A 57,671-nucleotide genomic window follows, 5' to 3' on the forward strand; every position below is an offset into this window, starting at 1 on the left:
ATTGTAATGCATATCCGGTAACCACTACAGAGGCCTGATCTTGGATTTTTATTTGTTTATCGGATAGTTTATATCCCCCTGCTATAAACAGTTGTGCTTTTACCAAGTCGATGTTAGTGATCATTTCGGTCACTGTATGCTCTACCTGTATCCTTGGGTTTACTTCAATGAAATATATACTTCCATCATCATCCACCAAAAATTCGACCGTTCCAATATTGTTATAGTCTACGGCCTTGCAAATATCAATGGCATATTTGTATAGATTATCCTTTGTTTCCTGCGGCAGTCCAATGGAAGGAGCAAACTCTATAACCTTCTGATAACGGCGTTGTACGGAACAATCACGTTCATATAAGTGTACTATGTTGCCATGGGTATCGGCAACGATCTGAATTTCTATATGTTTGGGGTTTTCCACAAATTTTTCGAGGAAAACTGTATCATCACCAAATGCGTTCAGGGATTCCCTCTTTGCCTCAGGAAACCCTTTTTTAAGTTCATCCTCCGTACGGATAACCCTCATACCACGCCCGCCACCACCGGAGGCAGCTTTAAGCATTAATGGATAACCGATTTCCTTTGCTTCCGAAAGCGCAATATCAATAGTAGTCAAATCCTTATCACTACTTCTTATAATTGGAATATTGTTGGCTACTGCAACGTCCTTTGCAGTTATCTTATCCCCTAAAGCCTTTAAAACCGATACCTTTGGGCCTACGAAAATAATACCGTTGTCGTCGCATTTTTGGGCAAATCTGGCATTTTCGGACAAGAAACCATATCCTGGATGTATGGCATCCACATTATTGTCCTTAGCAACCTTGATAAGAGCGTCCATATCCAAATAGGGCTTTAAGGGTTCATTGTCCTCCCCTATCTGATAACTTTCATCTGCCTTATAACGGTGCAGGGAATAGCGGTCCTCGTAAGTATATACTCCTACCGTCTTAATTCCTATTTCTACACATGCCCTAAATATGCGAATGGCAATCTCTCCTCTATTTGCTACTAATACCTTTTTTATTTTCAACCTATTACGTTTTTAGAATTACTCAATTTAACATAATTTTACAATTCTACAAACTTAGCATATTAGGGCTAGGTCGCCAATACGTAAAAAGTTTATCTTTCAAGAAATTTGTTACAAATCAAAATTAAGGGTAAAAAAGTAGTTTATTCGAAACTTGACAATGACCTATTTATGTTCTAACTTTAAAAAAGATAAAAAATAAATACAAATGGGAAAAGGTGACAAGAAATCCAAAAGAGGCAAAATTGTTAACGGTACTTGGGGCGTTAGGCGCAAAAGAAAAATAAAAAAAAGACCCACAATAGAAGAAAAGATAAATCCTGGAAAGAAAAAATAAGGGCTGGCCTATAATTCTAAATTCTAGCTAATCGACTCTAAAATCCAAAATAACGTTCCCCTCTTCGGATATAGTAAGCACATAGGTGTAGAACCCATTTTCCAATGGTGTTTCACCTACAAAATCTATAGGCTGTAAAACGTAATTCTCCTCACCAACCTTTATATTTATATAAGCATATTCATAAGCAGTTTCATATTCCAAATATCCGGAATATTCGTCTGGAACAATATTTTCATGAACCATTTCCTCACTACCTACTTGCACTAGATCAAAAGTGACACTGCTTTCATTTGTTATTCTGATATTGACTCCATCCAGATTATCATCCCGATCGGAACAACCAATAAAAATAGCAGCAACCAAAACCAAAAAAGCAAATCGTTTCATTTTAATCTCTATTAAGTAGGACTTATTTGAAATAACGCTTTTTTTTCAAAAATATTCTATCGTATAAAAACAGGTTGGTTTTCCTTTAAAGTATGTTCCTTACTAAACATATATCCATCCATGTTAAACCCTCTAACATCCTCTAAGGTTTTGGCCTCGGTATCCAGAATATACCGTACCATGGTTCCCCTTGCTTTTTTAGCGAAAAAGCTTATTATCTTTAAATTATCATTCTTCCAATCCTTGAATATTGGAGTAATTACAGGTACTTTAAGCTGCTTTTCGTCTACTGCACTAAAATATTCATTGCTGGCAAGGTTAAGGAAAAGCTCATTGTCCTCCAATTCTGAATTTAGATTATCCGTAATCTGTTTTTTCCAATATTCGTATAAATTCTTTTTACGGCCTATTTTCAATTGCGTTCCCATTTCCAAACGATAGGGCTGCATAAGGTCCAAGGGTTTTAAAACACCGTACAAACCTGATAATATTCGTAGCTTTTGCTGAAGACCTTCCAACTTTTCCGCTGCAATAGTGTAAGCATCAAGACCTTGATATACATCACCGCTAAAAGCATATATGGCCGGTCTGGCATTTTCCTCAGTAAAGGGGACTGAAAACTGCTGGTTCCGTTCCCAATTTAGTTCTGCAAGATTGGCCGAAATACCCATTAATTTTGATAAAGCCTTTGGATTTTTTTTTACCAATACCTTATTCAACTGTTCCGCCTCTTTTAAAAAATAGGGTTGCGAAAATTCCTTAGTAGGCAATTTACTTTCAAAATCCAAAGATTTTGCAGGTGATATAACTATTTTCATTATAAGTTCTTATTAAGCATTAGGCCAAAAATAATGGCTGAACATTAAATTACCTAACCCTTTAAAATCTTGTTATCAATATTGGTATAAACGAAAACTATTCAGCTTGACTGCGCTTAGAGTATTGCTTCCATTTTTCAATACAGCTGGCCATATCCTCAGGGATTTCGGAATCGAACCGCATAAATTTTCCTGAAACAGGATGCACAAACCCCAAGGTCTTTGCATGAAGGGCCTGCCTTGGTAAAATTTTAAAGGCGTTATCTACAAATTGCTTGTATTTTGTAAAAGTAGTCCCCTTTAAGACTTTTTCACCCCCATATCGCTCATCATTGAACAGTGTATGTCCAATATGCTTTAAATGCACTCTAATTTGATGAGTTCTCCCGGTTTCCAGTGTACAGGCTAGCATGGTTACATATCCAAGGCGTTCCAAAACCTTATAATGGGTAACCGCCTCCTTGCCCTGCTCCCCTTCAGGGAAAACCTGCATCTGCAATCTGTTTTTAGGATTGCGACCTATATGTCCTTCAATAGTTCCCGTATCCTCCTCCACATTTCCCCATACTAGAGCTATATACTCTCGTTCGCTTGATTTATCAAAAAACTGTTTAGCCAAATGTGTCATAGCAGCTTCGGTCTTGGCCACCACCAATAGACCGGAAGTATCCTTATCTATTCTATGTACAAGGCCTGGACGTTCATCACTGTTTTTTGGCAAATTGTCAACATGGTAGATCAATGCATTGATCAAGGTTCCGGAATAGTTGCCATGTCCAGGATGCACCACCATCCCTGCCGGCTTATTCACCACCAAAAGCACATCATCCTCATAGACAATATCCAAGGGTATGTTTTCCGGTGTCAATAAATTTTCGTGTGGTGGATGGGCAAACATGACCCGTATATGATCCCCGGCCTTTACTTTGTAATTTTGCTTAACAGTAGCCCCATTTACCCAAACATTGCCATCTTTTGCGGCCTGTTGAATTTTATTTCGCGTAGCGTTTTCAATGAAATTCATTAAAAACTTATCGATCCTTAATGGGTCTTGGCCTTTAGAAGCAGTAAAACTATGATGCTCAAAAAGTTCCTCCTCATTTAATTCAAACTCATCCTGTGCTTCCATAATTATTCGGACTCTGCCTTAACTTCTGCTCTTGCGGTAATATTACCATTGCCACAAATCAATTCAATCTTCGATGTTTTGGGCAACTTGTCACCTGGGACAATGTATTTTCCTTTGTACTTTATATTATATACCATATCCTTTCCCAATTCGTCCACATAAGTAACACGTTCCACCTCCAAACCAACAGCTTTGAGCATAGAACTTGCATTCCTTTGGGTTACCTGAATAATATTGGGAATAGTGACTTTTTTATAACCAGAGGGATTAACGGTAATATAAATTTTCCTGCTCTCCTTCACTTTACTACCTGCACGAGGTGTCTGGTCTATAATGGAAAACCTCGGATAGGTCGGATTATAATTAGCCGAATCCAGTACCTCATAACGCAATTTTGATTGATCGATTATTGACCTCATCTCCGTAACCGACAATTTGGATAAATCGGGTACCTCAACAAACTTACCGTGATTGGTGGTGGTCTTAAGCCATTGCATTGCACCAATAACCAACAATACCGAAACTACCAGCGCCAATACCAACTGAATCAAAAAAGATTTACTCGTTAAAAACCTAAAAAAATTTCGCATAGTATATTTTCTTGTGTCGCAAAGATAGAAAACCGAACGCTTTTTCTTTACTTTGAATGCATGATATTTGTTTATTGGTTTTGGCGGGCAGATTGCTTTTAAAATACACCCTTAAAATTAGGGCTATTCTTTAAAAATTCTTGCGCACCAAATACTTAAATAACGTTCAAAATGACCAAGTATTAAAAATTAGATTTAACGAATGAAAAAAAATATTGCAATTATAATGGGCGGCTACTCTAGTGAGTATAAGATTTCCTTAATAAGCGGAGGTGTAGTTTATGACTATCTGGACAAGGAAAAATTCAACGCCTACAGAATCCATATTTTTAAAGACAAATGGGTCTATGTAGACAACAACCAGAAGGAATTTAATGTTAACAGGCATGATTTCACTGTACCCCTGGCCACCGAAATTTTAAAATTTGATTGCGTATTCAACGCCATTCATGGCACTCCCGGTGAGGATGGCCTAATGCAGGCCTATTTACAGCTTATTGGAATTCCACAAACTTCCTGCGACTATTACCAGGCCGCATTAACCTTTAACAAACGCGACCTATTAAGTGTTTTAAAACCCTACGGGATAAAATCTGCTCCCTCATATTACATGAATTTGGGCGACCCCGTTAACGAAGATGCTATAATAGAAAAAGTAGGTTTACCCTGTTTTGTAAAAGCCAATAAAGCTGGTAGCAGTTTTGGTATATCCAAAGTCTATAAGAAAGAAGAGTTACTAAAGGCCATTGAGAATGCATTTCAGGAAGACAATGAAATACTTATAGAATCTTTTTTAAATGGAACCGAAGTTTCTGTTGGAGTGATCGGATACAAGGGTGAGACCAAAGTGCTGCCCATCACAGAAATAGTATCTGAGAACGACTTCTTTGATTACGAAGCCAAATACGAAGGAAAATCCCAAGAAATAACACCGGCAAGAATAACCAAAGACCAAGAAGAAAAAGTGACTGAAATTGCAAAAAGGGCTTATGAAGTTCTAAAAATGAAAGGGTTTTCAAGAAGTGAATTCATTTTTGTGAATGATGAACCTTTTATGTTGGAAATGAATACCACCCCTGGACTTACTACAGAAAGTATTTTACCCCAGCAGGCCAAAATAGCAGGCCTTTCCCTTTCAGAACTCTTTGAAAGTGCCATTTGGGAAGCATTGGGATAAATTAAGTAATTTTAAAAACCATACCCACCAAAAAATAACGGGTATATATACCAACGACCTTTTTTCCATCGCATTTACGGCAATAGAGCAAGGTCAACCTTAATAGTGTAAGAATGAAAAAACGCGCCATCTTTCCGGGTTCCTTTGATCCATTGACCCTTGGACATTACGATATAATAAAAAGAGGAATCACTCTTTTTGATGAAATCATCATTGCCATTGGCGTTAACACAGATAAACAATATATGTTTTCCCTGGAGGAGCGTAAAAAATTTATATCCGTGGCCTTTAAGGATGAACCGCAAATAACAGTTCTCACCTATCAGGGATTAACCGTGGACTTTTGCAAAAAAGTAAATGCCGGATTTATCCTAAGAGGCCTTAGAAACCCAGGGGATTTCGAATTTGAAAAGGCAATAGCACATACCAATCGAAAGCTTTCCGAAATAGAAACCGTTTTCTTGCTGACCTCTTCCGGCAAATCTTACATTAGTTCCTCCATTGTTAGGGATGTCATAAGAAATGGTGGCGACTACACTGGTTTGGTACCAGATTCGGTTAGAACAAAATAGAAAAATTCTATAGTTTAGGATTCACAAAAATTTATGTGTTTATGTTAGATTATCAAGAAATTCTGTGGACCAAGGACTACAGTATCTCTGGCTATCGCAGTCTTAAATTCAATTGAATTTCATAGAAAAAATCTTTATTTTAACGATACACCACTAATTTTGTCCAATTCACAACAATCTATTCGCAAGTTTATATAATCACACTACTATTGTAGGAAAATGCGACAGATGATTATGAAGACCCCCATTGTATCCAACCAATTCCTGATAAAGCAGCTGCCAAAGCCTACTGCTTTTATCAATAAGGAATTCAAGGTTGTTCTCGCGTCTGATAAGTGGGCTGAAGATTTTAATTTTCAGGGTAAAGATTATATTGGAAAATCCATATATGAATTGTTTAAAAATGTAAGCAATAAATGGACAGAAACTTTACTTGCTTGTTTCGATGGCAAATTTCCCGAGTCGGGCACAGATGTTTATTTGGACAACAGTTCCAAAGAAAAATGGTTCCAGTGGAACAACATACCGTGGTACGATGAACAGGAAAACATAATTGGCGCCATTATTCAAACCGAGGATGTTACCGATCGTGTTAAAAACGAATTAAGAATAGAGAAACTCGAATTCCTTCAAAAAGCAACAGGTGAGCATGGTAAAATAGGCAACTGGGAATACCATAAGCAACAAGATAAATTCATTTGCTGTGGCATGATAAGGCGTATTTTCGAAGTCGACGATGATTATGAAATAGATATAGATAATTCCGTTAATTTTTACAAGGCAGGCTATAGCAGAAATACTATTTCCATGGCCATTTTTTCGGCGCGGGAGAAAAAAACTTCCTGGAACGAAAAATTGCAGATCGTTACCGCCAAAGGAAATGAAAAATGGGTAAATGTTTCCGGAAAGCCCTTATACAAGAGTGGCGAATACGTTGGACTTATAGGAATTGTTCAAGACATAACGGATTTTGTTCAGAAAGAACAAAAAACCAAAGACAATGAGCACCTCCTAAAAACGCTAATCAATAACCTGCCATTACAGATTTATATTAAGGATACACAATCAAAAAAATTATTGGCCAACAAATCTGAATTGGAGTTTTTAGGAATAGAAAGTGAGAACGACATTATAGGTAAGGATGATTTTGACCTATATGACAAGCCCACGGCGCAAAAATTTCGGGATGAAGATGTAGAAGTGATGATCTCCCAAAACCCTATGTTGAACAAGGAACTAACACGTACCAACCCGGACGGCTCAGTTATTACCTTTCTCTCTTCCAAGATCCCATTAAAGGGAGATAATGGCGAAGTTACCGGTCTTGTTGGTATTAGCATGGATATTTCGGAGCAAAAACAAAAGGAAAAGGAGCTAAAAAGCCTTATTTCCGTTACCTCTTCCCAAAATAAAAAACTAATAAATTTTGCCCATATAGTCTCCCATAACTTAAGGTCCCATTCTGCCAATTTTGCAATGTTATTGGACTTCTTGGCCAGCGAGGAAGATGAAAAGGAAAAATTAAGAATTATGGATATGCTAACCGATTCTTCAAAGAATCTAATGGACACCCTTCATAATCTAAATGATATTGTGGCCATTAATACAGAGTCCAACATTATCAAGAAAGAGGTAAACGTCAATAAAAAAGTAAATGGTGTACTAAAGAAACTTAAAACACAGCTAGACAGGAACAAGGCCACAGTCATAAGCGAAATATCCGATGACGTAAAAATAAATGTCGTTCCGGCCTACTTGCAGAACATCTTGACAAATATAATTACCAATGCACTAAAATATAAGAAACCGGATGTTGACCCGATTATAAAATTAAGCTTGAATTATGTTCAAAATTATACTGTATTAAGTATTGAGGATAATGGTTTAGGGTTGGATTTAAAAAAATACGGAACCAAGTTATTTGGAATGTACAAAACCTTTCATGGGAATGCCGATGCCAAAGGATTGGGACTGTACATTACAAAAAATCAGATAGAAGCCATGCATGGCAAAATAAATGCCAGCAGTCAGGTTGGTATTGGAAGTACTTTTAATTTATACTTTAATGAAAAAAATTAATTCAATTTTCATTGTGGATGATGACCCGATAACGGTTTATGGAATTAAAAAAATATTGAATTCCGTAGCCACTTGCGATGCCATTTTTGAATTTAAAAATGGACAAATGGCCATTGATGGTATAAAGAAAATGATTATCGAAAAATCAGATCTTCCCGAATTAATTTTTTTGGATATTAACATGCCCATAATGGATGGATGGGAATTTTTGGACGCGTTTATAAAATTACCTCTAAAAAAAAGCATCAACATAAATATAGTAACGTCCTCCATTGACCAAAATGACAAAGATAAGGCTGAAAATTTCAAGTCATTGACACACCATAGCATCATATTCAATAGCAAACCCATTCGAAGATCCGAAATAGAAGAAATTACTACTGCCATTTCAATTTAATACCCAAGTTTTAGCTAACTTTGAGTTTTTGAGAATTAATTTGGGGCGTATTTCAACACAATTAACTCCAAACACACCCTAATTTTCCAATAAACGGCAAAGCAGCTTTTTTTTGAGTATTAAATAAAATTTTAATGTAGCATGAAACTTCTGGTAAGACTATTACTAGTGCTCTGTCTTATTTCTTGCGAGACCAAAAAAGAAAGAAAAACCGAAAACATCGAGACTGTTTTTGAGAGAAGCAATGGGGAAGAAACAGCAACTTATTTACAAGTAATTGACTTCTACCTTCAACTTGCCAAAGAATTTCCCGAAATTAATATTCAGATCATAGGTAATACCGATAGTGGTAATCCCTTACATATGGTCACCTACAATCCAGATGCCGATTTTAATTTTCAAAAAATTGGAAGGGATAAGAGCATCCTATTTATAAATAACGGCATACATCCAGGAGAAAGCGATGGCATAGACGCAACAATGCTCTTGTTTAGGGACTTGGCAATGAAAAACATAGATTCCCCTAAAAATACGGTAGTAGTAACAATTCCTGTCTATAATGTTGGCGGAGCCTTAAACAGAAATTCTACATCCAGGGTTAACCAAAATGGACCTAAAGCCTATGGATTTAGGGGCAACGCAAAAAACTATGACCTTAACCGCGATTTTATAAAATCGGATACTAAAAACGCCCACACTTTTGCCAAAATTTTTCATTTAATAAAACCGGATATTTTTATTGACAACCACGTTAGTAATGGTGCGGATTACCAATACACACTTACCCACCTATTTACACAGCATAATAAACTTGGAGGGGAGTTGGGCAATTACCTTCATAAAGAGATGATGCCTGCCTTGGAAAATTCATTGGCCGAAGCGGACTGGGACATTTCTCCTTATGTAAATGTATTTAATCAAGTACCCGAAAAGGGATTTTCCCAATTTATGGACTATCCCAGGTATTCTACCGGATATACCACACTATGGAATACCTTGGGCTTAATGATTGAAACCCATATGCTAAAACCCTATAAACAAAGAGTAGAAGGCGTATACGCTATGATGACCAAAATTTTGGACTTATCTGAGAAAGACTACAAAAAGATTAAAAATTTGAGGGAGAATGCTTTTGAGGTATATCTAGAGAGACAAAACTACCCGCTTCAATGGGCCATTGACACCACACGAAGTACCGTTTTGGAATTCAAAGGTTACGAAGCCGATGAATTTAATAGTGAAATAACAGGCTTTCCCAGACTAAAATATGATAGAAACCGGCCGTTTGTAAAGGAAGTCAACTATCAAAATTACTATGTTCCTGTCCATGAGGTAGAAATCCCCAAAGCTTATGTCATTAGAAAGGGCTTTGACAAAATAATAGATTTACTGACCGTGAACCAAATAAGCTTCAAGACCTTATTAGAAGATACTTCCTTTGCTGTAGAGTCTTATAAAATAGACAGTTTTAGCACTTCCACTAATTCCTATGAGGGCCATTACCCGCATTATAATACCAAAGTGCTGCGCACCAACAAAAAAGTAGATTTCACTGCAGGTGATATTCTGGTTCCCACTAATCAAAAAGGGATGCGCTATTTATTGGAGACCTTGGAGCCGGAAGCTACGGACTCCTTCTTTAATTGGAATTTTTTCGACGCTATCTTGCAGCAAAAAGAAAGCTTCTCACCATATGTCTTCGAAGATCTTGCCCTGGAAATCCTACAGGAGGACAAAGAAATTAAAAACCAATTCGATCTAAAAAAGGAAATCGACAGTACTTTTGCCAGCGATTGGTATGCCCAACTGGATTGGATCTACAAACGGTCCAAATATTACGAACCGGAACATATGCAATACCCTATTTATAGAATCCTAAAAGATTAAACCATTAATCCTCGAATAGAATTTTGATATTCGCATAAGAATTATCCAAGGCTTTTTTGATTTTTTCCGGGCCTTTCCATTTTACTTTTTCTATTCCCTCACTGGCCTCGCCCACCAAAACCCCTTTATAGCTTGTTTTCATGGCAAACCAATGCACTTCCTTTAATTTATATCCTCCATTCCTTTTAAAGAGGTGATAGGTGGTCCTTAGAAAATTTTCTATTTTCAATCCCTTTACCCCGGTTTCCTCTTCAACTTCACGCAAAGCACATTCCTCAATAGTTTCTCCTTTATCCAATTTTCCTTTTGGAAGATCCCACTTATCGTTTCGGTAAATAAATAGCACTTTCCCCTCCTTATTGGTGACCACCCCACCAGCCGCAACCACCAATGGTATTTTTTTTGAGAATTTCTTTAAAATTTCTTCATGATTAGGGTGATAAATAAAAGCTTCATTAAGTTTTTTGCTGGCCAAAGAGTCAATTGCTTCGTTTATAGCAGACCCGTTCAACAAAAAATATTTATTATTTGCCGTATCCGATAATTTATTTGTTAAAATCAGAGGTGCCTCATTAACAAAAACTTTATACATTTGCGTCATGGTTTTAGATAAAGACACTGCCAAAAAAACTGCAGAGCTTCTGCTACAAATTAATGCAATTAAGTTGAAACCTGAAAATCCATTTACATGGGCTTCAGGATGGAAATCTCCAATTTATTGTGATAATAGGATAATCCTCTCATACCCAAGCATTAGAAATTATGTTCGGGAACAAATGGGAAAACAAGTAGAAAGCCTGTACGGCAAGCCAGATGTGATAGCCGGAGTAGCTACTGGGGCTATTGGCATAGGCATGTTGGTTGCGGAATATTTAGGGCTACCCTTTATTTATGTTAGGCCAGAGGCCAAATCCCACGGGCGCCAAAATCAAATAGAAGGCAACTTACAGGCCAATCAGAGCGTAGTGGTCATTGAAGATTTGATCAGCACCGGAAAAAGCAGCTTAAATGCCGTAGAAGCACTGAAGAACAACGGAGCACATGTAAAAGGGATGCTTGCAATTTTCACCTACGGTTTTGATGTAGCCAATGAAAATTTTAAAAAATACGGTTTGGACCTGCACACCTTAAGCGATTACGATTATTTAATACAGCAGGCCTCGGATACGAACTATATCAAGGAGAATCAATTAAAAACTTTATTAGAGTGGAAAAGCAGCCCCTCTACCTGGCAATCATAAATTATGTACTTAGAAACACCCAAGAAAAAAGTAAATAAAAGTAGTAAGGAAGTTTTTGATTTTCTTAACGACGTGAAGAATTTTGAGACTCTAATGCCACAAAACATCAGTAAGTTTGAGGTAATCAACGAGAATCGATTTTTGTTTGCCCTCACTGGTATGCCAGAAATAGTGCTTCAGAAGAAACATCAAACGCCTTATTCCCAATTAACTTTTGGGGCTGCAAGTGACAAATTGCCCTTCACCCTAACAGCGGATATTACGGAAATAAATGATACTGAAAGTGAAGTGGCTCTAAGTTTTGAAGGCGAGTTCAATGCAATGATGGCCATGATGATTAAATCACCTATCAACAATTTCATTGGAACCCTATCCGATAATCTTGCCAAATTATAGGAGTAATCCCCTATTTTGGTCTTAATACAAAAGTTTCACCTCTTTTAGGTTGAATTCCTTTAGAATGTTGTCTTCCATTAAGATCTTTAGCTTTCCACCACTTGAAACCCCCTTTATAAAGCCCATAAACATCTCATTATCTTGATTTGTAAAGGTTGAAGGCTTGTCTTTTCTAAAAAGTTTTGTCTCATACACTTCAAAAAGACGCTTTTGCTCCTCTTCACCGCTATTCCCAAACAGACCTTTTAAGTTTTCGACAATATTCAGAAGAAGTTCCTCCAGGTTGAATGTTCTTCCCAATAATAACTTTAAGGAGGATACATTGGGCAGGTTATTGAACGTTAATTGATTTACATTTAAACCGATTCCGACAATAGAAGCTTGAATGTGCTGTCCGGATAAAATATTTTCAATAAGAATACCACAAATTTTGGAATGTCCTGACATAATGTCGTTAGGCCATTTAATCTTCAGATCAGGTACTTGTAGTTGTGATAATGTTTCGTAAATTGCCAACGAAACACAAATATTTAAGACAAATTGGTCAACGACCTGAATGTCTTGAGGTTTGACTAAAACACTAAAAGTCAGGTTTTTACCAGGCTCAGAAAGCCAATTCGTTCCCATTTGCCCACGACCTTTCAATTGGGAATGGGCCATTACCACCGTAAAATCCCCTAGAATATTATTGAACATCAAATCCTTTAAATAGGCATTTGTGGAGTCCGTGGCACTAAGTTTGATTAATTGCATTTACAATCTTATGATTATTATATAATGTATTGTTAAAAACAATAGTTAAAAAAACAAAAAAATAATAACTTTGTAAAAATTTAAAATTTTTGAATGCAGAAAAGGAAAAGTAGCGCAGATGAGTTAATTGCTTTAATTTTAAGTGGAATAGAAGAGGTTAAAGGACATGATATAAATTTACTTGATCTAAGAGATATTGAGAATACTGTTTGTGACTACTTTATTATTTGTAATGGTACTTCCAACACACATGTAAACGCCATTGTAGGCTCCATCCAAAAAACCGTTAGTAAAGCAATTCAAGACAAACCTTGGCATGTAGAAGGTTCGGATAATGCCGAGTGGATTTTAATGGACTACGTAAACGTAGTTGTACATGTATTTCAAAAACAAGTGAGAGAATATTATGATATAGAAGGACTTTGGGGAGATGCCAAGGTAACTTCAGTTGAAAGTAGCTTCAAACAGTAAAAAAAAATAATGGCAAAAGAAAATAATACAAGTCCCAAAAAACCCAAATTCAATACTTGGTGGATATATGGCGTAATAGCGATATTATTAATTGGTTTTCAATTTTTCGGAAGTGGTAACTTTGCAAATACCAAAAAAGCAAGTACCTCTGAGCTTCAGGAGTATCTTAGAAATGGGGATATTAGAAAAATATTGGTCATCACCAATACTAGACAGGCAAAAATCTTCTTAACGGAAGAAGCCTTAAATAAGGAGGTTCACAAGGATGTTTCCGATCAACCTTTTTCATTGACTGCCACTGCAACACCACAGTATATAGTAAACTATGGAGATCAGCAGAATTTTGAAAACGAAATCAATGATATCAAAAAGGAAAACAATTTAGATACGGAGCTTACATACGATCAGGAATCCAATGTACTCACCGAACTATTATTAACACTACTTCCATTTGTGCTGATCATAGGTATTTGGATATACCTGATGCGACGTATGTCCGGTGGTGCCGGTGGTGGTGCAGGAGGACAGATATTCAACATTGGAAAATCCAAAGCCAAACTGTTCGATGAAAAAACAGATACAAGAACCTCATTTAAAGATGTTGCGGGATTGGAAGGTGCCAAGGAAGAGGTAGAGGAAATAGTAGAGTTCTTGAGAAATCCGGATAAATACACCTCCTTAGGTGGTAAAATTCCTAAAGGTGCACTATTGGTAGGACCTCCAGGAACCGGTAAAACCTTATTGGCCAAAGCAGTTGCGGGAGAAGCGAAAGTTCCTTTCTTTTCACTTTCTGGTTCAGATTTTGTTGAAATGTTCGTGGGAGTAGGAGCTTCTAGGGTAAGGGACTTATTTAAACAAGCCAAGGATAAATCGCCTGCCATTATTTTTATTGATGAGATCGATGCCATTGGTAGAGCCAGAGGCAAAAATAATTTCACAGGCTCCAATGACGAAAGGGAAAATACCTTGAACCAATTATTGACGGAGATGGATGGTTTTGGTACCAACACCAATGTTATAGTACTGGCGGCTACAAACCGTGCAGATGTATTGGACAAGGCATTAATGAGAGCAGGCCGATTTGATAGACAGATATATGTTGACCTTCCGGATATTAGGGAACGTAAAGAAATTTTTGAAGTTCACTTAAGACCCATAAAAACGGCCGAAACATTGGACTTGGATTTTCTGGCAAAACAAACACCTGGTTTTTCAGGTGCCGATATTGCCAATGTTTGTAATGAAGCGGCATTGATCGCAGCCCGTAAAGAAAAGAAAGCGGTGACCAAACAAGACTTTTTGGATGCCGTGGATAGGATTGTTGGCGGATTGGAGAAAAAGAATAAAATAATCACCCCCGGTGAAAAGAAAACCATTGCCTATCACGAAGCGGGACACGCAACCGTTAGCTGGATGTTGGAACATGCCGCACCGCTTGTAAAAGTAACTATAGTGCCTAGAGGGCAATCTCTGGGTGCAGCATGGTATTTGCCTGAAGAACGTTTAATTGTTCGCCCTGATCAAATGAAAGATGAAATGTGCGCTACCTTGGGAGGTAGAGCAGCTGAAAAGGTAATCTTTGATCAGATATCAACAGGTGCACTAAGCGATTTGGAAAAAGTAACCAAGCAAGCTAGGGCCATGGTAACCATTTACGGTTTAAATGATGAAATAGGGAATTTAACCTATTACGATTCATCCGGACAAAATGAATACGGGTTCTCCAAACCCTATAGCGAGCAGACCGCATTGACCATAGATAAAGAGATTTCCAAGCTTATTGAGGAGCAGTATGTAAGAGCGGTTGAGCTATTATCCAAAAACAAAGATAAACTTACCGAATTGGCAGAGCGATTATTGGAAAAAGAAGTTATATTTAAGGACGATTTGGAAAAGATTTTCGGTAAACGCCTTTTTGAAAGAGACAAGAGGATGGAAGCTGAGGAAGCGGCCGAAAAAGAAGAAAAGGCCATTGCTGCCGAAAAAGAAGAAAAAGCCGTTGCTGCAGAAAAAGCCAAAAAGGATACTCCAAAATCGGAAACAGAAATAAAAAAATAAAACAATAAATAATTCGTTGTTCTTAAAGACTAAGGGACCAAAGGAGCGTTTTAGATATTAATGGGATTATTTGATAAACTTTTTGGGGGAGGAAAAAAAAGGGTTTCCAAAGAAACTGTGGAAACAAGAGGGCAGCATATGCCCGACCTAAATATTCCCGTAGACGAAAAGTTTACCATTAATTTTAAACACAACGGTGGAAAGTTCTTGTATTGTGATTCGATCCGTGAGGTATTTACCAATTTGGACAATATAATTATTGAGAATGAATGGCAGGACCAAACCTTTTTTTCAATGGATAAAAGGTTGGAAGATAAATTCTCAAAACAGGAAATTAATTTCACCGATCACCCCAATAAGAGCGAGATATTCTTTACAACCTGTGAACATTTGATTGCCCAAAATGGCTCTATCTTAGTTTGCTCCAATCAATTAAAAGAAAGAAAACTTAACGAATTACCTGCAAATGTCATTGTTTTTGCCACCACAAGCCAAATGGTAGAATCTATTGGAGAGGGTCTTAAAACAATAAAAAAGAAGTATAAAAATGTTATTCCGGCCAACATTACTACCATAAAACATTTTCAACCTACCGCTGAAAATTCTGACGATTTCTTAACTTACGGAAGTAGTTCTAAAAATCTTTACCTTTTACTTCTGGAAGACCTATAACATGAGAGAAATTTTAAGGCGCTTACTTACAGGTGCGGTGTATGTAATTTTACTACTTTCCGCCGTATTTCTAAGCTCCGATGCGTTTGACTTTTTGTTTATGACCTTTGGTCTCGCCTGTTTATACGAGTACAAACGTATGATCAAACTTCCTGGCTACCACATTTTTATTGCTTATTTGGCACTTTGGTGGACATATATATATCTGATCGATGATAAGATTCTCATCAATATTTTGATGTTCATTACAATATCCATTAATTTTATACTGTTGTACTACCTCTTTTCAGGAAAGGAAAAATTGTTCAACTCTTTGCAAAAATTTATAATCGGTTTGTTTTATATAGGGGGAGGTTGTATTTTCCTAACTATGATTCCCTATAAGGATAATGAATTTGCAAAGTTCCTGATCATGGGAGTATTTATCCTAATTTGGGTAAACGATACTTTTGCTTACTTGGTTGGCAAAAGTATAGGTCGTAATAAATTGTTCCCTTCCATTTCCCCAAAAAAAACAATAGAGGGAGCAATAGGAGGTTTTGTTTTTGCATTGGCAGCATCGTATTTTTTATCGAAATATGAAACCAATATTTCGCTGGTTCAATGGTTAATTCTGGCATCGGTCATTGTATTGACGGGAAGTTTGGGAGACCTTATAGAATCTAAATTTAAAAGGGCCGCAGGCGTCAAGGATAGTGGAGCCATTTTGCCGGGACATGGTGGAATGCTGGATAGATTGGACAGTCTAGTGTTTGCTGCACCTTTTGCATATTTAACTTTAATTATTTTTTCGCATGTTTCATAGAGAAGGACAAAAAATCATTACAACAACCTTTATTTTGGTTTGTTCCATTATAATATTGGCCAATTTTTTCGTGGACATCACGTGGCTAAAATTTGTTCTTCAAATTACCTCATTGGTCATACTTGTTCTAATTCTACAGTTCTTTAGAAATCCCAAACGAAATGCCACCAAAAGTTTTGATGAAATACTAGCGCCTGTAGACGGTAAGGTGGTTGTTATAGAGGAAGTGGAGGAAACCGAATATTTTAAGGACAAACGTATCCAAGTATCCATTTTTATGTCTCCCATAAATGTGCATGTTACAAGATATCCGGCAAGTGGACTTATTAAATTCTCCAAATACCATGCTGGAAAATATCTAGTAGCCTGGCATCCGAAGTCCAGCGAGGAGAATGAAAGAACTACCGTTGTCATAAATACCCCAAAGTTTGGGGACATACTATACCGCCAAATCGCTGGCGCCATGGCCCGCCGTATTATTAATTATGCTGAAGTTGGCGAAAGTGTTCAACAGGGCGAAGACGCTGGATTTATTAAATTTGGCTCTAGAGTAGATTTGTTCTTACCTTTGAATAGTGCAATTACCGTAAAACTGCACCAAAAAGTAACAGGGGCTAAGACATGTATTGCAACTACAAGGGTTCAAAAAGAAAATGAAGACTGATAAACTAAATAAAGAATTTATAGCAGCGGTCGATTTCATTAATGATTACAACGACCCTCTCCCTGCTGATCTTCTATTAAAATTATATGCCTATTTTAAAATTGCAAATCGCAATTTTAGCCATCCGGGAAGCAGGACTCCCTTAATAAATGCTTTCAAGGCCAATGCCCTTATCCAGGCCAAGAACGTAACCATAGAAGAAGCCATGGAACGTTATATAGAATTGGTGGACAAAGAAGTTCGAAAGAACAAGAAATAGGGAATTAACTTTAACAGGCTTCTTTTGTTAAGCCTTTAAATTCAAATAATACTGCTTACAAACCCTTAAGAAACCATATTCAATTGGTCTTCCTTATTTTCAAAATAAGTAAAGTATATTCCGCCAATAATTGTAACAAGGAAATAAGCCCCTACCCATAAATTTCCCGATGGGAGGTAAGAATTTAGTCCAAACCAATCTCCGAAATACACTATCCATAAAATTCCTGCCATTCCCCTGAACAACTCTATCACAACCGCATACTTTTTCCTATCCATAAGAGTGGTATACCCATAGATTCCCACAAAAATAAAGCCGCTAAAAACCAGTAGACCACCAAAACCTATTTCGGGATAATTAAAGAACATAAACATCATTAACCCCAAACTTGCCAGCATTTGAAAAATAGCATACTGCTTCAACCTATTGGTTGCATACGTTTCATATCTTTTAAAGTCGTAAACATCCTCGATAATAGCAATAGGATACTGTTCCTTAACATCATTCGGTCTCCAGCCTGTGGGCATAAACCAAATGCGTAATTTATCCCTTAAACTTCTTGTTCGCCATGCATCCTGCAATAGCCTCCATAAATGTTGAAAATTTATAATTACGGGATTCCAGGTTGCGGCAGGCTTCAATACTCCGTATTGGGGAGGAACCTCGTCCAATTCCTCCTGAAATGTACCAAACATACGATCCCAAACGCAAAGTATTTGTCCTAGGTTTTTATCTATGTATTCCGGATTTATGGCATGGTGTACCCGGTGCTGCGACGGTGTAACCAATATATATTCCACCCAACCCATCCTACCAATATGCCTGGTATGGTACCAAAACTGGGCAAACAAATGTATAGGAGCCAAAATAGCTATTACTAAATGGGGAACTCCCAAAACCGCAGCTGGAATTAGGAACAAGGAAAAATAGCCTATCAGATTACTAATGGGCTGTCTTAGAGCACAGGCCAAATTAAATTCCTCACTGCTGTGGTGGATTACATGCTGATTCCAAAAAATATTTATTTTATGGCTTAACCTGTGATTCCAGTAACCGGCAAAATCGAGAACTATAAAAGCTAGGAGCCAAACCAGCCATGTAGCCTTAATCTCGGTAATTGCCAAATGTTCCAACAGGTAGGGATAAGAAACTACGACCAAGGCAAGCCCCAATGTATCCTTTATTATATTGGTAAGTCCGGAACTAATACTGGAAACTGTATCCATAACCTTATGCATCTGTTTCTTTACAAATTGGCCATAGGCTATCTCTATCGTCAAAAGGATTACAAAAAATGGGATGGCATATAAAAGTGCCGTCGCGTAGGTTTCCATTAATCAAGGTTAATATTATAAGCTCTAACAAATATAGCGAAAATGGTTATTTTTTTTATTCAACATAGTACTACTCAACTACACAAACCACTCATAATGTTACTTTTAGTCTCATAAGGCTCCCCTAAGTATGGACAAAACAGAATTCCCCTGTGTTTGGACAAAATGAACCTTGACAAAAGCTTTTGTTTACCGAACCCAATTATCTAGACGACCCTGTTATCATAAAATTCCCATCTTTTACCGAAACAGCCGAAATGGTGGGTATATCCAGAGTTATGGGAGGGTATCATATACAGGCAGATAATGTTGCAGGATTGGAGCTGGGCAGGCAAGTAGCCAGGCATCATTATAAAAAACATCTTCAGCTTATAGGTGAAGGTGGAACTACGGTCAACCAATAAACCAAGCTCATAAGACCTCTTTATTCTTACTAATGACATTCATAATCCAACTGGAAAATCAAAAAGTTATACCAACAAACTATAATAGATGTTCCGATTAACCCAAAATCGCTGAATACTTGGCATAAGCATAGGCATAATCTACCTATGGTTCGGATTGCTAAAATTTTTTCCTGGACTAAGTCCGGCGGACATACTGGCCAAACAAACCATTTCATTATTGACCTTTGATTTAATTCCAGAAAATACGGGGATATTATTACTTGCCATAATTGAGATCGCCATTGGGTTGTGCTTAATTTTTAAAATTCAGCTCAAAAGAATTATCGTAATGGCCATAATAAATCTCGTCCTCACTTTTATTCCGGTAGTGTTTTTCCCTAAAATTTCCTTTTCCAAAGCACCATTTTCACTCACCTTGGTAGGACAGTACATAATTAAGAATATCGTAATTATCAGCGCCCTACTTTTGATATATCAAAGCCCGTACAATCAGGTGTCAAATAATTAAATATAGACTTCCCTACAGCTTCGCTAAAAGCAAAACAGTGGAAATTGCCCCTTTTTTGAGGGATACCTTTGATTAAAAAACGGATTACCAGTCTATGGGACGATAATCTTTTAGAAACTTACCGCACCAATGTTTACCTGTATTAATGCCGTCGATTAAGGGGTCCAACACCCTAGCGGCACCATCAACAATATCCAATGGAGGTTGAAAGTCATGGATTTCTTCCTTTCTTTTGGATAATTCTATAGGGTCCTCATCTGTTACCCAACCCGTATCCACCGCATTCATAAACACCCCGTCCTTGGCAAAATCCAACGCGGAAGTATGTGTCATCATGTTCAGTGCTGCCTTGGCCATATTGGTATGGGGGTGGCGATCCTCCTTATAAAACCTATGGAATTTACCTTCCATGGCAGATACGTTTATAATATGTTTCTTACCTGTATTTTCCTGGCGCATAAGCTTAGACAAGCGGTTACAGAGTACAAAGGGTGCAATGGCATTTACCAGTTGCACTTCTATCATTTCCGGGGTTTCTATCTCCCCCAATTTCAATCTCCAGCTATTGGTCTTGCGCAGGTCTACCTGTTGTAGATCCGCATCCAATTCTCCTTCGGGAAAAACTTCCTTGGCAGAAAGGGAACTATCAAAACTATAGGGGATCTGGGATAGTTTGGCAGAAGCCCTGATTCCAATCCCTGGCTCAGGTGCATGCCAATTAACCGGCAAAGCATTATTCTGGACACTTGCTGTTCCTTTGGTTAAGCTATTAAGTTCCTGTAAACAAAAATCGTGATCGGACAACACTTCTTGAGCCCTTGGGGGTAACTCCTGAAACGGAACTTCCTCATTCTTCATCAGGTGCTGGTAAAACCCAGCAGGCCTTCTTACCGTTTGGGCAGCGTTATTGATCAAAATATCCAAACGATCATATTGTTGTTCAATAAAATTGCAAAAGATTTCAACACTTGGTATATGTCTTAGATCCAAGCCATGTATTTTTAATCTGTGCCCCCATTCGTGAAAATCCTCCTCCCTGGAGAACCGCAATGCGGAATCCACCGGAAACCTTGTAGTGGCAACCACTGTTGCACCAGCCCTTAACAAGATTAAAGTGATATGATAGCCTATTTTTAATCTAGACCCGGTAACTATGGCAACCTGCCCGCTAAGGTCGGCCGTCTGAAAACGTTTTACATAGTTATAATCGCCACATTCCGGGCACATGGCATCATAGAAATGATGTAGTTTTGTATATACCGCCTTACATACATAGCAATTTCTAGGGGATTCCAATTCCAGCTCATCCAAGGTATCCTTAACGGGAGCAGCCAATAATTTTGGGGCTACAAAAACGGCGGCTTCCCTAGCACTTCTAATACCTGTTTCCTTACGCGCATGCTTATCGCGCTCTATCATTTTTCGCTTGGCCGCCTTGGCAGCATCTTTCTTGCGTTGTTTAAATTCATTCTTGGCCGGCCTCGATAATTGGCCCGCTGCCTTTAGCAAAGCCACTCTTTTTTCCTCCGGAAGTTCAAAAACGGTATGTCCGTTTTCAACCAGCTTCTCAAGTAGAAATATACACTGATCGATCTCTTCCAAACTTAGCTTGTCCAAGACATTCTCCTGCCCATCTACCAGATTATTACTACCCATTTCCCTGAAATTTTCTGAAAATTAAAACCGTGCAAATGTAAGGTTTATATTAGATTGCACAAACAGAACCATTTAGCGAAAAAACAAGTCTAAAACAAGACTGTTCAGACTCGATCGAACTTAGCCAACCTCAAGCTGATAAAAGTAGTTTTGTTAGGCTGCCCTAAAGAAAACATACCCAAAACATGGGCATGGAACTGAAATATTTTGAAAGAAAAACAATTTTAATCAAAAGGCCCAACCATAATGTGCGCCCTATGGGTGCCGGGATCCATTAACCATGGCATTCCAGGAGCATGTGGTTTGTCTGGTAATCCCGTAGATTCCGTGGTTGCAAAAGGCGTATAAATCACATATCTAAATTTTCCATTTTGCAATTCCCCAGTAGTAGTATTATAGTCTTCGGATTTTCCATAATATATATACATCATGCTGGGTTCCTTGGGCATTTTCAATTTACCCGAAGCCACTTCCTTTGCACGAATTTTCTCCCTCTCATCTCCCGCCAGATCTTTTGCCGAGAGTTCCCTGCCACGGGCCATAAAAGGTTCCAACTTTTTGGAATAACAGGCCACATTAATTCCGTCCTTATTGGGATTGTCCCCAATGCACACCAAATTATTGGTTCCCTTACGCAATACCACCAATTCCCCGGAGTTATCATAACCATAAACCATAGCTCCATCCTTCTTTTCCTCTGGAGCTGGTAAAACAGCAGTCTTAATTTGAATATCGCTTGGGAGAACTTCTATTTTATGCCCTTGGCACATTGCAGGAAAAACTGATAACAGCACCATCCCTAAAATTAGTTGTTTCATGTGTCAATATTTAGTGTTGTGATTAATTATTTATTATAAATACGATCGATCAATGATGGACTAACAAATTTGAATATTATTACATTTCCTTAAAGATAAAAAATACGGATCTAACCCATTCTACAAATATGGAATAATTAACTTCATGAAGTAGCCTTATTCTTGCAAGGATAATATAAATTTATGGGCTAATACCAAAATCCCACGCAACTATGACGGTTTACGAATTTTTAAACAAACTTAGAAGAACTCCGGAAGAAATAGCATTTGGAGACACTATAAACATAATAGATACCTATTATAATTTTTCACCTTCAAAATTCACCAATGGGGATGTGATAAATGAGGCCGGCCAAAATTCCGGTTCTTGTAAGGTTTTCTCATTTGCACAACATCATAAACTAAACAAAGAAGAAACCTTGGCATGCTTTGGCTCCTACTATAGAAAAGATGTCTTGGAAAATCCAACAGGTACGGATCACCAAAACATTCGCAACTTTTTAGTTACGGGTTGGGAAGGTATTTCTTTTGACAACGAGGCTCTGAGTATCAAGTAAGATTTAACTAGGCACTGTTACCGCACCTAGGTCCTAGAATAAACAAAGCTAAACCCAATTGAAAGACTATTTGACCATGGAAGCCGAGGCCTTATCCAAAAACAACACGGTTTCCTTGTGGGTCCTAAGTATGGAAGCCGGACAAGCAGTACTTATATCCCCATAAAGAGTGTTGTAAACGGCCTGAGCCTTTCTTTCGTCGGGCACCACACAACTTATGGCCTCACAGTTCAATATAGCGGTAATGGTCAACGTAAGGGCCTCTTTAGGCACATCGTCAAAGGTTGGAAACCATCCCTCTCCAAGTTGTTGATTTCTACAGGCCTCATCCAACTCCACCAATTTTATCAATTTGGGATCATTAAAATCGGCCACTGCGGGATCATTAAAGGCTATGTGACCATTTTCACCAATTCCAATACAGGCAATGTCTATTGGATGGACTTTCAGCGCTTCTTCATAACTCTTTAACTCTCCCTCTAAATCTTCTGCATCACCATTTAAAAAATATACCTTTTTTGGTGCCACACTATTCAAAATGCGTTCTTTAAGATACTTTCTAAAACTAGCTGGATGGGTTTCCGATAGCCCCTTGTATTCATCCAAATGAAAAACGGTTATTTTTTTCCAGTCGATTTCCCTGGTCTGTAGCGCCTCTAAAAACGAAAACTGTGATGCACCAGTAGCCAATATGAGGTTGGCAGCACCTTTTTTGCTTATGGCCGTCCGTAATTTCCCGGCAACATAATCGGCCGCAGCTTCTCCCATGGATTTCGTCTCCGCATAGGTTTTTACTGCCAAATTTTCGATTTGAAATGATTTTTCCATTGTTTCTTTTTTAAATAAAATCTGAAATTGCAAACCATGTGGTAAGCAATGAAAATAGAATTACGGCCACTAAACCAAAATTAAGCTTAGCTCCAGCCTTATTATCCCCCATCAATTGATGTCTGTTGATCAAAATAAACATAGGTACCGCTACGGCTGGCAGGATACAAGCCTGAAAAGCCTGGGAAAACACCATAAGTGCAGGAGGCCTTTCCTCCAAAAAAACGGTCCCGAAAGTAAATACCAAGGCACCAAGGATAAGAATTCTGGAAGTGGTAGAATGTATATTTCTTGGAGTTCCCCTATAATCGGCAAGTAACCAGGGAGCTATTAGCACAATAGGAAATATGGTGGAAAGTCCAGCTCCCGTAATCCCTATAATAAGTACAAAAGCAGCCAATTTGCCACCCAAAGGCTCAAATAAGGATATCATCTCTACCGTATTGTCCAGTTTCATCCCCGAAATATGCAAAGTTCCTGCGGCAACGGCCATAATAACACCGCTCAATAAAAGCATCATAAAGGCAGACACAAAGGCATCTGTCTTTTCTTTTTTAAGATCGTTTATGCCCCATCCCTTTTCAGCCACCACCGTACTTCTCATAACAAAAACAGCTGCCGAACAGGTTGTCCCTGTAATGGCAGCAATAAGCCCTAAGGCACCTGGTGTGTCCGGGATACTTGGAACCATACCGGACATGATATCCGCCATATCGGGACGGACCATAATAAAAACAACTATAAATGACAACCCCATCAAGATAACCAAAACCGTCAATATTTTTTCGAAGGCCTTATAACGGCCAAACCACAAAAAGAGCGCAAGTATTACAACAAAGAACAGGATGATCCACGCCCTTTGGACCACTACTCCATTATACGCCAAGCGTACCCCTTCCTGCACCAAATCGGCCACTATTCCCATTACGCCCATAAGAGCCAATAATTCTCCAATAATAAGCACTAGTATAATATAGAGGGAAAGTATCCAACCCCATTTAAATTCCTGTTTAAAATTAAACAGGGCAGTCCTCCCCGTTACCAGGGTCACCTTACCATAGGCTACCATTAAAATATAGGTAAAGACACAGGATAGTACCAATGCCCAAAAAAGGCTCATACCGTATTCCGCACCAGTCTTGGCCATTGTGGTAACGCTACCTGTCCCAATATTGTAGCCTATAAGAAAAAGCCCCGGACCTACCGCGCTTAGTCCCAAAAGTATTTTTTTGATTATTGATTTATTGCCCATACCCAGTTCAACTCCTTTTAATTTATAGCCCTATGCTTTATTTTTCCCTTATTTAAGATCTGAAGAAGCAGAAGCTACTCTTTAGAATAAACCAATTGTCCCGACACAAATGTTTTATGAATAACCACCTTATTATCTTCCAACTTAAAAAGAATAAGGTCCGCCTTTTTTCCTTGTCCTATTTCTCCCAAGTCATTTAATGAGAACATTTTTGCAGGATTGGTACTTGCCATTTGTATGGCATCTTTAAGAGTACATTGGGTATAATCCATAATTACCCCCACACAGGCACTAATAGGTGATGCTGCCCCGGCCAGAACATTTTCCTTGGGTAATTTTACCACGTTGGGGGTCAGCAATAAGGTACGTTCCCCACGGGTATATTCTCCCGGGGGCAAGCCTGCCAAATCCAAGGCATCTGACACCAAAATAGTTTTATCCGGCCCTTTTACCTTATAAAAACTGCGGACTTCCTCCTTGGTCAAATGAAATCCGTCTGCTATCAGGCTAGGCGTAATCCTATCATCTGCCAACTGTGGCCATAGGGGGTTATGATGCCTATTAATTTCGTTGGCACAGCCGTTACCCAAATGAGTAGCCATTTTTGCCCCTGCATCTATGGCACGTTCTATATCCTCTGCACTACCATTATGATGCCCAAGTGCCACTGTTATGCCATTGGCCACACAGTTGCGGATAAAGGGGATGGCACCGTCCAATTCAGGAGCCAAGGTTATTAACTTTATGCCGTTGTTGGCCGCCCGTTGCAACTCCTTAAATTCTTCCCAGTCCGGATTTTTTATATACTTCTCCAAATGTGCTCCCCTAAAACCTGGTAATGGTGATATGTAAGGACCTTCCAGATGAAACCCTGGAATTGACTTTCCTATTTCCGGATCTTTTTGTGCCTGGGCCAGAATGGCAAAATTCTTTTTCAATCTATTGAAATCGCTAGTAATGACGGTTGGAAAATATGTGGTTACACCGGCCTTCCACAAGGCTTTCGTAGCTTTCCGTATTCCTTCAACCGTAAGATCGGGACCTGAAAAATCGACCCCCATATATCCGTTGATCTGGACATCTATCAAACCCGGGGCTATATACATTTTTGAAAGGTTCGCTTCCTTATCTAAGCGGTCAATTCCCGAAATTTTTCCGTTTGTGATAGAAAGGGAGACCCATCCCTCATCGGAATACAAAACTCCCTCTATCCCGTAAGTATCATTTGACTGTGCTGTTGCCATATTACAAAAAAAGAATAGTGCTATAATTGACGTACATTTTAATATCATAGTAATTTGTTTAATTTAGAATTATCAGACCCTTGACAATGTCAACAGAACCTAACTTCCAGATTTAATTTCCCGAATCTTAATATTCCTAAACCACGCATCATCCTCGTGGTTTTGCAAGACAATATGCCCCTTTCTTTTTTCCAAAAACCCTGGATACTCCACGTACTTACTTTTTTGGAACAGGGAATCCAAATGCTGGGTGCCAAATTCATACTCAACTACCTTTTTTCCGTTTAACCAGTGCTCTACCTGCTTACCATTGACTACTATACGGCTAGAATTGAACACACCTGCAGGCCTGACATCGGCATTGTCAGCAGCAATCATATCGTAAAGACTTCCAGTGTATTGGGAAAGTTTTAATTTGCCCGCATAAAGTGTATCGGAATCATCCAGTAATTGATATTCAAACCCCAGGGCCGAATGGTCAGATCCGAACTTTTGTGATAATTCTTCGGACACATTATACTTTAACCCTGTATTGCCCGCCTTTAATATTTTCCATTCAAAATACAGTTCATAATCATCAAAAGTGTCCACGGTCATTAAATCGCCCCCTTCCATCGGTTGTCCATCAGGCAGGGTCTCTACCTCCCCAAAATTCAGTTTTCGTATGGTACCATCCTCGATTTTCCACAGTTCGGTTGGAACATTTTGCCTACCTAAACCACGCCAACCTTTAAACGACATGCCATCAAAAAGTAGTTCCCAACCTTGCTCTTTTTCCATATCCGTTAGGCTATTTTGTAGTTGTACCGTAGCCTTGTCATTCTCAAGCACCTTTTTCTCTTTGTTCTTGCATCCAATAAATACAAACACGATTGTTAGCGCACAAGCCCAATTCCAAAAATTGGACTTAAAATAGTTTTTCATAATTATAATTTTACTGATTCCCAATTATCACTGATTACTGATTTCTGTATTGCTTCCAAAACCGCTATACCATGAATGATACTCTCGTGGCTTCGGGGCTCCTTACCGGTACTGAACATGTTTACCATATCCACATAATTCTTATCCGGACCCACCGTTTCCACTCTGGACTTCAATTCAACCACTCCTTCATCTGTCTCAACAAAGGTCTGCCAGCCGTACTTTTTGGTCGTAATGACCAAGGTAGCCATCCTTCCATTGTCAAATATTAAACTGGCACTACTGTTCAAATTGTCCTTTTCATTCTTGTTGAACCTAGCGGAAACAATTTTTTCGTCAAAAAGATAGATAAGGGGTTCTACCATATGCACTCCATAAAAGATAAAGCCACCATAAATGGAATTAATATCCGCTTTGCCATAACAAGTGATTTGATTTATGTCCTTCATTTCCGCCAATTGCTTCCTCATATCTTCGGTGGCATTGCTATGGGCAATGGAACTGTAGGAAGTAACGGGAGTACCGACCTCTCTAGCCATTTCCAAAAATATTTTTGCGGCCTGGCTGCTATAGCAAAAGGGTTTGTCCACAAAGGTGGGTATACCCGCTTTTACAAATGGTAATGCTGCATCCAGATGAAGATCTCCATATCGGTGATCCACAATCAACGCATCGATCTTGCCCATCATTTCCGATGGCTCTTTTACAATAACGGGAATGCCGCCTTCTTCCTTGGCCAGTTGGGCAAATTCTTCCTTTTCGCCCCAAACATATTTAACCTCCCAACCTGGAAAATTCTTATCCAGATTGAACATTTTACCAAAACCTCTGGTATGTGAATTCTCGGCACCAATGATACCGATAATCTTGTTTTTCGCTACCGGCGTTTTTCCAAATTTTATCTGGGAAAACACTGTTGACGGTAAGGACAGTGCCAATGTTGAAAAGGCTGCCCCTTTGCCCAGCTTTTCCAAAAACGATCTTCTATTTGCCATATTTCTATATTATAATTTCATTTCCCATCCTTTTTCATAAGAACGGCTCCATAATTTTTGAGCTTCATTATCCCCTAAAATATGTCCATTTTGAGGGTCAATATTCAATGATCTACCGCTACGTTGTGCAATATTTCCCAGTTGTACCAATAAGGTACTTTTATGTCCCGAATCTATATCTGCATTTAGGGCTGTACCGTTTGAAATGGCATCGAACATATTCTGTATATGTAAGGCGTCCAGAAGTTCGGCCGGATTGGATTTATTTCTAGGGTCTATTTCCTGAGTATTTTTCACCTCTTTCACCAGTTTACCCTCCAAATCGAAAATGGAATAGCTGTTACCACCAGGTATAAGCAAACTACCGTTTTCTCCATAGAACATAACTCCAACGGAACTACCTTCTATAGGATTCCCGTTACAGCTTCTACCTTCCCAGGACATGGACATTCCGTCTGCAAAATCCAAATTGATTACCTGTGTATCTGGTGCTTCCCAATCGTCCTGATATCGATATCTGCCGCCATTGGAGCTTACCTTGGTAGGGTAGTCTACCTCCATACCCCAGCGCAATAAATCAATCATATGGGTGCCATTATTTAAGGCTTCCCCTGTTCCCCAATGCCAAAGCCAATGCCAGTTGTAGTGTACAATATTATCCTTATAATTCATTCTGGGAGCTGGACCCTGCCAAAGGTCCCAATCCAACCAATTCGGAACCCCAACTTCTTTCCCAACCCCAATAGACTCGCGATTATTGGTATACCATCCCTTTCCAAAATACACTCTTCCTATGGCACCGGACTTCAAGGCTTTTATTCCTTCAACCACATTGGGCCATGAGCGGCGTTGGTTTCCCATCTGTATGACCTGTCCATATTTTTTTGCGGCCTGAACCAAAATTTCTCCCTCATTTGGGTTGTGACTACATGGTTTTTCAACATATACATGTTTTCCGGCTTCCATGGCCAAGAGCGATGCCGGAGCATGCCAGTGATCGGGCGCGGCAATAACCATAGCATCCACATCCTTACTTTCCAAGGATTTTCGGAAATCGACAAAAGACTTAGGCTTCCTACCTTGCCGGTCAAGCACATTGGCCGTACATTTTAGGATAGCCCTACTATCCACATCACAGACATGGATTATCTCACAGTTCTTTTGGTTCGCAAAATTTTTAGCCAAGGAATCACCTCTACTGTTAACCCCCATCATTGAAACATTGATACGATCGTTGGCCCCTATAATTCGGGCATAACTTTTAGCGCTAAATTGTGGGAGCATCCCAGTAGCCGCAATTAGGGCCGAACTTGCAGCAGTTTTCTTTATAAAACTTCTCCTCGAGTTTGAATTTGATTCCATTTTATTCAAGTTTGAACGTTAATTATATTTTTTATCTCCTATATTTTAAAAAAGCCTAATACAGATTCGAAAAATCCTGCCCCAGTTTAGTGATATCCTCGTCGGAGACTACTCCCGAACATATTAGGGTACGAAAAGCAAAACGAACCGAATCTCCCTTCTTTAAGCTCAGGTTCATTGATTCCTTACCGTCCGAAAACACATTCTGCCCTAACGGATTTACTGCAAAAAGGCCATAGCCCCGAGCATGCCAATAGGCCGGATAACCTGGGTTCTTTTTATGATCAAGAATCACCACCGCAACTTTCCCTTCCTTGTATTTGCCGAAAAGTTTCATCCATTTGCCTCGGGTACCCCAAACATCCTCACCTGTAATTCCTTCACTACTTAGATAATCCCCAGAAACCACATCATTATTAATCACTTTTATCGTTTCTGGATTTCCATGTGCATCCGTTAGCGTTAGTGGATCATCGGATGGCAATTCCAGTTCTCGACTCACCCTAATGGCAAACATACCTTCCTTGGTATCCTTGAATAAAATATCCTCTTGAGCCGTTAAAGTACTTATCCAATCAATGACCCTGACCTTGCCCATATCCATAAAATGAAGCTCTATGTCTTCTGTAATTTGGGTACGCCCCCTTGCTTCCCACTTAGTCTTGACGCGAATGGTCCCTTGTGCATCATCGGCCTTGGCCTCAATTACCTCTTGATGTCTAATTACGCCACTAAATGCCTTCCTATCTTCAGGGGTAGCCTCTGAATGCCCCCAATAGTCAATACCATTTACATCCCCATAATTCATCCACATTCCTATATGGTGCGGATGATCGGCACGTTCTCCGGCCACTGTCTTCAATGGGTATTTACGCGTAATTTCCGTGCCTTCCGATGTCACTATAGGCCATAAGCATGGTTTCATGATATTATCCGGATAGATGTAGGAAGTAAATAATTCATCCCCGAAATAGACATCCACTTTTTGTTCCGACACTTTATTTTCTACCCTAATAGCCTGCTTTTCTGATTCTTGCTCAGGTTTCATCTTATTCTTATTGGACTTTCCGTTACCACAGGAACTCAGAACTAGGAGCAAAAGAGCGGCCATTGGTAAACTTATTTTAATTCTCTTTTTCATTTCTTTTACTTATTGAAAATTAATATAGTAGTCTACGTTTTCCTTAATAATTATATCCAACGGCACATACTGTACCACTGGGGGCGATTTTTTATAAACAAAAAAATCGAACAATGTCTTTACGGCAGTTACCCCTTGAATAACAGGTCTTTGAGAAATAATATAATCGATATTTCCATTCTTCAATTCCTCCACATTTCCGGGAACAATATCAAACCCCACCACCTTTATGTCCAGTTCATGCAACGCGTGATACCTAGAAATTAGATGCGCCCTGGAATTACTGACAAACACCCCTTTAGTACCTGGATTTTTAATATAGTATTTGGTTAGCTCCCTGCTTATCTCTGTCTCGAGGGTTGAGGGTATGGTAATGGAATTTATTTTCCTATTTCCCAATACCGAGTGGCTTTTAAAGAATTCCCTAAATCCCTTTTCTACAATTCCAGTGTGGGCACTATTCTCGAGGCCCTTTACCAGATTTACAACAAGGATATCATCTGACGGACCCAAAATTGAGTTCAATAATTTGCCGGCTATATACCCACTGCCCTTCAAATCGGACCCAATATAACTGAGGTTTTTCCTATTCGGAATATTGGCATCAATAAAGACATAGGGAATATTCCTGTCCTCCAGCTTTTTCATGAAGCTTAAACTTTCCTTCTCAAAAAGGGGAGCTAAAATTACACCACTTGGATTCTTCCCCAGAATAACATCGGCACTTTTGACAAAACTGGATTCGTCAAATAAACTGAATTCGTAGGGATCCAACTCCATCCCAAAATCCCTATGCAGCTCCATTGCCTGGTCCACACCTACTCTTGGCAACGTCCAATAACTTTGGGGAGTGGTCGCCTCGGGGAAAAGGGTACAAACAGTGAACTGTTTTCCTAAAGCCAATGTTCTGGCCAACAGATTGGGATTAAAATTCAACTTCTCAATGGCCTCTTCCACCTTTTTTCTTTTGGCGATAGAGACTTTACCCCTATTGTGCAACACCCTATCAATGGTTCCAATGGAAACATTGGCATAGTCCGCCAAATCCTGAATAGTGGTTTTTTTATTTTTTACCATTGAAAACCAGCCTTAACAAATACATGATTATTATTAATTTATAAAAGTGTGTAGGTACACAAATATAAAAATTAAAAAGACATTTCAGCCATTTTTAGTAAAATTTAAGGGATATTATCTAGAAATTCAATGAAAATGTGTAAGCACACACTTATTTAAAAATAAAAAAACGATGATTTAAGCATTCCTTACAATGACCTCCTAATCGCAATAAACAAGAAAATAAATATGGAGTAAATAATAAAAAAAGGAATTATATAATCTACCCATCCCAAAACAAGCATAACACTTATGATCAAAAGCTGAAACCCAAGCCCAAAAGTAGAAACTGCAGTCATAAGCCAATTGGGAAGTCGCCTGCCATTGGCGGCCTCGGCATCGAGTTTATAAATAATGAGATCAAAACTGCCATAAAGTATTTTATACCACCAAAAAAGGATGTTCACATTTCGTTGATGCTCCCCTACCATTGCCACAGGAGTCCCGGATTCAAAGATTCGACTGGTAACATCTCCTTGAAACTTATTTCTTAGAATTACATAGTAATAGTTATACAGGGTACCTTGCAACTGAAACCCTAAAAATGCCAGTAGAGTTAAACCAAAATCTGTACTGGTTATTCGCCAAAGCACCAAGAATATTAAGATATTCAATACAATATCAGACACCGAATCAAAATATCGACCGGTATAGGAAGGCGTTTCCTTTATCCTTGCCAACTCACCATCAGCAGCATCCAAGATAGATTTTAAAATAAAAAACAGGGCTGCGCACCAATAATAAGCGTGATACATACACCCAACAGCTATAACACCGGAGACAAGGAATCCAAAAGTAACATGAATAGGGGTAACGGCCGTTGACTTTAGTGCGTTCGCAATAAGCCTAGCTATTGGCCTCCCATAATCCGAAAGGTCTAAAAATTTATGGTCTTCCGGCAATTTAGACATTCTTAGGTTTTTTTACAGAGCATTTTTATTTACTTAGCTACCTAAATATACGATTAAATAAGAAGGAAATTATTTACCTCGTTCAAAAACCTAGGGATAATGGTACAAGTTATGACAGAAAACAGGGAGGTTTTTAAAAGAATTTAGCAAACGTAACCAAAACCCATTTACCCTTCCAGAATCTCTAATTGTAATATAATATCCTTTTCGGTTATGGGATATGGAATTCCATCCACAAGGGACTTATAAACATCTTCAAATAAATTAATATAGGACGATTTAGCAGATTCAATTTTTTCGATCTGTTTTTCGCCATTTTCTACAATCGTAGTGAGTACACCGAAATTATCGGATTCCTCGATTCCAAATAAAGGATCACCGGGACTCATTCCGGCCAACAATTGCTGCTCCTGAATATCCGTTCGAGGCTTAACAAAGGTACCCTTGGTACCATTAAGAACAAATGAGGCCTGGGGTTGCACCACCAACATACTCATAGTTATAAACACCTGCACACCCTTGGGATACAACAAATGTATGTGCGCATAGTCATCCACTTGGGTTTTTGGCCTAAATTGCCCAGTGTGCTTACTCCATTCCAGTGGATATCCAAAAAGTGCTATGGTCGCATCCAATAAATGCGGACCAAGATCGTACAAGAGGCCGCTACCAGGCACTGGGGTTTCCTTGGCAATCTTAGGACCTATATGATGTCGGTACCGATCGTACCGCATATGGACCTCAACCAATGATCCTAGCTTACCTGACTCCAACACCCTTTTAACGGAAAGAAAATCACTGTCATACCTTCTATTCTGATAAGGTAGAATAATACGATCAACTTTTTTTGCCTCTGCAAAAAGTTCCTTGGCCTCAGAACTGGTGACGCAAAATGGTTTTTCTACCAAAACGTGCTTTTTTGCTTTAAGCGCCTTAAGGGCAAATTCGAAATGCGTTGGATTAGGCGTATTTACCACAACCAGATCTATATCCTTATCCGCTATAAGCTGGTCAACAGTATCGTAACTTTTGATATTTGGATAACTCTTGTGAGCTGATTTTTTACTTCTTTCAACAACTGCCGTTAACTGGAATCCAGGGTGCTCATTTAAAAAAGGGGCCTGAAATAATGTACCAGACATTCCAAAAGAAAGAATCCCGGTATTTATTGTTTTTATCACCATAATCAAGATGCTTTCATTAAATCATGTGTATTTTCCTTAAACTGAGAGCATCTTGATTAAAGGGATGACAAACAGCTACCCCAAACTGGCCAAGCTTTTCTCCAAAGTATCTATCTTGGCAAGCGCATCCGCTTCCTTTTGCCTTTCCAAGTCAATAACTTGTGCAGGAGCATTACTAACAAAACGTTCGTTGGAAAGTTTCTTTCTTACGGAAACCAAAAAGCCCTTTGTATACTCCAATTCTTCCTCCAATTTTTTAATTTCCGCCTCAATGTCAATTGCGCCGATCATTGGCACAAAATACTCGTTGGACTTCACCCTAAACGTCAAGGCGCCCTCCACCGCATTATCCACATATTCGATTGCCGATAAATTGGTCAACTTGGCAATAACCACATCCCAATCCCGAGAAATATCCCCATCATTCAATACAGACAATTGAAGCGCCTCTTTCATGGGAATGTTCTTTTCCTTGCGAATAGTTCGGACTCCGGCAATTACTTCCGAGGCAAAATTGAAACCTTCAATCAGCTCCACATCAACGGCCTTTACTTTTGGCCATTTCGCAATTACCAAAGCCTGCTCAGGGGTTCGTTCTGCAATATGCTGCCAAACCTCCTCCGTTAGGAAAGGCATAAATGGGTGCAATAACTTTAAGTTTTCCTCAAAAATATTAATTACAGCTTCAAATGTAATTCTATCTATAGGCTGCTGGTAGGCTGGTTTTATAATTTCCAATAACCAGGAACTATAATCGTCCCAAACCAATTTATAAATAGCCATTAATGCATCCGAGATACGGTACTTACTAAAATGATCTTCTATTTCAGCAAGGGTTTTGTTGAATTTTGCGGTATACCACTCAATTCCCAACTTGGAAGCCTCTGGCTGTGGCAGATCGGCAACCTCCCATCCATTAACCAAACGGAATCCGTTCCAGATTTTATTGGCAAAGTTTTTTCCTTGTTGACACAAGGCTTCATCGAACATTAAATCATTACCTGCTGCGGAACTCAATAAAAGTCCAACACGAACTCCGTCTGCACCATAATCTTCAATTAACTGAAGGGCATCAGGCGAATTTCCGAGCGACTTGGACATTTTGCGTCTTTGCTTATCGCGCACCAATCCGGTAAGATATACGTTTTCAAAGGGCTTTTCCTGGCGATATTCATAGCCTGAAATGATCATTCTTGCCACCCAAAAAAACAGGATATCCGGACCGGTAACCAAATCATTGGTAGGATAGTAGTATTCTATCTCCTCGTTATTGGGTTCCAAAATCCCATTAAATACACTTATTGGCCAGATCCAAGAAGAAAACCAGGTATCCAGAGCATCAACATCCTGCTTAAGGCCGTCCAAGGTCAACCCCGAATTTCCGGATTTTTTCTTAGCCAATTCCAAGGCCGCTTCTTTGGTTTCTGCAACCACAAAATCATCCTGTCCGTCCCCAAAATAATAGGCCGGAATTTGTTGTCCCCACCATAATTGTCTGGAAATATTCCAATCGCGGATGTTTTCCATCCAATGGCGATAGGTGTTTTCGAATTTTTTAGGGAACAACTTTATATCTTCATCCTCCAAAACCGCCTTTATTGCGGGCTTTGCCAATTGTTCCATGCTTAAAAACCACTGGTCGGACAATCTTGGCTCTATTACTGCTTTGGTTCTTTCCGATGTACCAATTTTATTAAGATGTTGTTCGGTCTTTACCAAAAACCCCTTTTCTTCCAATTCCTTGGAAATGGCCTTCCTGACCACGAAACGATCTTGGCCTTCATAATGGAGTCCAAAACTATTTAAACTGGCATCTTCATTAAAGATATCCACGGTCTCCAAATTGTGTTTCTCTCCCAAGGCCTTATCGTTGACATCATGTGCCGGTGTCACCTTAAGACAACCTGTACCAAATTCCACATCAACATATTCGTCTTCAATAATGGGGATTACCCTATTGCAAATAGGAACGATTGCATTTTTACCCCTCAAATGGGCATAACGTTCATCATTGGGGTTAATACAGATAGCAGTATCCCCTAAAATAGTCTCCGGCCTAGTAGTAGCAATGGTCACTGTTTGGTCAGTCCCCTCAATTTTATAAGCTAAATAGTATAACAGCCCCTGTCTTTCCTCATAAATTACCTCCTCATCGGACAAGGTTGTTTTCGCCTCTGGGTCCCAATTAACCATGCGGTATCCCCTATATATCAACCCTTTGTTATACAGATCCACAAAGACTTTTATAACGGAAGCGGACATATTGTCATCCATGGTAAACTTGGTTCGGTCCCAATCGCAGGAACAGCCCAATTTCTTTAATTGTTCCAAAATCACCCCACCATATTCATGCGTCCAATCCCAGGCATGCTTCATAAACTCCTCTCGGGAGATAGCTTTTTTATCTATTCCCTGTTCTTTTAATTTGGCAACCACTTTAGCCTCCGTAGCAATGGAAGCGTGATCTGTTCCTGGCACCCAACAGGCATTTTTCCCCATTAAACGGGCCCTACGAATCAATACATCCTGTATGGTGTTGTTCAACATGTGCCCCATATGCAGTACACCGGTGACATTTGGTGGTGGTATAACAATGGTATAGGGCTCCCTATTATCTGGGGTGGAATGAAAATAATTATGCTTTGTCCAATAGTCGTACCATTGGCCCTCTATCTTTTGAGGCTCATATTTTGAAGGAATTTCCATTATTTGGAACAGTTTTTGCTAACCCTTATCGGGCGATTACTAATTGAGTGCAAATTTAATGTTAAACATGAAGTAATTCCAAGGTTTTTGTCCAAATAGAAATACGAAACAAAAATAAGTAACGTTATTACATAACAAAAGAATTTTGGAGGTTCATTAAAAACATTTACTTTTGAAATTCACCAAAAACTAAAAATAATGAAAAAAATAGTACTAGTTCTATTTATTGGTCTCTTAGGTTTTGGCCTAACCGCTCAAGAAAATGTAGCGAAAATTAAATTCAAAGCAGAAACCGTTGATTATGGTGAAATCGCCAAAGGAAGCGATGGTGTAAGGATATTTGAATTTACGAATACAGGGGATGCTCCACTTGTTATAAGTAAAGTTAGCTCCAGCTGTGGATGTACCATTCCAAAAAAACCGGATGCACCAATCTTACCAGGCAAAACAGGTGAGATCCAAGTAAAATATGATACCAACAGAGTAGGTCCAATTGCAAAGGCAATTACTGTAATTTCCAATGCTGACACCCCTACGAAAGTGTTAAAAATAAAAGGAAAAGTATTGCCTCCAGAAGGCAAATAAACTCTTCCCTATAAACAAAAAGCTTGTTAGTACTTTATAAAGTATTTAACAAGCTTTTTTTATTCCCGGGACCCGTCTTTCTCTAGCCACAGGCACATTGAAAGACGATAGTCGAACGAATCCTGCATTTCCAGCACGGTTTCCGGTTTAACACCCCTACCCCAAAGAGACCAGGACCCGCCCTGAGGCTAAATTCCATTTATTTAAAAACATCTTTTAGGACATAGGTAAGCAGCTTGTCCTTTTGGTAACGCTCTATTAAGACCTTTACCTTTTTCCCTTCCTTCTCATTGAGCATGTGTAGGATTTGCTGAAGTTTGTAATTGTGCACCTTTTTTCCATTGACCGCGAGAATAACATCCCCTTCCTGCAAACCCGCTTTATGACCTGGGCTACCGGCACGTATTCCTGATACCACTATCTCTGGCACAACACTAAGTCTGGTCCTATTTTGGAAGAGTAGTTGCACATTCCCAAAAGATTTCCCATCGTCCTTTATCACTACTCCCCTGGCATCGGCTAAGCTTTCGGAAATATAACGAACGCCATTATGCTGAAGATCAATCCCGCTCAAATTAAAATCGAATGGGCGATTAAAAAGAGCATTTTTACGCAAACTTAGCGTCCCCGCACCATAATTGAAAACTAGGTTAAATCTCTTTAAGACTTCACCACCCAAACTACCATTTCTATCCCCAAAGGAAGTTATGGATTTAAAATATTGTATATCCGGAAATGCCGCTTTGGCGTCCTTAAGTTGAAAATTACCCAAACTAATTCCCTCAATTTTTGTTCTCTTTCCAAAAATGCTACCACTGAGCCCCTGGCCTAAAAAATCTTCATAATTGTTTTTGGGGACACCCAGCCCTTTTTCCATATCCTGAAAAAGCCAAATAGCATCAGAACTTCCGGAGTCTATCAAAAGTTTAACAGGAATGCTATGCTTATTTTTCATAAATACATTCCCTTGAACATAGGCTTTATTTTTAACAATATTCAGAGGAAGAGTTTGGGTCCTGGCCTTCTTTTGGATCCTATATAAATTTGGGGAATGAAGTTTAAGATATTTTGAGGTGTAATTAACCTCAACAACAAAATCCCTAAAGAGGTCATACCCAATTATTCCATGAACCGGTATACCCAGCCTGGGCGAAAGATTAAGCTCCCTATCCATGACCACATACAACAATTGATCATGATTCACTGCTTTACCAATTTTAAAAACGTTGGCACTAGAACTCAAAGCATCAATGGCTTCACCATCTCCCAGGCCTTTTATTGCAATTTCGGATACATTGTTTATTTGAATGGAATCATTATCCAATAAATTAAAGAGTATGGGCTTATTGACCCCTGAATCCAAAATAAATGCAAGCTTTGTCCCATTCACCTCTACAGGAACAATAATGAGGTTATTGACCAGTTTAAACTTTACCTTTTGGTATTTTTCCCATTGAGGCAATTCGTAATTTTGGGAAAACAATAAAACTGGACAACACCAGATAAGGAAAACCATATGTCTTAAAAAAGCCATCATTTTTCCAATTTTAAGCAACCTATTCCCTTAAATTTACAAACAATAGATTATGCGACAGAATGATTTAACATATTAATATGGAATCAAATAAGGCCGTTTTATTGTTTTGTAAATATTGATTTCCCATTTTTGCTTAAAATTCAACTCATATGCCATCAATTTCCCGGAGAGGCGCAACAATGCCAGAATCTCCCATTAGAAAATTAGTACCTTTTGCTGAAGCTGCCATAAAAAGAGGAATTAAAATAATTCACCTAAATATTGGTCAGCCCGATATAAAGACCCCTAAAATTGCCCTGGATGCCGTTAAGAACAACACCTTGGAGGTATTGGCCTATAGCCGAACCGAAGGTGCTGAAACCTATAGGGAAAAAATTGCCGGATACTACGCCAAAAACGACATACATGTTAAGGCCGATGATATTATAGTTACCACCGGAGGCTCTGAAGCGCTTTTCTTCTCTTTGGGAACCATTGCGGATACTGGTGACGAAATTATTATTCCGGAACCCTTTTATGCAAATTATAACGGGTTCGCAAATGAAACCGGAATTAAGGTAGTCCCAATCGTGTCGCATATCGAGGATAATTTTGCATTACCTGCCATTGAGGAATTTGAAAAACTAATAACACCTAGAACAAAAGCAATCTTAATATGCAATCCCGGTAATCCTACCGGATATTTATATAGTAAGGAAGAAATCAAAAAACTTGCCTCTATAGTAAAAAAGCATAACCTGTTCCTGGTCGCCGATGAGGTGTACCGTGAATTTACCTATGACAATAGGGATCATTATTCCATACTGCAGGAAAGTGGATTGGCAGAACATGCCATTATAGTGGATTCGGTTTCCAAAAGATACAGTATGTGCGGAGCCAGAATTGGGTACTTGGTATCCAAAAACAAGGAAGTGATACAGACTGCCTTAAAATTTGGTCAGGCGCGCCTATCACCGCCAACCTATGCGCAAATTGCATGCGAAGCGGCATTGGACACCCCACAGAGCTATTTTGATGACGTAAAAAAGGAATATGAGGAACGCAGGAACATCCTTATCTCTGAACTGAGCGAAATTGAAGGGGCGGTAGTAGCCAGGCCTCAGGGTGCATTTTATTGTATTGTGGAACTTCCAATTGAAAATGCCGACACATTTGCCAAATGGTTATTGGAGGATTTTAATTTGGATGGGGAGACTGTAATGGTGGCTCCCGCTGCAGGTTTCTATGCCACTGAAGGTTTGGGCACAAACCAAATAAGAATTGCCTATGTTCTTAAAAAAGAAGAGCTAAAAAGAGCGGTGCACATTCTAAAGGAAGCCCTAAAGGTATATGCCAATTAATGGAAATACAACAAGACATATCCCTTAAAAAATACAATACCTTCGGAATAGATGCAAAGGCAAAATTCTTTTGCGAAATAAATTCGATAGAAGGGCTCATAAAAATACTTGAAATAAAAGATTACCCTAATTTTTTTGTCCTAGGGGGCGGAAGTAATATGTTGATCACAAGGGATTTGGAAAACCTGGTGCTATACATCAACTTAAAAGGCATTGAACTATTATGGGAAAACTCTGATGAGGTTTGTATAAAGGTCAATGCCGGTGAAAATTGGCATCAAATGGTGTTGTGGACCTTGGATCAAAATTATGGAGGATTGGAAAACTTATCCCTTATTCCAGGAAATACCGGCACCGCACCAATACAAAACATTGGTGCCTACGGAGTTGAACTCAAGGATACCTTTGTAAGTTGCGACGCCATAGAAATAGCCACCCAGAAACTGAAGACCTTCACCAAAGAAGAGTGCCGGTTTGGATACAGGGATTCTTATTTTAAAAATGAAGGGCTTGGAAAATATATAATCACTTCGGTCAATTTTAAATTATCCAAAAGAAACCATAAACTACATGTAGGTTATGGCGCCATTGTTTCAGAATTACAGAATAACGGCATCACCGACCCCAGCATTAGGGACGTCTCCAATGCAGTTATTGCCATAAGAAAAAGCAAGTTACCGGACCCCAAAGAATTGGGCAACAGCGGAAGTTTCTTCAAAAATCCTGTAGTAAGCAAGCAAGAATTCGATAAATTTACCATGAAATATCCAGACGCCCCCTTTTATAAGGTGACTGAAAATGAATTCAAGATTCCTGCAGGTTGGCTTATAGAGCAATGTGGATTTAAAGGAAAGCGATTTGGAGATGCCGGAGTTCATAAGCATCAGGCATTGGTATTGGTTAATCACGGTAATGCGTCGGGCAAGGAGATAATAGATCTTGCAGAAAAGATTATAGAAAGTGTACTGGAAAGGTTTGGGATCAGGATTACCCCTGAAGTCAATATAATAAAATAGCCCCTGACACATAATGACAGGGGCTATACCAAACCAAACTAACCAAAAATTAAATGCACAGTTACCAGCTGTCCATTTATCCAATTAAACGCTAAGTATAACAATCAATTTTATAATTTAGCGTTTGTGTATATACGAGGAGAATTCGATATTGGATGATTACCAAGAAACTTTTTTTGAGAACACACCTATTATATGAGCATATTACTGGAAAATCATATTGTTGAGCTCCTACAGGAGCGAAATGACAAAGCCATTTCACTCCTTTACGAACATTACGGGGATACCTTATATGGTGTGGCCTATAAAGTGGTACGCGATGAGGATTTGGCCCAGGACGTAGTACAGGAAAGTTTTGTTAAAATATGGAAGAAATCGGATTCATACGACCCTACAAAAGCAAAATTATTCACTTGGCTTTTTAGGATTACCCGCAATACGGCCATAGATAAACTAAGAAGTGCCAACAACAAATCCGACAAAGAAATCCAAATGGATGTTTCCGACGTATATAAACTAGGAACTGAAGGAATAATTCCCGAGCTGATGGACGTTCAGGATAATTTGGACAAAATAGATTCAAAATATCAGATTGTATTGGACGCCTTATTTTTTCAAGGAATGACCCAACAGGAGGCAAGTGATGAATTGGACATACCATTAGGGACTATTAAATCTAGATTAAAAATAGGACTAAGGGAATTAAAGAAAATATACGGTTCAAGCATGGTACTCGCATACCTACTAAGTTTATTTATGAATTAAAGCACAAAGTTGATAAGACAAAGAAAGGCCTAACAATCTAGCTGACTTAAAAGTGTATCCAATCCAATGGTGCTACAAAAACAAAAGCCATGAAAGAGAAAATTAAAATATTTTTAGAAACAGACCTCCTAGAGAAATATCTCTTGGGAACAACCACGCACGAAGAAGCGTTGCAGGCCGAAAGATACATTGCCATGTATCCTGAAGTTAGGAATACATACATTGAACTACAGGAAAACCTTGAAATATTTGCCAAGTTACATGCCCTTAAAACTCCGGATGGTTTAAAAGAAAGAATTCAAAATAAGGTTAAAGCAGAGAGTTCCTTCAGATCAAAATTCTTTAGGTACGCCATTGCCGCCAGTTTTGCTGCCCTTATCTTTGCAGGAGCATCTTATTTCTTCTATAACCAGAATCAAAATTTACAAGAGGAAAATGTTATTGTAAACAATAAGATTCAAAACTTGGAAGAGAATATGCGTTTACAGTTGGAGGATGTTAGAAATCAATTTATAGTCCTTAACAACCCTAAAACGAAGCGACTAACAGTAAAAGGAAACAATAAGGCCAAAGAACTTAAAGCTGTGGCCTATGTTAATCCTGTAAAAAAACTGTCTTATATTAATGTAAGCAAATTACCCAACCTACCGGAAAACCAGTGCTACCAAATGTGGGCAGAGGTCAATGGTCAAATGCTTAACTTGGGGGTAATTCAGGAAGCAAGCAACAGTGAAAAATTAATGGCACTACCTTATGGTGAGAATGCTGTTGGATATATCACCATAGAACCAACAGGAGGTAATTCCAGTCCCACAATAGAAAATATAGTGGCCAATATCTCCTATTAGGAACCAAGATTTAAAGTAATCCTAATCCTTCCAAGGAAGGTTATTAATTTCATATCTTTGCATAAAACAATGTAGGGATATGAAATTTTTACTTTTAACTATAGGGCTACTTGCACTTGCTTTTGCAGGTATCGCAATAAAAATATGGTCTAAAAAGGATGGAAAATTTGCAGGAACATGCGCTAGTCAAAGTCCATTTTTGAATAAAGAAGGTGAAGCATGCGGCTATTGCGGCAAACTTCCCACCGAACAGGACTGTAAAAAAGATACCGTAACGCAATAGCCTTCTGGATTGCACTTTATATAAAACCACATCTTGGATAAAACCGAAGAACCACTTCCACAACTTATTGAAAAGGCCAAACTAGGCAATCAGATCGCCTTCAGCGCATTATTAAATAGCTTTTGGAACGACGTTTACGGATTTCAATTGATCCGGACCAAAAATGAGAACGATGCCGAGGATATAACCATCCAGACATTTTCCAAAGCTTTTGATAAGATACACACCTTTGACGATTCCTACCAATTTAAGACATGGCTGATCGCCATCTCCAAAAATCTGCACATAGATCTAATCCGAAAAAGCAAAAGAAACGTTTTACAGGTCAACCAGGAAAGCAGTAACGAAGCCATAAAGAAGGTTTTGGATGATGGCCCTTCCCCAGAGGACAGTTTAATTACAGAACAAAATTTGGCCGCGTTGTTGGGTTACATTAAAAGGTTAAAGCCACATTATCAAGAAGTTATAAATCTTAGGTATTTTCAGGAACTCCCCTATGCAGAAATAGCTGAAAAATTAGGGGAACCCGTTAATAATGTTAAAGTAAAATTATTACGGGCCAAAAGACTGCTTGCCGAAATAATTAAAAATAATAACTAGTATAGCTAGCTCTACACTTATTTCAGGGAAACATTTTACAATTGAACAGAAACCCCAAAGCGTTGGATGTTGAACAGAAATCATTCCAATTAAGCTATTTGGTAGCCGCCAGCATCGTAAAGATGCTAACGCAAGCTGAAATAGACCTGCCCACCGTCTGGCCGTCTCCCAAACTATTTTCCCTTATCAAGAGTACCTATTTGGCTTTTGCAGTATCTCATCCTCCCTTAGTTATTCCATTAAACCCAATAAATTAGCTGTGGAACTAGATAGACTATTGCATTAACATACTTTGCCCCCAATTGGCATTTTAACTATATCCCATTTCGTATATTTGCACAAAATCATAGTATGAGTATCGAAACTATAGACAGTGTGATTCCTCCAAAAGGTAAACCCAAATGGTTACGGGTAAAACTTCCGACAGGTAAAAAATACACTCAATTAAGAGGATTGGTGGATAAATACAATCTTCACACCATCTGTACCTCGGGCAGTTGTCCAAATATGGGCGAATGTTGGGGAGAGGGCACCGCCACATTTATGATTCTAGGAAACGTTTGTACGCGTTCCTGTGGATTTTGTGGTGTAAAAACGGGAAGACCGGAAGATGTAGATTGGGAAGAACCGGAAAAAGTAGCCAGATCCATTAAAATTATGGAAATTAAACACGCCGTAATCACTTCAGTGGATCGTGACGACCTCAAGGATATGGGCTCCATAATATGGGCAGAAACCGTGAAAGCCATTAGGCGAATGAACCCCTCTACCACATTGGAAACCTTGATCCCGGATTTTCAAGGTATTACAACCCATTTAGATCGCATACTTGCCGTTGGACCAGAAGTAATATCCCACAACATGGAGACGGTAAAAAGATTAACTAGGGAAGTCCGCATACAGGCCAAATATGAACGAAGTCTGGGAGTCCTCGCATACTTAAAAGAAAACGGCGCCAACCGCACCAAGTCAGGAATAATGTTGGGACTGGGCGAACGGGAGGAAGAGGTTATCCAAACCATGGAAGACCTTAGAGCGGCAAATGTTGACGTGGTTACCATTGGACAATATCTGCAGCCATCAAAAAAACATTTACCCGTAAAGGAATTTATTTTACCGGACCAATTTAAAAAGTATGAGGAAATAGGGCTTCAACTTGGTTTTAGACATGTTGAAAGTGGGGCTCTGGTCCGTTCTTCATACAAAGCGCACAAGCACATTAAGTAAGTTAATCCTACACCCCAATATCTAAAATATAATTCCGTATTTATACGGATAAAATGGCTTACCACTTTTTATGAAACGGATTAACATTGGTATAAACGGCTTCGGCAGAATTGGTCGCACCCTATTTAGACTTCTTAGCGAACAACCCCATTTAAGGGTAGTGGCCATAAATGATTTGGCGGATGCGCGTACATTGTCACATTTATTAAAGTACGATAGTATACACGGTGTATTTCAAAAAGAAGTCTCCCACAGTGAAAATAAAATTATTGTCGGAGATAATGAGGTAGCCTTGTTGAACCACAATTCCCCAAAAGATATTCCCTGGTCCAATTATAACGTTGATATCGTTGTTGAAGCCACCGGCAGGTTCAAGGACCGATCAACCTTAACCCAGCATTTAAAAAACGGGGCGAAAAAAGTTATTCTTAGCGTGCCCCCAACGGAAGATGATATAAAAATGGTGGTATATGGTATAAACCATGAAACCTTGGAGCAAACGGATGACATTATTTCCAATGCTTCCTGCACCACTAACAATGCTGCGCCTATGATCAAGGTAATCCAAGACCTTTGCGGCATAGAGCAAGCTTATATCACCACTATACATTCCTATACAACAGACCAAAGTCTGCACGACCAGCCCCATAAGGACCTTAGAAGGGCCAGAGCGGCCTCACAATCCATAGTGCCAACGACCACTGGGGCAGCCAAGGCACTAACAAGAATATTCCCGGAATTATCAAATGTAATTGGAGGCTGCGGAATACGCGTACCTGTACCCAATTGTTCCTTGACCGACATTACTTTTAACGTAAAAAGGGAAACCTCCATAGAAGAAATAAATGAAGCTTTTTTAAAAATATCGCAAAACGAGCTTAAAAACATTCTATATTACACAAAAGATCCCATAGTTTCTATAGATATAAACAATACTTATTACTCTTGTACGTTTGATTCTCTGATGACCTCGGTAATCGGCAAAATGGTGAAAATCATTGGATGGTATGACAACGAAACCGGGTATAGTAGTAGAATTGTAGATTTAATTAACTTTGTAACAAGCAAAAAATACGTTTGAGACCATTATTCTTACATATAAATTTGAACGGAAAATTATGGCTCCTGACGGTTCTATTGTTTTTTTGCTTTGGTCATTCCTATACCCAAGAAACCAAGGCTGTTGAAACTGATATAGAATATTATTTTGACAAAGCAAGGGATCTGGGTAATAAAAATAAAATGGAACCTGCCCTTGAGGACTTGAACTCGGCCATGGAAATTGCCTTCAAGAACAACGACCAAAAGGCACTTATAGATACTTATCACAAATTTGCCATTTTATATTTAAGACTGGGAAAGGACGATAGTGCAGAATATTACGCAGACAGATCAAAATCCCTTTTAAAGGATATTTCCTATCCCTACGGAGAGGCTACTCACAAGTATATAGACGCCATTATTTCCTACAGGGATGGCAAAAACTTCCTGGCCATTTCCATGCTAAATGAGGCGAAACAAATAAACAATGACCGGAATTTACTGAACAATATCCTTTTTGTTGAAGGAAAGATTTTTCTAAACTTGGAAAAATATGAGAGTGCCACAAAAAATTTCAATGCCCTGGCCGTTAATACGGACATATATGAAAAGGAATATCTGGCTACCAAGTCCCACATTAAATTGGCCGAAATTTATTTCAGGACCGAAAATTACGAGGAAAGTATAAAAAATGCGCTGAGTGCTTTAAAATTGGCCAAGGCCAATAACTTTTATGTTGAAAGATTGGAGGCCAATGAGCTACTCACCCAGTCCAATGCCAAACTTGAACTTTTTGAATCTGCCTTGTTTTACAATAAAAACATAGTTAATATTAAGGATTCTATCTTTACTATTGAAAAAACTTTAGGTGAAACAAAGACAGCCGATAAGATCCAAACCGATTTTATGCGCGATGAAATTGGTAGACAGGAAGCCAAGATCGAAGAATTGAGTCAGTCCAAAAACAGAACTGAAATTACGGCCATTTTAACTTCAGCCTTTTTAATAGTAATTTCCATATTGGCCGTTTCACTTTATAGAAACAACCAAATTAAACTGAAGACCAACGATCTACTTCATACCAAGAACAATGAGTTGCAGGCGGCAAGGGATGCGGCGGTAATGGCCATGGATGCCAAAACCAACTTCTTGTCCACTGTTAGCCATGAATTGCGAACACCGCTTTATGCAGTAACCGGCCTAACCCATTTATTACTGGAAGAGAACCCAAGTGAAAGCCAAAAAGAGCATCTAAAATCCTTGAAGTTTTCCGGCGACTATCTATTGAATTTTATTAATGATATCCTTCAGATCAACAAAATTGATGCCGACAAACTGGAAGCCCTTCAAATAGATTTTAATCTAAAAAAGATTCTTTCAGAGGTTATTAACTCATTGAATCAGAGTGCGAAGGCGAACAAAACTAAAATTGTATTGGAGTTTGATGAGGATATTCCATCGCACTTATTGGGCGACCCATTAAAACTTTCCCAAATATTTATAAACCTTATTGGCAATGGCATAAAATTTACCAAGGAAGGCCAGGTTACCGTTATTGCAAAACTTGCGAGAAAAGAAGATGAGAATCTGACCATTTATTTTGAAGTGAAGGATAATGGAATAGGAATAGATCCAGAAAGACAGCGGACAATATTTGATAGCTTTGAACAAGGTTCCATTCAGATCAATAGGGAATACGGAGGTACCGGTCTAGGACTGACCATTGTAAAAAGCTTGTTAGGGTTATTTGGAAGTGAAATTCAACTAAAAAGCGAATTGGGCAAAGGAAGTTCCTTTTTCTTTGAGGTGGATTTAAAAAGCAAGGATGACCTTATTGATGATATCCCATTCGAAATTACCGAAGTGGAATACGATTTTACCGGACTTCATATATTGATTGTGGAGGACAATAAAATTAACCAGGTCATTACCAAGAAAATGTTGAACAAAAAGGAAATTACCTGTGACATTGCCAACAATGGTCTGGAAGCTGTGGCCATGGTTAGAAAAACAGATTACGACTGTATCTTAATGGATATCCATATGCCTGGTATAAGTGGGGAAGAAGCCACTATAGAAATAAGAAAATTTAACAGATTGGTTCCAATTATCGCCCTTACCGCGATTTCCTTGGATGACAGTTTGGAAAGTTTTTATGCCGCAGGATGTAATGATGTGGTTACCAAACCTTTTAAGCCAGAGGTGTTCTACTCTAAAATAGGGGAGAACATCTTTGATATTAAAAAAAAAATTGAAGCCTAAGGATTAGATAGGCCATCATTCAGCAAACTCACCAATACTTTTTCCCCCTCATTCAAAAATTTGTGCTTTACCCCTATATAATGTAGGTTTTTTATTTTGCCTTCCAGCCGTACATAATCCTTTTCGGTGGTAAGCACCACTTCCTTTGTGTTGAACAAGGCAATTTCCTTATCCGAGAAAAAATGATGGTCTTGGTAGGCCAAATGCTCAACCGCAATTCCTTGGTCCGCAAGAAAATCAACCAATGGCTTTGGATTGGCTATACCGGTTACCAAAGTCACTTTTCTATTTTTCATCTGCGCCAGACTTATTTCTCCAGAACCACCTTTTAGGCTAGTATCATAATCCAAATAACTGAAAATAACCTTCTGCCTTGGGGCGGGGGCTATTTTCTTTAGAATGCCCTGTTGCTGCATGGCGGATAAATTCGGCGGACATTTGGTAACAATAATGATATTGGCCCGTCTGGCTTCACGTTTGCTATCCCTCAAATTGCCGGTAGGCAAATACCAATCATCAACATACAAATTAGCATAGGAAGTCAACAATACATAATGATCACATCTTACTTTTCTATGCTGAAATGCATCATCCAACAGAATAACATCGGGCCCAACAGTTTTCTCCAATGTAGAAATTCCATGCTGTCGGTCGGCGTCAACGGCAACAAAGGCGTTCGGAAATTTTTTGTAGATCTGGTAAGGTTCATCCCCAAGGCTCTCCACACCAACCCCAGATTCGCCCAGCAAATACCCTTTTGATCGTCTACCATATCCCCTACTCAATACAGCTATTTTGCATTGCTCATTTAGGTGGGTAATCAAAAACTCTATCATTGGAGTTTTCCCGGTACCGCCTACGCTAAGATTGCCAACACATATGGTTTTGGTGGCGAATGATCTGGACGGAAAAACACCTGTGTCATATAAATAATTACGTAGGTATACTACAATTGCGTATATCAGTGAAATGGGAAAACCTAATTTTCTTAGTAGCTGCATTAGAACGAAAATATAATATTTTATCTTTGGAAGACCATAAATTTGAAAAATGATCATAAAACAAGTTATCGATACCCTTGAAGAGTTGGCACCACTGAATTACGCTGAAGATTTTGACAATGTTGGGCTATTGGTGGGGAATGCAAATAATGAGGTAAAGGGTATCCTGGTAACCTTGGACACTTTGGAAAATGTGGTGGATGAGGCCATAGCAAAAAAATGTAATCTCATCGTTAGTTTTCACCCTATTATTTTTAGTGGTCTAAAGAAAATTACCGGTGCCAATTATGTACAAAGAGTAGTAATCAAGGCCATTCAGCACAATATTGCCATTTACAGCATGCACACCGCATTGGATAATAGCCATAAAGGGGTAAATGCCAAAATATGTGAAATATTGGGCCTAAAAAACACAAGCATTTTAATCCCACAGAAGGGCACCATTAAAAAATTGACAACCTATGTTCCCAAAGAGCATGCGGACGCCCTTAAAACAGCTCTATTCAATGCTGGGGCAGGAAATATAGGCAATTATAGCAATTGTAGTTTTAGTATGGATGGCACCGGAAGTTACCAGGCCAATACAGGAGCCAATCCTTATTTGGGTAAAATTGGAGAAACGCATTATGAGAACGAATCCCAAATAAGCCTTACCTATGGCAAGGCGAATGAAGCAAAAGTTCTTGCCGCACTTTTTGGCAATCACCCCTATGAAGAAGTTGCCTATGAAATACAAACTTTGGAAAATAAAAACCAAAAAATTGGCATGGGCATGGTCGGAAATCTTGAAAAATCGATGCATGAGGAAGAATTTTTCGATTTTTTGAAGACAAAAATGAATGTTTCCTGTATTAGACACTCCAATTTTTTAGGAAAAAAAATAACCAAAGTTGCCGTTTTGGGAGGAAGTGGTTCTTTTGCTATTTCATCGGCAATGTCCGCCAACGCTGACGTTTTTGTGACTTCAGACCTAAAATACCATCAATTCTACGAAGCTGAAGGCAAAATACTTTTGGCAGATATTGGGCACTATGAAACAGAGCAGTTTACAAAAAATCTCTTAGTTGATTATCTTACGAAAAAAATTCCTAATTTTGCAATCTCTTTATCGGAGAGCAAAACAAATCCCATCAAGTATTTTTAAATATGGCAACAAAGACAGAAGCAACGGTAGAAGAAAAGTTAAGAGCACTATATGATTTGCAATTAATTGATTCTAGAGTTGATGAGATAAGAAATGTTAGAGGAGAACTTCCTCTAGAAGTAGAAGATTTGGAAGACGAGGTACTTGGCCTTAAAACAAGAATGGATAAGCTTAAAACCGATCTTGAAACCATTAACTACGAAATAGGTGCCAAGAAAAATCTTATTGATGAAGCTAAAACCTTGATCAAAAAATACGCGGAACAACAAAAGAATGTCCGTAACAGTAGGGAATTCAATTCCTTGACCAAGGAAGTAGAGTTTCAGGAACTTGAAATTCAATTGGCAGAAAAGAATATAAAGGAGTTCAAGGCCCAAATAGACCAGAAAAAAGAAGTTATCGCTTCTACAAAGGAGCGTTTAAGCGAAAGGGAAGCACACCTTAAGCACAAGAAAAGTGAGTTGAACGCTATTTTGGCGGAAACAGAGAAAGAAGAAAAGGCTCTTTTGAAAAAATCCGAAGAATACCAATCCCAAATTGAGGAGCGTTTGGTAAAGGCTTACAATAGAATCCGTAATAATGTAAAAAACGGTTTGGCAGTAGTTCCGATTGAAAGAGGTGCTTCCGGCGGTTCTTTCTTTACCATTCCACCACAAGTACAGGTGGAGATTGCTTCACGCAAGAAAATTATTAGCGACGAACACAGTGGAAGAATTTTAGTTGACCCTGTTTTGGCCGAAGAAGAACAAGAAAAAATGCAAAAGCTGTTCTCTAAATTATAGAACAAACAGCCCACAAAAAAATAAAGCCATCTTTTTAAGATGGCTTTATTTTTTTCTACCCTAATGTCCGTCTTATAAAAGACTTAGGATTTTCCGATCAACTTCTTCAGTATCCCAAATTTCCTCTATATTGGGAATTTGCATTATTTGCTTCATAATCTTTTCCTGAGCATCCCCATTGGCCAAAGCCTCTACATAGGGCCTATCTGAAAATGTAACCCTGGAATAGGCCGGTATCCACTTATCGGGATATTTTTTGGCAAAACGCTTTTCAATCTTTTTCTGTAATATAAAATTAGGATCGGCCGTCATAGTGCTCATCTCCACAAAATTACGATAACTTAGTTCCGCTATAGCATCTGCATTGGGCTTACGTTCTGTCTGGTAGGTATTAAAAATTTGCGCCCAATCATCCCCAAACTGGGCAATAATCTTATTCAGGGCATATATATCCTCAAAGCCTGCATTCATTCCCTGCCCGTAAAACGGCACAATGGCATGGGCGGAGTCGCCCACAAGTGCCACCTTATCCCAGTAGGTCCATGGATAGCATTTAATGGTTACCAATGCACTTGTTGGATTTTTAAAGAAATCTGTTGTAAGATCTTCTATGACCGGGGCAACATCGGGAAAATAAGTATTAAAGAAACCTTTGGCCTCATCCTTGGTTTTTATTTTCTCAAAGGAAACCTCCCCTTCAAAGGGAAGGAACAAGGTACAGGTAAAACTTCCATCCAAATTAGGCATGGCAATAAACATAAACTTCCCTCTGGGCCAGATATGGAAAGAATGTTTTTCCAGTTTATGGGTACCATCGTCATTTGCCGGAATAGTAAGCTCCTTGTAACCTACATCTATAAATTCTTGATGGTAATTAAATCTACTACGGCGCTGCATTTTGTGCCTAACTCGCGAAAAAGCACCGTCACAGCCAAAAACAATGTCATAGTCATACTCCTTCCACTCCCCTTTCTCCGTTGCGCCCGTATATATTTTTCCTTCGGGCAGGTCTACATCCCAAACCTTTTCTTCAAAATGAAAATCAACCCCTGCCTCTTCGGCAAGATCGATCATTCTACGATTTAATATACCCCGTGAAATAGACCAAATGGCCTCTCCTTCCTTTCCATATTTTTGGTAATACTCCGGCTCCCCTGCAACATGAATAGCGCGCTTGTCCAAAGGAATTGCAATTTTCTTTACTTCATCCTCAATTCCTACCTCCCTAAGTGCCTTCCACCCCCTATTGCTCATTGCCAAGTTTATGGATCTACCGGAAAATTCAACATTTCTAATATCGGGTCTACGATCATAAACCGCTATCTCGTGTCCTAACTTCCGAAGGTAAATTGCTAATAAAGATCCTACCAATCCTGAACCGATTATGGCAATTTTTTTAGGAGTTTGTGTCATACTAATGCAAATAGGGAAAAGTAATTGTTAAAGTAATAAATGTAGTAAAATAAAGTAACTTGTATAAAATAGATGCAATATCATCACAAAACGCCTGTATTCATCTTATTTCCGTACACAGCAGTAATGCCCATCTGGAAAAACATTATTTTTTTAACTTTTTTTCGTTCCAGGACATCCAAACAACCCATTTAAGACGTAAATAAAACACATACCGCTTCGGCGTCCATATATAAAAAAGTCCTTCACATTAAGTTTGTGAAGGACTTTTCCTTTTATTTTTAATCTGTACTATAATATATTTTAAACAAACTTAGAGCGGTTATTCCAATATACCGTCTACTATACCATAGGCTATGGACTCTTCAGCGTTCATCCAATAATCCCGGTCAAAATCCTTCATAACCTTTTCAAAATCCTGGCCACAATTATCTGCCAATATTTTGGCACTAAGTTCACGTGTCTTAATTATCTCTTTTGCCTGGATCTCTATATTGGAGGCCTGTCCCCTGGCTCCACCACTTGGCTGATGGATCATTACCTGGGCATGGGGTTGTATAAAACGTCTTCCCTTCTTACCTACGGATAACAATATAGACCCCATTGAAGCTGCCAATCCAGAACAGATTGTAGAAACCGGACTCTTCAGTGATTTAATGGTGTCGTACATAGCAAAACCAGAAGTAACATAACCTCCTGGACTATTTATATACAATTGAATTTCTTTATTATTCTGCATATCCAAATACAATAAACGATCAATAACATGTTTAGCGGTATCATCATCTACCATACCCCATAAAAACACTTTTCTTTCTTCTAGCAATTTTTCATCAATTGCCTCTTGTATCTTACCTTTTTTTGAGCTCATTTCTTGAATTCTTGTTAAGTTTCAAAAATAACGAATTTATTGTGAAATATGGCAGGTAAATTATGGTATGGAACATTCAATTTTTCATCGCTAAAACATGGACACTAAATTCATGGAATAAAAACTTCCAATCAGTGAAATAAGTATGATGCCTATGCACGACAAAATTGACGACCATACTTCCTTAACAACCCATCTTATAAAGAAAAAAAAACCAAAAATGTAATTGGGCATTCATAACTATTCTGCCAAAAACCTATTATCTTTATATTAGAAAAAAACCAAAAATGAAAAAACCACTATTAATAGTTCTGTGCCTGACCTTATTCCTTGTATCCTGTAAAACTGATAAAAAACAAAAGGTGGCCGATCCAATAATGGAACTTTCCATTTTGGATAAGGTGGCCATGGCACATGGATTCGATCAATTTAAAAATGTAAAGGAAATTGCATTCACATTCAATGTAGATCGCCCTGACAGCCATTCTGAACGAAGCTGGGTATGGAATACCATTACCAATGACATTACATCCACCAACAAGGGAGATACCATTTCTTACAATCGCAGTAACATGGACAGTACAGCTATGAAGGTAAATGGGGGCTTTATCAATGACAGGTATTGGTTAATGGCTCCATTTAATCTGGCTTGGGACAAGAACAATATCACCTATGACCATCAAAACGATGTGCCTGCCCCTATCAGTAAAAATCCTATGCAAAAATTGACCATAGTCTATGGGAGCGATGGAGGCTACACCCCTGGTGATGCCTATGATTTTTATTTTGGAAGTGATTACATGATAAAGGAATGGGTATTTAGAAGATCAAATCAACCGGAGCCATCCGTGATTACCACTTGGGAAAATTATGTGGATATCAACGGCCTCAAAATTGCGGAAATGCACAAAAATGAAGATGGCAGTTTTAAGTTGTACTTCACCAATATAAAAGTAACCTCCAAAAACCCCTAAAGTTTTGGCAGTTACCTCCTTCTTCTATATAGACCATAAGTTGCACCAAGCACTATAAAAGTGCATACCAATAATATAACAAAGGTATATTTTAGGGAAAAACTCTCGGCCACAAAACCAAGGACCACAGGCCCAAGCAAGAAACCGGAATATCCTGTACCGGCTATAAAGGAAACCCCTTGTGAGGAATCTACCCCCTTGACCGTACCGCCTATCCTAAAAAGCTCCGGAATAATTACCGAAAAGCCCAGTCCTATCAGAGCAAATCCTGCAATGGCCATATAAGTATGTGTAGCTAGGACAAAGAGAAAGCCAATTATTGCTATTGAAGCTCCCAAGGCCACTATTTTAATGGAACCTATAGAAGCACTAATACTATCGCCCAAAAACCTACCCAAGGTCATCATTGCGGAAAATGCCAAAAACCCTGTTCCTATCAGTGTTTCCGGTGCCATACTTATCTCCTGCAAATACAGCCCACTCCAATCTACAATGGCCCCTTCACCGCCCATTACTATGAATGATACTATTCCCAACACTAGGAGCGGTTTAAACAATTTTAGACTAAATGGTTCCTTCTCCACGGGCGCCGCTACAATATGCTTATAATGTTTATGGAAAATATAATTTATTACAAACACCAAAACAACAGCGTAGAGCATATGCAAGGCTGGATTATTGATTGTGAATATCAGAAAGCTACCTAAACCTGCAAACACGCCACCAAGACTAAAAAAGCCATGTGAGGCCGACATAAAGTTCTGTTGATCCTCCTTTTCTATTTCCGTGACCAAGGTATTCATGGCTATGTCCGTAATGCCACTACTGGCACCGAATAAAAATAGGGCGCCCAACAAGGAATAATAATTAGGCGCCAATAAAGGTAGCAAAGCGGCCAAACAACTAAAAAGTATTCCATACCAAGTAGCCTTTCCTACCCCCAGCCAATTAATAATTTTGGCAGCCACGGGAAATATGACGAATACCCCCAAGGAAAGAAAAAAGATAGCAATGCCCAAATCTGCCTTATCTATCCCCAATTTCTCTTTGACAGTAGGTATATAGATGGCCCAAGTACCAAACAAAATATTTATGCTGGCAAAAACCCAAGAAGGTGCAAAATATCTGGGATTCGAAAGAATAAGACGAAGTGACTTCATAAATAGTTTGGCAGTTAGAGAGCAATAAACCTAGCCTTTGGACTGAATTCCAGATTTTAAAACTTGTCCAAAATTGTACATATCAGCGAAGGAACAATAAAAAGGTGCCGGTGCCAAACGAATTACATTGGGCTCCCTCCAATCCGTTACCACTCCGTTTTCCATTAAAAAATTAAACAGATCCTTACCGTGTCCATGTAAAAAAACAGAGAGCTGACAACCACGATCTTCAGGAGTAATAATTTCAAACGACCCGTCGGTCTCCTTATCTATCTCCTGGAGAATAAACTCCAGATAGGACACAATGAGTTTCCTTTTGGCAATAAGTGCTTCCATACCCACCTCATCGAACATTTCCAAAGAAGCCAAGTATGGGGCCAATGAAAGCACTGGTGGATTACTTACTTGCCAAGCATCTGCATTTTCCATGGGTTCGAACTCGGGCTTCATTAAAAATCTAGTCTCTTTCTTTGTTCCCCACCAGCCCTCAAAGCGTGGAATATCGCTCCTGTTAAGATACTGTTCGTGCACAAAAATACCTGATGCATTCCCGGGACCGCTATTCATATATTTATAACTGCACCAAGCTGCAAAGTCTACCCCCCAGTCATGAAGTTTTAGGGCAACATTGCCCACCCCGTGAGCCAAATCCCAACCAACAAATGCACCTTGTGCCTTGGCCGATTTTGTAATGGACTCCATATTAAACACCTGACCGTTATAGTAATTTACACCACCAATGAGCACCAGTGCAAGTTCATCACCAACCTCATTAATTTTATCAATGACATCTTGGGTATGCCAAAAATCCTCGCCGGGTCTTTTCTTTACTTCCACAATAGCCATATCAGGATCTAAACCGTGAAATTTAACCTGACTTTTCAACATATATTGATCGGAGGGGAATGCCTTTTCCTCACAAATAATTTTAAATCTTTTCTTGTTGGGCCTGTAAAAAGAGACCATGAGCATATGAAGATTTACGGTCAAGGTATTCATCACCGACACTTCTTCAGGCTTTGCCCCCACTACTTTTGCCAATGGCGCGGCCAAGCGTTCGTGATAATCCCACCATGACTTTTCAGCATGGAAATGCCCCTCTACCGCCAAGTCTTTCCAATCGTTCATGATATCATCCACAAACTTTTGGGTGCGTTTGGGTTGCAGCCCTAAGGAATTTCCAGTGAAATAAATAACATCCTTGCCCTTCACCTTTGGAAAATGGAATTCGTCACGGTAATTCTTAAGGGGATCAATCGCATCCAATTGTTGGGCAAAGACTAACGAATTTTGAAATTCCATATCCTAATTTTTATGCTAAAATACAACTTACCCATAGAAGGCAAATAGGTCAATTCCAAAATTTCATCGATCCACATTTACCCTCATTTCCACAATATGCTTTTTAAATCCCACTTTCTCATAGGCCCTTATGGCAGGCAGGTTGTCATTGTAGACCGTAAGTCTTACCTCATAAATACCTTTGGATTTCGACCATTGTACCAAGGCATCTACAATTGCCTTATTAACCCCCTTACCGCGGTGGTCCGGATCCGTATACATAAACCCAAGATAAGTATATTTTTTATGGTCCAAATATGGCTTTGCATCCCTTATTAACCCATAGCCAGAACCAATAATATTATGACCTACCTCAGCCACCATAACTGTAGCCTCATCGGAAAGTACCAATTGTTTTAGGTCATAATAGCTGATCGGATCCACATCCAATGTTTCATCAAAAGGCCTTTCGGCACGAATAATTTCCTGTTCAAAGGACAACAGAGTTTTTATATCGGCCAAAGTGGCCATTCTTATCGCAAATTGTTGCATGATTACTATATTTGAAGGCCTAAATATACAAAGTATAGCCCATGCATTTTTTATCTTCTATTTTGGAACAATATATTGCCGACCATTCGCAATCGGAACCTAAATTACTTGAAAGACTAACACGGGAGACCCATCTCAAGGTAATTCAGCCTAGAATGATCACCGGACATTTTCAGGGTCGTGTACTAAGCCTTCTGTCCAAAATAATTAATCCCAAAAATATTTTGGAAATTGGCACCTATACAGGGTACTCTGCCCTATGCCTAGCTGAAGGCTTGCAAAAAGAAGGAACATTGCACACCATAGACATCAACGAAG

General features: G+C 38.9%; 59 protein-coding genes (2 of these 59 cut by a window edge). 31 read left to right on the forward strand and 28 right to left on the reverse strand.

Annotated elements, in window-relative coordinates; genetic code table 11:
- On the reverse strand, nt 1-1,033 hold the 5' end (the start) of the coding sequence (locus MWU78_RS16880; protein ID WP_246999864.1) for a pyruvate carboxylase. It extends 2,420 nt beyond the left edge of the window; only the first 1,033 of its 3,453 coding nucleotides appear in the window; the start codon lies at nt 1,031-1,033; its stop codon lies beyond the left edge, outside the window.
- Between the two features lie 208 nt (nt 1,034-1,241).
- Here MWU78_RS16880 and MWU78_RS16885 point away from each other — a divergent pair, with 208 nt between their 5' ends.
- Nucleotides 1,242-1,370: a 30S ribosomal protein THX gene (locus MWU78_RS16885; protein ID WP_246999866.1), complete on the forward strand. Its 129-nt coding sequence runs from the start codon at nt 1,242-1,244 to the stop codon at nt 1,368-1,370.
- 27 nt (nt 1,371-1,397) lie between these two features.
- Here MWU78_RS16885 and MWU78_RS16890 read toward each other — a convergent pair whose 3' ends face one another.
- The 4 genes from MWU78_RS16890 to MWU78_RS16905 form a co-directional block, all read right to left on the reverse strand.
- Nucleotides 1,398-1,760: a hypothetical protein gene (locus tag MWU78_RS16890; RefSeq protein ID WP_246999868.1), complete on the reverse strand. Its 363-nt coding sequence runs from the start codon at nt 1,758-1,760 to the stop codon at nt 1,398-1,400.
- A gap of 56 nt (nt 1,761-1,816) precedes the next feature.
- The gene (gene yaaA, locus MWU78_RS16895) at nt 1,817-2,578 is read right to left on the reverse strand and encodes a peroxide stress protein YaaA (RefSeq protein WP_246999870.1); all 762 of its coding nucleotides are present in this window, start codon (nt 2,576-2,578) and stop codon (nt 1,817-1,819) included.
- Nucleotides 2,579-2,675: 97 nt separating this feature from the next.
- Nucleotides 2,676-3,707: an RluA family pseudouridine synthase gene (locus MWU78_RS16900; RefSeq protein ID WP_246999872.1), complete on the reverse strand. Its 1,032-nt coding sequence runs from the start codon at nt 3,705-3,707 to the stop codon at nt 2,676-2,678.
- A 2-nt stretch (nt 3,708-3,709) separates the two neighbouring features.
- Entirely contained in the window at nt 3,710-4,297 is a 588-nt protein-coding gene (locus MWU78_RS16905) for a PASTA domain-containing protein (RefSeq protein ID WP_246999874.1), read from the reverse strand.
- A 202-nt stretch (nt 4,298-4,499) separates the two neighbouring features.
- Between MWU78_RS16905 and MWU78_RS16910 the strand changes: the two genes are divergently transcribed.
- From MWU78_RS16910 to MWU78_RS16930, 5 genes are all read left to right on the forward strand, one after another.
- Nucleotides 4,500-5,474 (forward strand): D-alanine--D-alanine ligase, encoded by a 975-nt coding sequence (locus MWU78_RS16910; protein ID WP_246999876.1) that lies wholly within the window; start codon nt 4,500-4,502, stop codon nt 5,472-5,474.
- Nucleotides 5,475-5,587: 113 nt separating this feature from the next.
- Nucleotides 5,588-6,046 carry a pantetheine-phosphate adenylyltransferase gene (gene coaD / locus MWU78_RS16915; RefSeq protein ID WP_246999878.1) on the forward strand — a complete coding sequence of 153 codons (459 nt, stop codon included), beginning with the start codon at nt 5,588-5,590 and terminating at the stop codon, nt 6,044-6,046.
- A 228-nt stretch (nt 6,047-6,274) separates the two neighbouring features.
- A complete protein-coding gene (locus MWU78_RS16920; protein WP_246999881.1) occupies nt 6,275-8,125 on the forward strand; it encodes a PAS domain-containing protein in 1,851 nt (616 codons plus the stop codon).
- Nucleotides 8,112-8,522 (forward strand): response regulator, encoded by a 411-nt coding sequence (locus MWU78_RS16925; RefSeq protein ID WP_246999883.1) that lies wholly within the window; start codon nt 8,112-8,114, stop codon nt 8,520-8,522. The genes MWU78_RS16920 and MWU78_RS16925 overlap by 14 nt, the downstream gene beginning before the upstream one ends.
- Before the next feature lie 141 nt (nt 8,523-8,663).
- Nucleotides 8,664-10,409 (forward strand): M14 family metallopeptidase, encoded by a 1,746-nt coding sequence (locus tag MWU78_RS16930; protein WP_246999885.1) that lies wholly within the window; start codon nt 8,664-8,666, stop codon nt 10,407-10,409.
- A 4-nt stretch (nt 10,410-10,413) separates the two neighbouring features.
- Here the strand turns inward: MWU78_RS16930 and MWU78_RS16935 are convergent, their stop codons facing one another.
- Nucleotides 10,414-11,001 (reverse strand): NUDIX hydrolase, encoded by a 588-nt coding sequence (locus MWU78_RS16935; RefSeq protein WP_246999887.1) that lies wholly within the window; start codon nt 10,999-11,001, stop codon nt 10,414-10,416.
- A 7-nt stretch (nt 11,002-11,008) separates the two neighbouring features.
- Between MWU78_RS16935 and pyrE the strand changes: the two genes are divergently transcribed.
- Nucleotides 11,009-11,650: an orotate phosphoribosyltransferase gene (pyrE, locus tag MWU78_RS16940; protein ID WP_187585759.1), complete on the forward strand. Its 642-nt coding sequence runs from the start codon at nt 11,009-11,011 to the stop codon at nt 11,648-11,650.
- Between the two features lie 3 nt (nt 11,651-11,653).
- Nucleotides 11,654-12,046 carry an SRPBCC family protein gene (locus MWU78_RS16945; RefSeq protein ID WP_246999889.1) on the forward strand — a complete coding sequence of 131 codons (393 nt, stop codon included), beginning with the start codon at nt 11,654-11,656 and terminating at the stop codon, nt 12,044-12,046.
- 21 nt (nt 12,047-12,067) lie between these two features.
- Here MWU78_RS16945 and MWU78_RS16950 read toward each other — a convergent pair whose 3' ends face one another.
- On the reverse strand, nt 12,068-12,799 hold the full coding sequence (locus MWU78_RS16950) for a biotin--[acetyl-CoA-carboxylase] ligase (protein ID WP_246999891.1): 732 nt from the start codon (nt 12,797-12,799) through the stop codon (nt 12,068-12,070).
- A gap of 93 nt (nt 12,800-12,892) precedes the next feature.
- Here MWU78_RS16950 and rsfS point away from each other — a divergent pair, with 93 nt between their 5' ends.
- The 6 genes from rsfS to MWU78_RS16980 are packed head-to-tail and all read left to right on the forward strand — an operon-like array spanning nt 12,893 to nt 17,728.
- On the forward strand, nt 12,893-13,270 hold the full coding sequence (rsfS, locus tag MWU78_RS16955) for a ribosome silencing factor (protein WP_246999894.1): 378 nt from the start codon (nt 12,893-12,895) through the stop codon (nt 13,268-13,270).
- Nucleotides 13,271-13,279: 9 nt separating this feature from the next.
- Nucleotides 13,280-15,328, forward strand: coding sequence for an ATP-dependent zinc metalloprotease FtsH (gene ftsH / locus MWU78_RS16960; protein WP_246999896.1), 2,049 nt, complete (start codon nt 13,280-13,282; stop codon nt 15,326-15,328).
- Nucleotides 15,329-15,388: 60 nt separating this feature from the next.
- Nucleotides 15,389-16,000 (forward strand): LUD domain-containing protein, encoded by a 612-nt coding sequence (locus tag MWU78_RS16965; RefSeq protein WP_246999898.1) that lies wholly within the window; start codon nt 15,389-15,391, stop codon nt 15,998-16,000.
- A 1-nt stretch (nt 16,001) separates the two neighbouring features.
- Entirely contained in the window at nt 16,002-16,805 is an 804-nt protein-coding gene (locus tag MWU78_RS16970; RefSeq protein WP_246999900.1) for a phosphatidate cytidylyltransferase, read from the forward strand.
- A complete protein-coding gene (locus tag MWU78_RS16975) occupies nt 16,795-17,469 on the forward strand; it encodes a phosphatidylserine decarboxylase family protein (protein ID WP_246999902.1) in 675 nt (224 codons plus the stop codon). The genes MWU78_RS16970 and MWU78_RS16975 overlap by 11 nt, the downstream gene beginning before the upstream one ends.
- Nucleotides 17,459-17,728: an acyl-CoA-binding protein gene (locus MWU78_RS16980; protein ID WP_246999904.1), complete on the forward strand. Its 270-nt coding sequence runs from the start codon at nt 17,459-17,461 to the stop codon at nt 17,726-17,728. The genes MWU78_RS16975 and MWU78_RS16980 overlap by 11 nt, the downstream gene beginning before the upstream one ends.
- 65 nt (nt 17,729-17,793) lie before the next feature.
- Here the strand turns inward: MWU78_RS16980 and MWU78_RS16985 are convergent, their stop codons facing one another.
- Nucleotides 17,794-19,062: a sterol desaturase family protein gene (locus MWU78_RS16985; RefSeq protein ID WP_246999906.1), complete on the reverse strand. Its 1,269-nt coding sequence runs from the start codon at nt 19,060-19,062 to the stop codon at nt 17,794-17,796.
- A 185-nt stretch (nt 19,063-19,247) separates the two neighbouring features.
- Here MWU78_RS16985 and MWU78_RS16990 point away from each other — a divergent pair, with 185 nt between their 5' ends.
- On the forward strand, nt 19,248-19,466 hold the full coding sequence (locus MWU78_RS16990) for a hypothetical protein (RefSeq protein WP_246999909.1): 219 nt from the start codon (nt 19,248-19,250) through the stop codon (nt 19,464-19,466).
- 595 nt (nt 19,467-20,061) lie between these two features.
- On the opposite strand, the gene MWU78_RS16995 is transcribed toward MWU78_RS16990, so the two are convergent.
- Together MWU78_RS16995 and MWU78_RS17000 are read right to left on the reverse strand one after the other, a co-directional pair.
- Nucleotides 20,062-21,633: an SDR family oxidoreductase gene (locus MWU78_RS16995; RefSeq protein ID WP_246999911.1), complete on the reverse strand. Its 1,572-nt coding sequence runs from the start codon at nt 21,631-21,633 to the stop codon at nt 20,062-20,064.
- Between the two features lie 224 nt (nt 21,634-21,857).
- A complete protein-coding gene (locus tag MWU78_RS17000; RefSeq protein WP_246999913.1) occupies nt 21,858-22,451 on the reverse strand; it encodes a hypothetical protein in 594 nt (197 codons plus the stop codon).
- Nucleotides 22,452-22,663: 212 nt separating this feature from the next.
- Here MWU78_RS17000 and MWU78_RS17005 point away from each other — a divergent pair, with 212 nt between their 5' ends.
- On the forward strand, nt 22,664-23,008 hold the full coding sequence (locus MWU78_RS17005; RefSeq protein WP_246999914.1) for a HopJ type III effector protein: 345 nt from the start codon (nt 22,664-22,666) through the stop codon (nt 23,006-23,008).
- A gap of 66 nt (nt 23,009-23,074) precedes the next feature.
- On the opposite strand, the gene MWU78_RS17010 is transcribed toward MWU78_RS17005, so the two are convergent.
- The 11 genes from MWU78_RS17010 to MWU78_RS17060 form a co-directional block, all read right to left on the reverse strand.
- Nucleotides 23,075-23,836: a glucosamine-6-phosphate deaminase gene (locus MWU78_RS17010; protein WP_246999916.1), complete on the reverse strand. Its 762-nt coding sequence runs from the start codon at nt 23,834-23,836 to the stop codon at nt 23,075-23,077.
- A gap of 10 nt (nt 23,837-23,846) precedes the next feature.
- Nucleotides 23,847-25,088 (reverse strand): Nramp family divalent metal transporter, encoded by a 1,242-nt coding sequence (locus MWU78_RS17015; protein ID WP_246999918.1) that lies wholly within the window; start codon nt 25,086-25,088, stop codon nt 23,847-23,849.
- A gap of 74 nt (nt 25,089-25,162) precedes the next feature.
- The gene (locus tag MWU78_RS17020; protein WP_246999920.1) at nt 25,163-26,380 is read right to left on the reverse strand and encodes an amidohydrolase family protein; all 1,218 of its coding nucleotides are present in this window, start codon (nt 26,378-26,380) and stop codon (nt 25,163-25,165) included.
- Nucleotides 26,381-26,431: 51 nt separating this feature from the next.
- Nucleotides 26,432-27,256 (reverse strand): DUF1080 domain-containing protein, encoded by an 825-nt coding sequence (locus MWU78_RS17025; protein ID WP_246999923.1) that lies wholly within the window; start codon nt 27,254-27,256, stop codon nt 26,432-26,434.
- Nucleotides 27,257-27,258: 2 nt separating this feature from the next.
- Nucleotides 27,259-28,251 carry a Gfo/Idh/MocA family oxidoreductase gene (locus MWU78_RS17030; RefSeq protein ID WP_246999925.1) on the reverse strand — a complete coding sequence of 331 codons (993 nt, stop codon included), beginning with the start codon at nt 28,249-28,251 and terminating at the stop codon, nt 27,259-27,261.
- A gap of 9 nt (nt 28,252-28,260) precedes the next feature.
- Nucleotides 28,261-29,613, reverse strand: coding sequence for a Gfo/Idh/MocA family oxidoreductase (locus MWU78_RS17035; protein ID WP_246999927.1), 1,353 nt, complete (start codon nt 29,611-29,613; stop codon nt 28,261-28,263).
- Nucleotides 29,614-29,668: 55 nt separating this feature from the next.
- Nucleotides 29,669-30,754, reverse strand: coding sequence for a PmoA family protein (locus MWU78_RS17040; protein ID WP_246999929.1), 1,086 nt, complete (start codon nt 30,752-30,754; stop codon nt 29,669-29,671).
- A gap of 9 nt (nt 30,755-30,763) precedes the next feature.
- On the reverse strand, nt 30,764-31,831 hold the full coding sequence (locus MWU78_RS17045; protein WP_246999931.1) for a LacI family DNA-binding transcriptional regulator: 1,068 nt from the start codon (nt 31,829-31,831) through the stop codon (nt 30,764-30,766).
- Nucleotides 31,832-32,019: 188 nt separating this feature from the next.
- Complete coding sequence (locus MWU78_RS17050) at nt 32,020-32,781, reverse strand: CDP-alcohol phosphatidyltransferase family protein (RefSeq protein WP_246999934.1); 762 nt, start codon at nt 32,779-32,781, stop codon at nt 32,020-32,022.
- 167 nt (nt 32,782-32,948) lie between these two features.
- Nucleotides 32,949-33,965: a Gfo/Idh/MocA family oxidoreductase gene (locus MWU78_RS17055; protein ID WP_246999936.1), complete on the reverse strand. Its 1,017-nt coding sequence runs from the start codon at nt 33,963-33,965 to the stop codon at nt 32,949-32,951.
- Between the two features lie 75 nt (nt 33,966-34,040).
- On the reverse strand, nt 34,041-36,671 hold the full coding sequence (locus tag MWU78_RS17060) for a valine--tRNA ligase (protein WP_246999945.1): 2,631 nt from the start codon (nt 36,669-36,671) through the stop codon (nt 34,041-34,043).
- A gap of 198 nt (nt 36,672-36,869) precedes the next feature.
- Here MWU78_RS17060 and MWU78_RS17065 point away from each other — a divergent pair, with 198 nt between their 5' ends.
- Nucleotides 36,870-37,256 (forward strand): DUF1573 domain-containing protein, encoded by a 387-nt coding sequence (locus MWU78_RS17065; protein ID WP_187585824.1) that lies wholly within the window; start codon nt 36,870-36,872, stop codon nt 37,254-37,256.
- Nucleotides 37,257-37,455: 199 nt separating this feature from the next.
- Here the strand turns inward: MWU78_RS17065 and MWU78_RS17070 are convergent, their stop codons facing one another.
- Entirely contained in the window at nt 37,456-38,793 is a 1,338-nt protein-coding gene (locus MWU78_RS17070) for an aspartyl protease family protein (RefSeq protein ID WP_246999947.1), read from the reverse strand.
- Nucleotides 38,794-38,942: 149 nt separating this feature from the next.
- On the opposite strand from MWU78_RS17070, the gene MWU78_RS17075 reads away from it, so the two are divergent.
- The 10 genes from MWU78_RS17075 to MWU78_RS17120 all read left to right on the forward strand — a co-directional run bounded on the left by MWU78_RS17075 (nt 38,943) and on the right by MWU78_RS17120 (nt 48,175).
- The gene (locus MWU78_RS17075; RefSeq protein ID WP_246999948.1) at nt 38,943-40,133 is read left to right on the forward strand and encodes a pyridoxal phosphate-dependent aminotransferase; all 1,191 of its coding nucleotides are present in this window, start codon (nt 38,943-38,945) and stop codon (nt 40,131-40,133) included.
- A complete protein-coding gene (murB, locus tag MWU78_RS17080; RefSeq protein ID WP_246999949.1) occupies nt 40,133-41,149 on the forward strand; it encodes a UDP-N-acetylmuramate dehydrogenase in 1,017 nt (338 codons plus the stop codon). Before MWU78_RS17075 ends, murB begins: the two co-directional genes overlap by 1 nt.
- Before the next feature lie 195 nt (nt 41,150-41,344).
- Entirely contained in the window at nt 41,345-41,914 is a 570-nt protein-coding gene (locus MWU78_RS17085; protein ID WP_187585830.1) for an RNA polymerase sigma factor, read from the forward strand.
- A gap of 89 nt (nt 41,915-42,003) precedes the next feature.
- Nucleotides 42,004-42,762, forward strand: a complete 759-nt coding sequence (locus MWU78_RS17090; protein ID WP_246999950.1) for an anti-sigma factor — start codon at nt 42,004-42,006, stop codon at nt 42,760-42,762.
- A gap of 79 nt (nt 42,763-42,841) precedes the next feature.
- Entirely contained in the window at nt 42,842-43,045 is a 204-nt protein-coding gene (locus MWU78_RS17095) for a membrane or secreted protein (protein ID WP_246999951.1), read from the forward strand.
- A 33-nt stretch (nt 43,046-43,078) separates the two neighbouring features.
- On the forward strand, nt 43,079-43,645 hold the full coding sequence (locus MWU78_RS17100; protein ID WP_246999952.1) for a sigma-70 family RNA polymerase sigma factor: 567 nt from the start codon (nt 43,079-43,081) through the stop codon (nt 43,643-43,645).
- A 41-nt stretch (nt 43,646-43,686) separates the two neighbouring features.
- Nucleotides 43,687-43,902, forward strand: a complete 216-nt coding sequence (locus MWU78_RS17105; RefSeq protein WP_246999953.1) for a hypothetical protein — start codon at nt 43,687-43,689, stop codon at nt 43,900-43,902.
- Between the two features lie 94 nt (nt 43,903-43,996).
- A complete protein-coding gene (lipA, locus tag MWU78_RS17110; RefSeq protein ID WP_246999955.1) occupies nt 43,997-44,872 on the forward strand; it encodes a lipoyl synthase in 876 nt (291 codons plus the stop codon).
- Between the two features lie 70 nt (nt 44,873-44,942).
- On the forward strand, nt 44,943-45,953 hold the full coding sequence (gene gap, locus MWU78_RS17115; protein WP_246999956.1) for a type I glyceraldehyde-3-phosphate dehydrogenase: 1,011 nt from the start codon (nt 44,943-44,945) through the stop codon (nt 45,951-45,953).
- Nucleotides 45,950-48,175, forward strand: coding sequence for an ATP-binding protein (locus tag MWU78_RS17120; RefSeq protein WP_246999957.1), 2,226 nt, complete (start codon nt 45,950-45,952; stop codon nt 48,173-48,175). The genes gap and MWU78_RS17120 overlap by 4 nt, the downstream gene beginning before the upstream one ends.
- Here MWU78_RS17120 and lpxK read toward each other — a convergent pair.
- Nucleotides 48,172-49,176, reverse strand: coding sequence for a tetraacyldisaccharide 4'-kinase (gene lpxK, locus MWU78_RS17125; protein ID WP_246999958.1), 1,005 nt, complete (start codon nt 49,174-49,176; stop codon nt 48,172-48,174). The genes MWU78_RS17120 and lpxK overlap by 4 nt on opposite strands.
- A gap of 49 nt (nt 49,177-49,225) precedes the next feature.
- Here lpxK and MWU78_RS17130 point away from each other — a divergent pair, with 49 nt between their 5' ends.
- Nucleotides 49,226-50,320 carry a Nif3-like dinuclear metal center hexameric protein gene (locus MWU78_RS17130; protein ID WP_246999964.1) on the forward strand — a complete coding sequence of 365 codons (1,095 nt, stop codon included), beginning with the start codon at nt 49,226-49,228 and terminating at the stop codon, nt 50,318-50,320.
- Between the two features lie 2 nt (nt 50,321-50,322).
- A complete protein-coding gene (locus MWU78_RS17135; protein ID WP_246999966.1) occupies nt 50,323-51,102 on the forward strand; it encodes a C4-type zinc ribbon domain-containing protein in 780 nt (259 codons plus the stop codon).
- A 72-nt stretch (nt 51,103-51,174) separates the two neighbouring features.
- On the opposite strand, the gene MWU78_RS17140 is transcribed toward MWU78_RS17135, so the two are convergent.
- Nucleotides 51,175-52,515, reverse strand: a complete 1,341-nt coding sequence (locus MWU78_RS17140) for an NAD(P)/FAD-dependent oxidoreductase (protein WP_246999968.1) — start codon at nt 52,513-52,515, stop codon at nt 51,175-51,177.
- A gap of 322 nt (nt 52,516-52,837) precedes the next feature.
- The gene (locus MWU78_RS17145) at nt 52,838-53,386 is read right to left on the reverse strand and encodes an ATP-dependent Clp protease proteolytic subunit (RefSeq protein WP_246999970.1); all 549 of its coding nucleotides are present in this window, start codon (nt 53,384-53,386) and stop codon (nt 52,838-52,840) included.
- 287 nt (nt 53,387-53,673) lie between these two features.
- Between MWU78_RS17145 and MWU78_RS17150 the strand changes: the two genes are divergently transcribed.
- Nucleotides 53,674-54,360 carry a hypothetical protein gene (locus MWU78_RS17150; protein WP_246999972.1) on the forward strand — a complete coding sequence of 229 codons (687 nt, stop codon included), beginning with the start codon at nt 53,674-53,676 and terminating at the stop codon, nt 54,358-54,360.
- An 11-nt stretch (nt 54,361-54,371) separates the two neighbouring features.
- On the opposite strand, the gene MWU78_RS17155 is transcribed toward MWU78_RS17150, so the two are convergent.
- From MWU78_RS17155 to MWU78_RS17165, 3 genes are all read right to left on the reverse strand, one after another.
- Nucleotides 54,372-55,520, reverse strand: coding sequence for an MFS transporter (locus tag MWU78_RS17155; protein ID WP_246999975.1), 1,149 nt, complete (start codon nt 55,518-55,520; stop codon nt 54,372-54,374).
- A 30-nt stretch (nt 55,521-55,550) separates the two neighbouring features.
- A complete protein-coding gene (gene kynU / locus MWU78_RS17160) occupies nt 55,551-56,822 on the reverse strand; it encodes a kynureninase (protein WP_246999977.1) in 1,272 nt (423 codons plus the stop codon).
- A gap of 63 nt (nt 56,823-56,885) precedes the next feature.
- Nucleotides 56,886-57,353: a GNAT family N-acetyltransferase gene (locus MWU78_RS17165; protein ID WP_246999980.1), complete on the reverse strand. Its 468-nt coding sequence runs from the start codon at nt 57,351-57,353 to the stop codon at nt 56,886-56,888.
- 41 nt (nt 57,354-57,394) lie between these two features.
- On the opposite strand from MWU78_RS17165, the gene MWU78_RS17170 reads away from it, so the two are divergent.
- Nucleotides 57,395-57,671: the 5' end (the start) of an O-methyltransferase gene (locus tag MWU78_RS17170; protein ID WP_246999982.1), read on the forward strand. It continues 365 nt past the right edge of the window; 277 of the gene's 642 nt are visible here — the first part of the coding sequence; it begins with the start codon at nt 57,395-57,397; its stop codon lies off the right edge, out of view.

Origin of the sequence: Arenibacter sp. F26102, from assembly GCF_023015865.1 — a bacterium.
Taxonomy (GTDB): domain Bacteria; phylum Bacteroidota; class Bacteroidia; order Flavobacteriales; family Flavobacteriaceae; genus Arenibacter.

What these genes read in the sequence shown, in the direction of transcription:
- MWU78_RS16885 (WP_246999866.1), top strand. Translation starts at nt 1,242, where the DNA reads ATGGGAAAAGGTGACAAGAAATCCAAAAGAGGCAAAATTGTTAACGGT.
- MWU78_RS16890 (WP_246999868.1), bottom strand. Translation starts at nt 1,760, where the DNA reads ATGAAACGATTTGCTTTTTTGGTTTTGGTTGCTGCTATTTTTATTGGT.
- yaaA (WP_246999870.1), bottom strand. Translation starts at nt 2,578, where the DNA reads ATGAAAATAGTTATATCACCTGCAAAATCTTTGGATTTTGAAAGTAAA.
- MWU78_RS16900 (WP_246999872.1), bottom strand. Translation starts at nt 3,707, where the DNA reads ATGGAAGCACAGGATGAGTTTGAATTAAATGAGGAGGAACTTTTTGAG.
- MWU78_RS16905 (WP_246999874.1), bottom strand. Translation starts at nt 4,297, where the DNA reads ATGCGAAATTTTTTTAGGTTTTTAACGAGTAAATCTTTTTTGATTCAG.
- MWU78_RS16910 (WP_246999876.1), top strand. Translation starts at nt 4,500, where the DNA reads ATGAAAAAAAATATTGCAATTATAATGGGCGGCTACTCTAGTGAGTAT.
- coaD (WP_246999878.1), top strand. Translation starts at nt 5,588, where the DNA reads ATGAAAAAACGCGCCATCTTTCCGGGTTCCTTTGATCCATTGACCCTT.
- MWU78_RS16920 (WP_246999881.1), top strand. Translation starts at nt 6,275, where the DNA reads ATGATTATGAAGACCCCCATTGTATCCAACCAATTCCTGATAAAGCAG.
- MWU78_RS16925 (WP_246999883.1), top strand. Translation starts at nt 8,112, where the DNA reads ATGAAAAAAATTAATTCAATTTTCATTGTGGATGATGACCCGATAACG.
- MWU78_RS16930 (WP_246999885.1), top strand. Translation starts at nt 8,664, where the DNA reads ATGAAACTTCTGGTAAGACTATTACTAGTGCTCTGTCTTATTTCTTGC.
- MWU78_RS16935 (WP_246999887.1), bottom strand. Translation starts at nt 11,001, where the DNA reads ATGTATAAAGTTTTTGTTAATGAGGCACCTCTGATTTTAACAAATAAA.
- pyrE (WP_187585759.1), top strand. Translation starts at nt 11,009, where the DNA reads ATGGTTTTAGATAAAGACACTGCCAAAAAAACTGCAGAGCTTCTGCTA.
- MWU78_RS16945 (WP_246999889.1), top strand. Translation starts at nt 11,654, where the DNA reads ATGTACTTAGAAACACCCAAGAAAAAAGTAAATAAAAGTAGTAAGGAA.
- MWU78_RS16950 (WP_246999891.1), bottom strand. Translation starts at nt 12,799, where the DNA reads ATGCAATTAATCAAACTTAGTGCCACGGACTCCACAAATGCCTATTTA.
- rsfS (WP_246999894.1), top strand. Translation starts at nt 12,893, where the DNA reads ATGCAGAAAAGGAAAAGTAGCGCAGATGAGTTAATTGCTTTAATTTTA.
- ftsH (WP_246999896.1), top strand. Translation starts at nt 13,280, where the DNA reads ATGGCAAAAGAAAATAATACAAGTCCCAAAAAACCCAAATTCAATACT.
- MWU78_RS16965 (WP_246999898.1), top strand. Translation starts at nt 15,389, where the DNA reads ATGGGATTATTTGATAAACTTTTTGGGGGAGGAAAAAAAAGGGTTTCC.
- MWU78_RS16970 (WP_246999900.1), top strand. Translation starts at nt 16,002, where the DNA reads ATGAGAGAAATTTTAAGGCGCTTACTTACAGGTGCGGTGTATGTAATT.
- MWU78_RS16975 (WP_246999902.1), top strand. Translation starts at nt 16,795, where the DNA reads ATGTTTCATAGAGAAGGACAAAAAATCATTACAACAACCTTTATTTTG.
- MWU78_RS16980 (WP_246999904.1), top strand. Translation starts at nt 17,459, where the DNA reads ATGAAGACTGATAAACTAAATAAAGAATTTATAGCAGCGGTCGATTTC.
- MWU78_RS16985 (WP_246999906.1), bottom strand. Translation starts at nt 19,062, where the DNA reads ATGGAAACCTACGCGACGGCACTTTTATATGCCATCCCATTTTTTGTA.
- MWU78_RS16995 (WP_246999911.1), bottom strand. Translation starts at nt 21,633, where the DNA reads ATGGGTAGTAATAATCTGGTAGATGGGCAGGAGAATGTCTTGGACAAG.
- MWU78_RS17000 (WP_246999913.1), bottom strand. Translation starts at nt 22,451, where the DNA reads ATGAAACAACTAATTTTAGGGATGGTGCTGTTATCAGTTTTTCCTGCA.
- MWU78_RS17005 (WP_246999914.1), top strand. Translation starts at nt 22,664, where the DNA reads ATGACGGTTTACGAATTTTTAAACAAACTTAGAAGAACTCCGGAAGAA.
- MWU78_RS17010 (WP_246999916.1), bottom strand. Translation starts at nt 23,836, where the DNA reads ATGGAAAAATCATTTCAAATCGAAAATTTGGCAGTAAAAACCTATGCG.
- MWU78_RS17015 (WP_246999918.1), bottom strand. Translation starts at nt 25,088, where the DNA reads ATGGGCAATAAATCAATAATCAAAAAAATACTTTTGGGACTAAGCGCG.
- MWU78_RS17020 (WP_246999920.1), bottom strand. Translation starts at nt 26,380, where the DNA reads ATGATATTAAAATGTACGTCAATTATAGCACTATTCTTTTTTTGTAAT.
- MWU78_RS17025 (WP_246999923.1), bottom strand. Translation starts at nt 27,256, where the DNA reads ATGAAAAACTATTTTAAGTCCAATTTTTGGAATTGGGCTTGTGCGCTA.
- MWU78_RS17030 (WP_246999925.1), bottom strand. Translation starts at nt 28,251, where the DNA reads ATGGCAAATAGAAGATCGTTTTTGGAAAAGCTGGGCAAAGGGGCAGCC.
- MWU78_RS17035 (WP_246999927.1), bottom strand. Translation starts at nt 29,613, where the DNA reads ATGGAATCAAATTCAAACTCGAGGAGAAGTTTTATAAAGAAAACTGCT.
- MWU78_RS17040 (WP_246999929.1), bottom strand. Translation starts at nt 30,754, where the DNA reads ATGAAAAAGAGAATTAAAATAAGTTTACCAATGGCCGCTCTTTTGCTC.
- MWU78_RS17045 (WP_246999931.1), bottom strand. Translation starts at nt 31,831, where the DNA reads ATGGTAAAAAATAAAAAAACCACTATTCAGGATTTGGCGGACTATGCC.
- MWU78_RS17050 (WP_246999934.1), bottom strand. Translation starts at nt 32,781, where the DNA reads ATGTCTAAATTGCCGGAAGACCATAAATTTTTAGACCTTTCGGATTAT.
- MWU78_RS17055 (WP_246999936.1), bottom strand. Translation starts at nt 33,965, where the DNA reads ATGGTGATAAAAACAATAAATACCGGGATTCTTTCTTTTGGAATGTCT.
- MWU78_RS17060 (WP_246999945.1), bottom strand. Translation starts at nt 36,671, where the DNA reads ATGGAAATTCCTTCAAAATATGAGCCTCAAAAGATAGAGGGCCAATGG.
- MWU78_RS17065 (WP_187585824.1), top strand. Translation starts at nt 36,870, where the DNA reads ATGAAAAAAATAGTACTAGTTCTATTTATTGGTCTCTTAGGTTTTGGC.
- MWU78_RS17070 (WP_246999947.1), bottom strand. Translation starts at nt 38,793, where the DNA reads ATGATGGCTTTTTTAAGACATATGGTTTTCCTTATCTGGTGTTGTCCA.
- MWU78_RS17075 (WP_246999948.1), top strand. Translation starts at nt 38,943, where the DNA reads ATGCCATCAATTTCCCGGAGAGGCGCAACAATGCCAGAATCTCCCATT.
- murB (WP_246999949.1), top strand. Translation starts at nt 40,133, where the DNA reads ATGGAAATACAACAAGACATATCCCTTAAAAAATACAATACCTTCGGA.
- MWU78_RS17085 (WP_187585830.1), top strand. Translation starts at nt 41,345, where the DNA reads ATGAGCATATTACTGGAAAATCATATTGTTGAGCTCCTACAGGAGCGA.
- MWU78_RS17090 (WP_246999950.1), top strand. Translation starts at nt 42,004, where the DNA reads ATGAAAGAGAAAATTAAAATATTTTTAGAAACAGACCTCCTAGAGAAA.
- MWU78_RS17095 (WP_246999951.1), top strand. Translation starts at nt 42,842, where the DNA reads ATGAAATTTTTACTTTTAACTATAGGGCTACTTGCACTTGCTTTTGCA.
- lipA (WP_246999955.1), top strand. Translation starts at nt 43,997, where the DNA reads ATGAGTATCGAAACTATAGACAGTGTGATTCCTCCAAAAGGTAAACCC.
- gap (WP_246999956.1), top strand. Translation starts at nt 44,943, where the DNA reads ATGAAACGGATTAACATTGGTATAAACGGCTTCGGCAGAATTGGTCGC.
- lpxK (WP_246999958.1), bottom strand. Translation starts at nt 49,176, where the DNA reads ATGCAGCTACTAAGAAAATTAGGTTTTCCCATTTCACTGATATACGCA.
- MWU78_RS17130 (WP_246999964.1), top strand. Translation starts at nt 49,226, where the DNA reads ATGATCATAAAACAAGTTATCGATACCCTTGAAGAGTTGGCACCACTG.
- MWU78_RS17135 (WP_246999966.1), top strand. Translation starts at nt 50,323, where the DNA reads ATGGCAACAAAGACAGAAGCAACGGTAGAAGAAAAGTTAAGAGCACTA.
- MWU78_RS17140 (WP_246999968.1), bottom strand. Translation starts at nt 52,515, where the DNA reads ATGACACAAACTCCTAAAAAAATTGCCATAATCGGTTCAGGATTGGTA.
- MWU78_RS17145 (WP_246999970.1), bottom strand. Translation starts at nt 53,386, where the DNA reads ATGAGCTCAAAAAAAGGTAAGATACAAGAGGCAATTGATGAAAAATTG.
- MWU78_RS17150 (WP_246999972.1), top strand. Translation starts at nt 53,674, where the DNA reads ATGAAAAAACCACTATTAATAGTTCTGTGCCTGACCTTATTCCTTGTA.
- MWU78_RS17155 (WP_246999975.1), bottom strand. Translation starts at nt 55,520, where the DNA reads ATGAAGTCACTTCGTCTTATTCTTTCGAATCCCAGATATTTTGCACCT.
- kynU (WP_246999977.1), bottom strand. Translation starts at nt 56,822, where the DNA reads ATGGAATTTCAAAATTCGTTAGTCTTTGCCCAACAATTGGATGCGATT.
- MWU78_RS17165 (WP_246999980.1), bottom strand. Translation starts at nt 57,353, where the DNA reads ATGCAACAATTTGCGATAAGAATGGCCACTTTGGCCGATATAAAAACT.